This is a genomic window from Flavobacterium psychrotrophum (genome assembly GCF_003403075.1).
In the GTDB taxonomy this organism is placed as follows: domain Bacteria; phylum Bacteroidota; class Bacteroidia; order Flavobacteriales; family Flavobacteriaceae; genus Flavobacterium; species Flavobacterium psychrotrophum.
The window spans coordinates 3,920,727-3,978,397 of record NZ_CP031557.1; the positions used below are offsets into that span (position 1 = coordinate 3,920,727).

The window sequence follows — 57,671 nt, forward strand, 5'->3', positions numbered from 1 at the left end:
TTTAATGCTATCATCCATAAAGAGATACAAAACCAGCCCGCACCGTTTATCTATGAACGCCTGGGCGAGCGCTACCGACACTTTTTTATAGATGAGTTTCAGGATACCAGCCAGATGCAGTGGCACAACCTGGTACCGCTTATAGATAATGCCCTGGCGGGTGAAGACATACATGCCGGCCGCGGATCGTTAATGATAGTGGGTGACCCTAAGCAGAGCATTTACCGCTGGCGTGGTGGCCGTGCTGAGCAGTTTATAGAATTGGGCAAAGAAACCTTTAATCCGTTTTCTAACCCATCTAAGCAAACGGTGGCGCTAGGTACTAATTACAGGAGCTACAGCGAGGTTATTGGGTTTAACAATACTTTTTTTAAATACCTCTCCGGCAAGTTTCAAAATGCAGACTACCAGGAAATGTATGCCAACAGTTTTCAGGGTGTAAATGCTAAAGAGGGCGGTTATGTAAACATCAGCTTTTTACCCAAAAGCACTACAAACCCAGACGCAGCAGAAGGCGATGAAGAGTTAAGTAAAAACGATTTATATCTTGACGCTACCCTTGCAATAATAGAAAAGGCCAAGGCGCAGGGCTTTAGCTACAAAGACATTGTGCTGCTTACGCGAAAGCGTCAACCGGGTGTACTTTTAGCAAATTACCTTACCGAAAAGCAGATCCCTATACTATCGTCAGAAACGTTGCTGATAGAAAATGCTACCGAAGTTAAGCTTATAATTAACCTGCTGCGCTACCTTAAAAGCAACGAAAATAAAGAGGCTAAAGCACATTTTCTATACTTTGCCAGCGGTACGCAGACCGAAATAGCTAAGCACGATTTTATAGCACAGGGTATGGAGCAACCTACCGAGGATGCCTTAGAAAAGTGGCTGGGAGTTCATAACATATATATATCGTTTAAAAACTGTCGCAAAAAATCGCTTTACGAAGCGGTAGAAAGCATTATTGATGCCTTTATTAAAGAAAAGAGCAACCAGAGTTATGTGCAGTACTTCCTCGACCTGGTTCTGGAGCGCGACATCCGTACGCAAAGCGGCATTGCTGACTTCCTGGAGTACTGGGATAAGAATGGTTCTAAGTTCAGCATACCATCTCCCGAGGGTAATGATGCTGTGCGCATTATGACCATACATAAAAGTAAGGGGTTGGAGTTCCCGGTGGTAATATTCCCTTTTGCAGAAGAAGATTACAGCCGTTCGCGCCGCAGCAAGCTTTGGCTGGAAATGGATGATGACACCTTTGAATTTGAAAAAGCGCTTATTGACAGCAGCCGTGCCGTAACCGATTATGGCGAAAAAGCCGCTGAACTCTATAACATAAAAGAGCAGGAAGAACTGTTAGACAACATCAACATACTATATGTAGCCCTTACCCGTGCCGAGGAGCAGTTGTACATTATAAGCAACCGCAACTTTACACGTACAGGTGAGTTGGCTAAAAACAATATGTCGTCTTACTTTATAGAGTACCTGATGGACAAAAGCATTTTTGACAACCAGCTTGCCGAATATGAATTTGGGGCGGCTACACGCCTGTCTAAACCGCAACCACACGAGGCAGAACAACCTAAAATAGCCGTAGTGCACGAGCGCTTTAATCCGCGTAAGGTAAAGATCGCACAGCGCGAATCGCTTATGTGGGGCAACAGCCAGGCACAAGCCATAGAATTTGGTAATGTTACCCACGAGGTGTTATCGTATATAAAAACTGCAGATGATATTCCGCTTGCCATAATAAAAGCTACAGAAAATGGCCTCATAACCCACTCTCAACAGGAAGACATGGAAGCCATAGTAAGCCTTGTGGTTACCCACCCTGACCTTGAAGTTTTCTTTAGTGAAGGGAATACCGTTTTTAACGAACAAAACATCATTGGCCCGGGCATGCCTAACATAAAGCCCGATCGTGTAGCCATACAAGATGGTAAAGCCTACCTTTTAGACTATAAAACCGGAGCCCACAAAGAGAGTTATGCAAAACAGCTCGATGGGTACGCTTTTGCGCTAAGGCAAATGGGGTTAGTGGTAGAGAAAAAAACTATTGTTTATATCAGTGCAGCATTAGAAATAGTTCATTTAGATTGAGAGATTATATCGAAAAGGCACACAAAGAAGGCACAAAGGCTCGCTAAGAAATTGGCTTTGTGTAACTTTGCGCCTTCTTAGCGAGACTTTGTGAAACAATAAACTACAAACAACAAACATAAAATGTACGGAAAAATCAAACAACACCTTGAATCAGAGCTACAATCAATTAAAGAAAACGGCCTGTATAAAAAAGAACGTATTATCGCTTCGCCACAAGGTGCAGAGATAACACTAAATACGGGCGAAACAGTACTAAATTTTTGTGCTAACAATTATTTGGGGCTTTCTTCTCACCCTGAGGTTATACAAGCCGCTAAAGACGCGCTTGACACCCACGGCTTCGGTATGTCATCTGTACGTTTTATATGCGGCACCCAGGATATACACAAAGACCTTGAAGCAGCTGTAGCTAAATTTTATGGCACTGAAGACACTATATTATATGCCGCTGCCTTTGATGCAAATGGCGGTGTGTTCGAACCGTTATTAGGCGAAGAAGATGCCATTATATCAGATAGCCTTAACCACGCCAGCATTATAGATGGTGTACGCCTGTGTAAAGCCGCACGCTACCGTTATGAAAACAGCAATATGGAAGACCTGGAAGCGCAGCTTATTGCAGCTACCGAGAAAGGCCACCGATTTAAGATTATCGTTACCGATGGTGTTTTTAGTATGGACGGTGTAGTAGCTCCATTAGATAAAATATGCGACCTGGCCGATAAGTATGATGCACTTGTTATGGTAGATGAGTGTCATGCCGCTGGCTTTATAGGCGCTACCGGAAAAGGTACGCTTGAGGCTAAAGGCGTTATGGGCCGTGTAGACATTATTACAGGTACGCTTGGTAAAGCACTTGGCGGTGCCATGGGTGGATATACTACCGGTAAAAAAGAAATTATAGAATTGCTAAGGCAGCGTTCGCGCCCATACCTTTTCTCCAACTCGCTTGCACCGGCTATTGTGGGCGCATCTATTAAGGTGTTCGAACTTTTAGAAAAGGATACAACCCTGCGCGACCAACTGGAGTGGAACACCAACTACTTTAAAGACGGAATAAAGAAAGCAGGTTTTGATATTGTTGACGGAGACAGCGCCATAGTACCGGTAATGCTATATGATGCACAGCTTAGCCAAAACATGGCCGACGAACTTTTAAAGGAAGGAATTTATGTAATAGGATTTTTCTTCCCGGTGGTGCCAAAGGGTAAAGCACGCATTCGCGTACAGCTTTCTGCGGCACATACAAAGGAGCATCTTGATAAGGCAATCAGCGCATTTACAGCGGTTGGCAAATCATTAAGTGTGATTTAACTATAATTTAAGCAAGTCTGTAGGATAATTTGTATTAATTCGTTTTGCCAGTACGGGGGAACAAAGTAATTTTGTAGTATATAACCTATATGTAATTTAAACGAAAAAGTATGAAACATCTAAACAAACTATTCGTTGCTGCACTACTAGCTTTGGGCTTTACGGCTCAGGCGCAGAACGAAGACAACCCTTGGGCTATATCCTTCGGTGTCAATGCAGTGAGCAACCGTTTTGGGGCCTCTTCAGAATTTGGCGACCAATTCACCCATTTTTTCAAAACTGAAGAATCATGGAATGTGCTTCCATCTGTATCTTACCTTAACGTGTCTCGCTATATCGGCAGCGGACTGTCTTTTGGTGTTACAGGATCAGTAAACAAAATTGACAAATTAGTTACACGTACTCCGGGTACACTAGACTTTCAGGTAACAGATCCGGGCGATCTTACTTACTATGCCGTAGATGGTATCATTAAATATGGTTTCCTTGAAAAATCATGGTTTAACCCTTACGTTCACGTAGGTGGTGGTTACACATGGTTAGACAACTCTGGTAACGGTACCGTAAACGGTGGTATAGGTGTTAACTTCTGGTTTACAGAAAACGTTGGCCTTACAGTACAGTCTACTTACAAGCACACGTTTGAAGACCAGGCAGATGCTAACGTACCAAGGCACATACAGCACTTTGCAGGTCTTACCTTCAAATTTGGTGGAAAAGATACTGACAAAGATGGTATTTATGACAAAGATGATGAGTGTCCTGAAGTACCGGGCCTAAAACAATTCAACGGATGTCCTGATACAGACGGTGATGGTATTCCAGACAAAAGTGACTCATGCCCAGACGTAGCAGGTTTACCTGAATTCCAGGGATGTCCTGATACAGATGGCGACGGTATTCCTGACAAAGACGATGCTTGTCCGGATGTTGCAGGTCTTAAAGCACTACAAGGCTGTCCTGACCAGGATGGTGACGGCGTAGCTGATAAAGATGACAAATGTCCTACAGTTGCAGGTCCTAAAGAAAACGGCGGATGCCCATGGCCAGATACAGATGGCGACGGTGTACTTGACAAAGATGATCTTTGCCCTAACGTAAAAGGTACTGCTGCTAACCGCGGATGTCCTGAAGTTACTGAAGAGGTAATGAAGAGACTAAACGAGTATGCACGTACTATACTGTTTAACAGTGGTAAAGCTACTTTTAAAGAAGAAACTATGCCGGTACTTGCTTCTATGTTAGCAATATTTAAAGAATACCCTAACGCTAACTTTAGCATTGAAGGTCACACAGACAGCGATGGTAGCAACGCGCTTAACCAGACACTATCTGAAAACAGGGCTGCTGCAGTTAAAGGTTTCTTAGTAGAAAACGGTATTGTTGCAGACAGGCTAACATCTAAAGGTTTTGGTGAAACTAAACCAGTTGCATCTAACAAAACTGCAAAAGGTAAAGCTCAAAACCGTAGGGTTGAAGTAAAACTGATCAAAACTGAATAGTTTTAAAATAAGCTGATATTAAAAGCCCGACTGATCACTCAGTCGGGCTTTTTGTTTTGTAGATAGGGATACTATTCTAAGGGTATTTGAGTTACCTTATTTATTAAATTATGTAGTCTTGTATGTTGACTAATTTTATACTCCTATTCCAATTCAACTTTCTTAATAATATGGATACCGCCAATCCTGTAAGCGTCACTAATTAAAATTGGTTGTCCTTTCAAATAAAAACTCCCATTTTTAAAAGGCGTTAAACTCTCATCAATTAAAAACAAATAGTCTTCTTTATTAGTCAAAATATCCAGATTATCATTTGTAAGCTCAACGTGTTCAAAATATTCCACCAAACCTTGTTTATTCATTTCAGGAACTGTAATTTTTATTTCGTCTAATTCACAAACATGTTTGTCTCCTAAGCCGGGCATTCCAAACCAAGGCATCGCTTTCGCCACTTTAAAAGAAATTTTCTTAATATCACCACAAAAAAGAAAGCACTTAATATTAAAATTCAAAAACTCAGGCGGCAACGACCTTTTCGGAAAAGGTTCCTCATATTTCCAAAAAAACATAACTTTATTTTGCCATTCGGGATCATTACGATCATTACAAACTAAACCATCTTCCCAATAGTGTACATAAAGCTGACCTGTTCTAAGCAAGATTGTCGAATTTTCAATTTGATTTAATTGCTGTTCGCTTAATGGCCTTATAATTTTAAATCCAAAATTATCACCTGTAGAAATAAACATCTCATTTGTTTGTAGATCCGGATTTTCAACCTCTGATGATGAAGTCTTTTTTTTATTCCCGAAGAGTTTATTTAAAAATCCCATAATTGATATAATTCTTATTAAATACACTGCAATATTACTCAAAAACAGTAATGCACCTTAACCCAATATAACAATTACACCAAGGCTTTTAAAAACCTACCAGATGTAAATGCTTTATAGCATAAATAAAATATACACTGCGTTTTAGTCATCCTTAACTGCTATGTAAATTTCATGCTTGTACTTAGGGGTTATTAGCTTTATTTCCTGTTCATTTCGTTTTTCAAGCATAATTTTTAAACCCTTTTTGTACATCGCTTCATTTTCAGTTTTATAAATCGTTTCTTCTTCATTAGTATCGTTACAGGTTTGATATTCTTTTTCCACGATTATTTTCCCGGTCGATAAGTTAAAATCTACACTTGTCCATTCTTCACAAATTTTCCCATAATTACTTGTATATCCAATCAGGTAAAAATCATCATCTTGATAGCGATATTTATCAGTATGTCCCCATTTCCAGCTACTGCCTCCATTTTGACTCACCTCTAAAACACTATTTTTTATTTCCATACCGCCATAAGGATCGCTCGTCATACCACCATCACGGCTTCCGTAGAGAGCCTGTGTCGACCTTTTCCACAGAATCCATTCTGTGTCTTTCATTTTATAAATGATGAGTTCCCGCGACAGGCTTTCATATTCTGTAGTTTCTTTACCTATGGTATAAGCTACAACCAACTCTTTTATGTTATCCTTATCCAAATCGCCCAAAACAGATTCGATTATAGTATAATTTTCAGGGACTGGAACAGTTTGTCCGAATACTACATAACTACAGGAAATAAGTATTAATAATTGTATTACCTTAAGCATAGATTATTCATTTGATTTTACGATAAATGTAAAACAAAAAACGCCTCAACTACATGAAAATGCTACTTAGCTACTTAGTTAATAACAATACTAAAGATGATTGAAAGGCCTGTGAAATTTTGCTATCTATTTTATTCGCCCTTCATGAGTAAATTGTATGGCGCATCTTTACTGACCCATTTCCATTGCTGGTTCGTTCGTAATTCTTTAAACATTGAATGGAGTAACCTTAATCCATAAGTGCCTTGCAATCCATAATCGCTTATGGTCTTGGTTTTACCGTTATCATATGTTATTTTTATTATCCCTGCCTGGTCGCATGTCCATGGTACGCTGTAATTGTCTATTAGATTTGGAAAATCGGTATAATTAAGCACATCAATTAATTCTTCAAGATCGTCATCTTTAACTGTGGATTTATATGTACCAGTTAATAAATTGCCTTTTTGCCAGGGCTGTGTGTAATTATAGTAATTTGCTACAAATACCGCATTACCTTCTTTATTAATAGCAATTGAAAAAACAGGGCATTCTCCATTGCAGCCTGTTGTAGCATACTCAATTTTCTCAATATCATATTTCTTTACTGCCGGATTGTATTCTATAAAATTTCCGAATTTAAAAGTGAGTTTAGATTTTGTTTCCGGGTGCCTGTACCGCTTAACTTTGGAAATCAGCCTTGGCTTATATACCATTACAAAAGGCTGTAAGCTGTCGTATTCAATGCGTGCCGTAAGGCTCATGAAATGTCCGTCAGTAAGGTCATATGTTTTTATGTTACCTTCTCCAAAATTCATCAGTATAAATGCATTGAAGCCCTGTGGGTGTATAAAGCTATCTTCAAATTTGACGTATGTATTATTTCTCCCTGTCGCAAGCAGATCCGTATAGCCATTGTTATCTAAATCGGCTTTCTGCCATGAAAAATTTATTTTAAGGTTGTTTGCAAGGCTGTCAAGGTTAGTAATAGTGTCGCAGCCACTGCAAATGATATCCTGTACTTTCTGTAGTGTAAATTTCCGGTACATACTGTCAGAATCTCCAATATAATCTTCAATTTCCGCATTGGTTGTAAGAGAATCAATTCTTGTAGGGATAGTTTTAGCTTTTACAAATTGATCGTTCTTGTTGCAGGACATAAGTAATATTGTGCATAGTACTATTGCAAATGTTGATTTTAGCATAAATGGTTTTATTGGTTGTAATATTAACGCTTTGCGATAAGTTATAGTATAAAAAAACGCCTTCACAATGTGAAGGCGTTCAATATATCATAAAGCTAAATACTACTTCTCAGCTAAAAAAGCTTTAACAAGAAAGGTAGTAGAGCCATCGTGTTCTTTAACATCACCCGACTTTATTTCATCAAGAATAGAGTTGGCAAGTTGCTTGCCAAGCTCTACGCCCCACTGGTCGTAGCTAAAGATGTTCCAGATAACACCCTGTACAAAAATCTTGTGCTCATACAGCGCTACAAGCGAACCCAGCGTTTCTGGTGTAAGTTTTTTAATAAGGAAAGTGTTGGTAGGCTTGTTACCGTTAAACACCTTAAATGGCGTAAGGTAATCTGCCTGCTCCTGGCTAACGCCTGCTTTTTCAAACTCTGCCCTTACCTTAGCCTCAGTCTTTCCGCTTAGTAAAGCTTCTGTCTGTGCAAAGAAGTTAGACATTAGTTTTTCATGGTGGTCAGCATCGCCATAAAGTGGTTTTACAAAACCAATGAAATCAGTAGGTATAAGCTTAGTACCCTGGTGTATTAGCTGGAAGAAAGCGTGCTGGCTGTTTGTGCCCGGCTCTCCCCAAATAATAGTACCGGTTTGGTAATTAACCGGGTTGCCATCGCGGCCTACACTCTTACCATTACTTTCCATAATACCCTGTTGCAGGTACGGAGCCAGTTTTTGCAGGTATTGTGTATATGGTATAAGTGCTTCGCTCTCTGCACCAAAGAAGTTGTTGTACCAAACCGTTAGTAGTGCCAGCACCACAGGAATGTTTTGGTCAAACTCAGCCGTTTTAAAGTGTTCGTCCATTTTATTGGCACCTTTAAGCAGACCGTCAAAGTTATCATACCCCACAGCAAGGGCAACCGTAAGGCCTACGGCACTCCATAGTGAGAAGCGTCCGCCTACCCAGTCCCACATTGGGAATATGTTTTGTTCGGCAATGCCAAATTCAGTAACTTTTTTAATATTTGTAGAAACCGCCACAAAATGCTTTGCTACATCATCAGCCGAAGCTGTTTGAAGAAACCACTTGCGTGCTGTTTCTGCATTGCTAAGCGTTTCCTGCGTAGTAAAGGTTTTAGAAGCCACAACAAACAATGTAGTTTCAGGATCAAGTCCCTTAAGGCTTTCTGTAACATGGTCGCCATCTACATTAGATATAAAACGAACGTTAAGCTGGTTTTTGTAGAATTTAAGCGCTTCTACGATCATGTTAGGCCCAAGATCTGACCCGCCGATACCGATGTTTACTACATCTGTAAAAGGTTTGCCTGTGTAGCCTTTAAGTTCGCCACCTATAACCTTACCGGTAAATTCTTTTATTTTGTTTTTTACGGCATATACTTCAGGCATTACATTAACGCCGTCTACTTTTATATCAGCAGTCTCGGGTGCACGAAGTGCGGTGTGCAGTACAGCGCGGCCTTCAGTCCTGTTGATGATCTCACCGCCAAAATAAGCGTCTATGGCGCCTTTTAAGTCAACTTGCTTAGCAAGATCCTGTAAAAGGCCAAATGTTTGCTCAGAAGCGATATTTTTAGAATAGTCGATAAGGAAATCTTCCCATTTGATATGGAATTTTTCTGCACGCTGTGCATCAGCGGCAAAAAGATCCTGCATAGATGCGTTTTGCATCTCAGCAAAATGGTCGCGCAGCGCCTGCCATGCAGCCGTACCCGATGGGTTAATGTTTTGTAATGCCATTTTCTTCTTAGTTTATTGAGGAGTTAAATTTTTTATTCGCTATATCGTCAAGCTCTTTTTTAAGAGGCTCCATCTGCTTAATAAAAGCCGGTTTATATTTGGCTTCCATAGGCAGTGAGTTTGGTAATTTTTGTCTCAGTGCATCTACCTGTACGCCATTTTTCCAGAAACGGTAACACACGTGCGGCCCTGTGGCAAGGCCTGTACTGCCTACCAGCCCTATGGTTTGCCCCTGGGTAACGTGCTGCCCCTGGCGTACCAGTATCCTGCTCATGTGCAGGTATTGGGTGGTATATGTACCGTTGTGTTTTACTTTTACGTAATTACCGTTGCCCGATGTATAGCCGGCCTGTATAACTGTACCTGTTGCAGTAGTCATAATGGGCGTGCCCGTAGGGGCTGCATAATCGGTTCCGTTGTGCGCTTTCCAGGTCATCTGCACGGGGTGGAAACGCCTTGGTGAAAACTTAGAAGTTATATGGCTAAATTTAAGCGGCGCCTTAAGAAACATACTCTTAAGCACCTTTCCCTCTTCATCATAATACTGTGCCCTGCCCCCTGCCTCTGGCTTAAACGGAAAAGCGTATATTTTTTTTCCTTTATATTCAAAGAATGATGCATCTATGCTTTCTACTCCGGCATAAATGGTATCGCTAATGTATTTTTCATTAATGGCCACGGCAAACTTATCGCCCTTTTGTATCTTAAAGAAGTCGATACTCCAGGCATATACCTCAGACAGTTCCTGAGCAAGCGCAGGCCCGGCACCCGCTTTATTAAGTGTTTCGGCCAGGGAACCTTCTATCTCTGCAGCAATAACCCTGCGCTTTACGGTAATGGGTTTTACTGTTTTACTTACCTTAGCTATGCTATCGCGAAGGTCTATCACATAGTAACTCAGCTTATCAGGTTCGTATATAAACATTTTAAGCCCATTAGGGGCTTTTTTATCTTTAAACATCGTAAAGGGCTTGCCAATACGAATGTCGCGCAGGTCAAAGGTATCTTTGATCTGCTCTGTTATGTTGTGTATGGCAGCAGGATCAAAACCCTCTTTACCCAGCAATCCGCCAAAAGTGTCGCCACTCTTTATAGTGTCGTGCACCACCTGAAAATCGTTAGTAACAATACCAAACTCTTTTGTAATCTTAGGCTTTTGCACGGCTGCTGCTTCGGGCTTTTTCTTTTCCTGTTTGTTATCGCAGGCTATTAATGTAAATAACGATAATATGAATACGAGATATCTCAATGTTTTTGTTTTATCAGTTATACATTTTCACCCCAGGTGCGCAATTCTTCTTCTGACCAAAGTTCAGGGAAAAATATCCTGCGCTGGTATTTAGGGTGCATGTATTTTTTCCAGTCGCTACCGCCGGTAGCTTCCTGCGGGCCGCTGGCGCTTTCTATGTATTTTCGGGCAGTGTTAAGGTGCTGCATTACCCAAGTAACGTTTACTGTATAGTCATAATGGCGCATGGCAGCAATAAGCTCAGGGTTAGCCTGATTTTCTTCGGGAAGTTGTTTAAACTTACGCCAAATGTTTATGGTATTGTATTCTTCCATAAAGCTAAGGAACTCGGCTTTATATTTGCGCTCAAATTCTTTTAGCAGATAGCTTTTTTCGCCGGTATGGTAATCTTTACCGGCTGCCTGCCAGTACAGGTGATCCATAGCGTGCGAATATGGCGTGTTACGGTCTATGTTGTGCCTAAAGCGGTAATCGATAAGATTTATAAGATCTGTACTTGCAAATTCTATAAGGCGGTACTGCGCACTCTGGAAACCACTGGCTGGCGTAAGCGTATTGCGGAACTTCATGTACTGGTCTACAGCCATACCATCGCCCATAATATCAAACGATGTGGTAAGCATGTCAAAGTAACGGCTTATGCGGCGTAGCTTTTCGGTAAAATAGGCTGTTTCAGGCTGCTTTGTATGGCACAGCTGGTCTATCTCCCACAATATCATTTTAAATAGCAGCTCGTTTACCTGGTGGTACATTATAAATACCATTTCATCCGGCAGTACCGTGCGCTGCGTTTGCAGGTTCAGCAGGGCATCGGTTTGTATATAATCCCAATAGGTTATCGGTTTTGACCAAAGGAGGCCTTCAAGGTGTGTTTCAGTTTTTTGGTTTATAGCCCTGAATTTTTTATCAAGCTCTTCCAGTTTTTCCGCTATTGGCGATGTAATTTCCATCTTATTTTTTTGATTTTATCTGGAGAGGATTAACAAGCCCCCTATACTCATCAAGGTCGGCTTTTAACGACCCTACTGCCAGGCTGGCTTTTATCCTTACCGGTACTTTATTTCCGTCGTCTGAAATCCAGACAGTTAGACTCTCTTCTTCTTTAAACACACGCCCCGCCTGTACAAGCGGACGGAACATCATGGTAGAAACGGTTCCAAATTTAGTTGATATATCTTCCCTACCAATGAATTTAAGCTTAAATTTTGTTACCTCATCGTCAAAAAACATATCAACCGATATCGACTCGCCTACTTTAAGGTTATCTACCTTGGGATGATTTCTTAAATAGTAAAAAACAGACACAATATCCTGCACGTTTTCTGTAACTGATATGGTCTTTTGTTTGTTGTTTTTATAATCTTTTACAAGCACGGTGTTATTGCCCTGGTTAAAAAACCCTTCCTGGTCTTTTTTGTAACCACCTTCATCTATCTTTCGCACATACTGGTAAGGCTGCCCGGTTTCTTTATCAAAATAACTCTCATAAAGATCTGTCACCTTAAAAAAGAACTTCGTCATACCCGTAGTATATCCGTTGCCCACCACATGGTGCACTTTTTTACCGCTCTTAACAGCGTCCTTAATCTCCAGTGTGGCATATCCTGCATTTACAACACCGTAGTGTATCCTGAACTTAAAATACTCACCCGTTTTAAAGGCATCCTGCGCAAAGGCATCCCCTAACACAAAAAGCATAATTATGGCTATCAGCTTTCTCATAGTAATTTTTGTTTTGGCGTTTTTTTAAGGGGTAATTACAATTTCTGTTCCAAATTTACTAAAACAAAAAAACCCAGTCAAATACATGACCGGGTTTTTATGCTATTAACCAACCAAAAACTATAAATTATGAAAAATTTACCACAAAAAGCCAAAGTTGCGAACAACCCCGTTTTTGCGAGTGCAAAGGTACGTTTTAATCTTGCGAATATAATCACTAAAACTTCACTTTAACACAAATTTGACAAAAAACACAGCCTAAAATCAGCTTATATTATATTATTATCAGAAACGAGACGGATTTACAATGTTCCGCGCAATTCCTGCTCACGCTCAATGCTCTCAAACAGGGCTTTAAAGTTACCTGCACCAAAGCCACGGGCGCCCATGCGCTGTATAATTTCGTAGAAAAGTGTAGGGCGGTCTTCTACAGGTTTTGTAAAAATCTGCAGTAAGTAACCCTCTTCATCAGCATCTACCATAATGCCCAGCTTTTGTATCTCCAGTATGTCTTCTTTAAAGGCATCTTTATGCACACCAAGGCGGCTTGGTACAGCATCATAATAAGCCTGTGGCGGCGCCGAAAGGAATTCTACACCGCGCGACTTAAGGTCGGCAACCGTTTTAATGATGTCATCTGTAGCAATGGCTATGTGCTGCACACCCGGGCCTCCGTAAAAGTCAAGATACTCTTCGATCTGCGATTTCTTAACACCTTCAGCCGGCTCATTAATAGGAAACTTGATACGGCCGTTACCGTTACTCATTACTTTACTCATCAACGCAGAATACTCTGTTGTGATTTGCTTATCGTCAAACGAAAGGAAGTTTACAAAGCCCATAACGTCTTCATACCACTTAACCCAGGTATTCATTTCGTTCCAGCCCACGTTGCCCACCATGTGGTCTACATATTTAAGGCCTGTTGGCGCAGGGTTGTAATCGCTTTTCCATTCTTTATAACCAGGCAGGAATGTACCGTTATAGTTTTTACGCTCTACAAACATATGTACGGTTTCGCCATACGTATAAATACCTGAACGTACTACCTCACCAAACTCATCCGTTTCTACCGTTGGCTCCATGTAAGGTTTTGCCCCACGGCTGGTAGTTTCTTCAAACGATTTGCGGGCATCTTCTACCCAAAGCGCTACAACCTTAACGGCATCGCCATGCTTTACAATATGGTTGTTCAATTCGCTGTCTGCCGTAAGCGGCGTAGTAAGTACCAGGCGAATCTTACCCTGCTGCAGCACATAGCTGGCACGGTCGCGCACTCCGGTTTCAAGACCGGCATACGCCAATGACTGGTAGCCAAATGCTGTTTTGTAGTAGTGTGCCGCCTGCTTTGCGTTGCCCACTATAAATTCTACATAATCGGTTCCTAAAAGCGGCAGGAAATCCTGTGCGCCTTCAAATATTTTTTCTAATCCGTATTCTACGTTTTTAATTTCGTTACTCATAGTAGTATTTTGTTTTGCTGACGTATTTACGTCAGCGTTAATGTTGTTTTTTTATTCGCAATCCCCACATTGATAAGCATTTTCCATTTCGACCGTAGCAAAGCGAAGTGGAGAAATCCCTAAACAATTAATATGTGAGATTTCTCCCTATCGATCGAAATGGAAAACCACCCCGGCCTTCAGCCACCCCTCCTTCGGAGGGGAATAGCTTCACTCGGTTAACCTCTCCCTAGCCCTCTCCGAAGGAGAGGGGACAGCTTCACTCAAATATCTTTGTATCGATTAAAGCTCATTTTTCATTAATTATTGCGTACTGTGCCCGTTCGTTGGCTCCCCTCTCTTTCGGAGAGGGGCTGGGGGTGAGGCTTATTATTCTACCCAGCTCTTATAATACTGCCCGTCGTCAAGCCCCATAGCCTCTGCCGTTACCATAAGCGGACGGAAGGTGTCTACCATTACTGCAAGTTCTTCGGTTATGGTTTTGCCTATGCTGCGCTCCATCGCACCGGGTGCAGGGCCGTGCGGAATGCCTTTAGGGTGCAGCGTTATGTGACCCTGCTCTATGTTGTTGCGGCTCATAAAGTCGCCATCTACATAATACAGTACCTCATCGCTGTCTATGTTGCTGTGGTTGTATGGTGCCGGAATGGCTTTGGGATGGTAGTCGTACAGCCTTGGGCAAAACGAGCACACTACAAAACCACTGGTTTCAAACGTTTGGTGTACCGGAGGCGGCTGGTGCACACGCCCGGTTATAGGTTCAAAGTTATGGATGCTGAACGCATACGGAAAGTTATATCCATCCCACCCTATTACGTCAAACGGGTGTGTGGCATAAACCACCTCGTGCATCATGCCTTCCTTTTTCATCTTGATCAGGAAGTCACCCTTTTCGTCGTGCGTTTCCAGTTCGGTAGGCATACGGAAGTCGCGTTCGCAAAACGGCGAATGCTCCAGATGCTGTCCGCTGGCATTTTTATAACGCTTAGGTGTGTAGATAGGCGCAGTAGATTCTACATAAAAAATGCGGTTATCTGCCGTGTCAAAATCGATTTGGTAAATCATTCCACGCGGAATGATAAGATAGTCGCCATACTCAAACGGGATGTTACCCATAAGGGTGCGCAGCGTGCCGGTACCTTTATGGATAAACAGCATCTCATCGGCATCGGCATTCTTGTAGAAATAACTGCGAAGCGACTCCTGTGGTGCTGCCAGCCCAATGATACAATCGCGGTTTACCAGCATAGCTTTGCGACTGTCTAAAAAATCGGCTTCGGGTTTTAGTTCAAAACCTTTAAGCAGCAGCGATTTTATATTTTTGTCGATGGCAATTTTTGGTTCTACCGAGTAGGACTTCAGGATTTCCTTTACCTGGGTAGGGCGGTGCACATGGTACAGCAGTGCCGAGTGCCCGTGGAACCCCTCGGTACCAAAAAGTTGCTCATAGTACAGCCCGCCATCCGGCTTTTCAAACTGTGTATGGCGCTTTTGCGGAATATTGCCAAGTTTATGATATATAGGCATAATTTTGTGTGTTTTTATTTAACAATGAAACTGCAAGGCAGCACATTTCATTCCGGATTACGCTTTATCAGGAATTTAAGGTACGGCAATAAACCACTCCATTGCATTTTCATAGAACAAATATCGGAAAAATTTAATTTTACATTTCTTTTTTGACATAAAAATAAATATTCGATAATGTAAATCGTTATAGGGCTGTGAGGATTGTTATATTAATAACAAAAGACGTGGTTGTGGTTTAGAATTTACCGCTACTCATCCGTCCCGTCACCGCGAGTGGAGGTACGGAGCGCGGCGGTCTGATAAGCAGATATTAATTTCCACGCTAGGTGGAGGCGCAAAGTTCTCGTTAGTGCGAGTGTCTCACTCGTGCCGGATACCTGTGGGCACGAGTGAGATGCTTGCGCTAGCAGAGGTTACAACTCACTATAAGAACACTTAACTAATTTATTGTTTATAATTTTTACTTCGAAAAATTGCACTTCATTATTAATATGCATTTTGACTAAATTATAATATTTTTCACGCACATCACTCTGGCATTTCAGCCCAAAAATTACTTCAACTATTTTACCCGGAAAGTCATAGCTTCCTGTTCTTTCTTCGACATATCTCCATTCTTTTTCATGGAACCATGTAGTGTTTTTTGTTGAAATCGCTTGCCTAAATGTCTCATCATCAAAAGATATTTTTTGAATATTTTTATCCTTAAAGAAACTGACAGTATTCTTAAAACCTTTACCATTGAAAGTCGGTTTTGTATCTGTATAAATTACCTTTAAGCAATGTTCTGAATTATACAATTTGTTTCCTTCAACAACTTCAAAGCCAATTGCAATCCCCTTTGAACTATCCGCATAGTATGCCCAAAGCAGTTCATTATCGTCAGTTTCAGTTAGACTAAATATCCCAACATCATTTAATTGTTTATCAAAATTATTAAATGTATCATCTGGCCTACTCATTTCTACACCAGTCTTTCTGAAGATAAAGTCTCTCATCGAAAGATATTGTTGATCGAAGCTTCTCGCCCTAAATTTTTTAGCGTATTCATTAGTTTGTTTAGAATTTAGACCATAAAAACCTGTCTTAGTTTTTACAGCTTGTACAAGTCCACCGGCAAAACCCATCAATTGGCCACTTTTCATCACTTTAACTTGTTCATCAATCCAATCCTTGGCTATTTCAGATATTTTACATTCAAAGGGGTCATTTAAAGCTTCTGCATTAGCAAGCCAAACTTTTTTATCAATAAATATTTTTTCAGTAAAATTGGAATCATTTCGGTATTTATAAAGTATCATTTATGCAGTTTTAACTATAGCCAACTTAAAATATGTTCTAATAATAATTCAAAAATAAGTAATCGGATGGATTATACTGGGAGCTATCATGTTGCCACCTATCCCAACTTCACGCTAATATGAAAAATAGCATCCCCCTGATACACAATCGGGGCATCGTTGCTGTTGATAATATAGCCACTATGCGGGGCACGAACCTTTTTTTCAAATTTACCAAACGGGTCGGTAATATGGGCAATAACCTCGCCTTTGGTAACATACTGCCCGGCTTTAATCTGGTTTTGGAACAAGCCCGAGTTGCGTGCCCGTACCCACGCCGAGGTAAGAATATATTTGGTAGGCGCGGCGGCAATATGTGCCGTTTTTTTAGGGTTTAGCATTCCTAGTTCATTCAGCAATCGTTTAGCACCTTGTACGCCTTCTTCGGTAATTTCACTATTCAGGTCGAGCGACTTACCGCCTTCAAACAATAGCATTTTTACCCCCAGTTTGCCACACGCATTACGAAACGACCCTGCAATGTTTTTGCTGTACAGCGTAAAAGGCGCATTAAACACATCGCTCAGGTCTTTTAGTTCCGGGTTATTAGGCACTATCCTGATTTGCGGAGCATTAAAGCGGCTGGCGCCCCCGGCATGAAAATCTACAGCATACTCTATATGAGGCACAATTTCCTTTAACAGATGATAGGCAAACCTGCTGGCAAGCGAGCCCATCTTACTACCGGGAAACACGCGGTTAAGGTCGCGCCCATCAGGAAACTCCCTGCTCTTATTTATAAAACCAAAAATATTAACCACCGGCATACAAATAATAGTACCTGTTTTAGGTTTGTTGATGTTGCGGGTTATAATTTGGCGCACTATCTCTGTACCATTTATCTCATCGCCGTGCAGCCCTGCCGAAAACAGCACTACAGGCCCGTCAATTTTAGAGCGTTCTACAATTATCGGTATCTTAAGCTTGGTCATGGTATGCAGGCGGGCAATTTCCATGTTAATGGTTTTACCCTCACCGGGTTTTATGGTTTCTCCAAGTATGGTAATGTCTTTCTGGCTCATAGGCTATGGGTATTGGTTGCGGTTTCCAAAACTTTGCCTGCGTTCAGGGTTAGTCTTTGGGCAACGCATTCGGGTATTTCGTGTTCGTAATGACTCACGTAGAGCAGTGTGGTTTGGGTACTGCTGCAAATATGGTTAATAATGGTTTTAAAATGATTTACCTGCGCGCTGTCCAGCCCCTGGCAGGGCTCGTCGAGTATCAGCAAGGGCGGTTTTTTTATCAGGGCGCGTATAAGCAGGCAAATGCGTTGCGCCGAAAGCGGTACCGTAGCAAATACCTTATCGGCAAACGCTTCAACACCCGTAAGGCGCATCCATTGCAGGATGGTATCGCGATGTTCTTCTTTTGGTTTGCGGAACAGCCCCATGGTATCATAGCATCCGGACTCAATTACCTGTATACAGCTTTGGTCTTTAGGAAAGAATTTTGGCAATTCTGCCGATACAAATCCGGTATTCTTTTTAATGTCCCAGATGCTTTCGCCCGAACCTCGTTTACGGTCAAACAATATAATGTCATTGGCATAAGCCTGTGGGTTGTCGCCGTTTACCAGGCTTAGCAGTGTGCTTTTACCCGCACCGTTATGGCCTTGTATCGCCCAGCGTTCGCCCTGTTTTACCTGCCAGTTGATATCATCTAAAATAATCTTCTCTGCATATTTGATGGAGACGTTTTGCATTTTGATGATGTGCTCAAAGGCCGCCAACTGCCAGTCCGCAACCAGTTCCTGAAGCAGGACCGTATCAAAAGTGTTTTCTTCTGAAAAATTATAATCTGCAGAATCAAAATCTCCTGCCAATAACGCTGCCGTAATTTCACCGTTATCAAGAACTGCAATATTTGTTATACATGACGGAATTTCATCGGGTGCTGTAGCAATCACTACATTAATACCCGAATTGATAACCTCTTCCAGAAGCAAATCAAAATTTTTACGCGAAGCCACATCAAGCCCCGCCAACGGATTATCTAAAAGCAATAATGCGGGATTTTTTATCAGGGCTTCTGCCAAAAGCAACCTGCGGGTTTCGCCATTGCTCAGCATGATTACAGGTTTATCTGCCAGGTAATTCAGGTTGAGCCGTTCGAATGTGTGTACTAACGTCCAGGTTTGACTTTCGCTGAAAGGCTGAATGCTTTTAAGATATTCGGTTACCGTTAGCGCGTCCTGGCTATCGGCACTGTTAAAGCGTTGCTGATAGTAGAAATCGCCGATATTCGATTTGTTTTTAAAATGCGAAGTGTTGCTAACCAACACAGCTGACTTTGCCTGCTGCACTACACTGCCCGTAACCAGTAGCTTACCTGCCATAGCCTGCAACAAAACCGGAATACCCGATGTTGCTGTGCCGGTAATTGCCCAGTGCTGCCCTTTTTCGATCTTAAAAGTCAGCGCTTCAAAAATGGCAATGCCCCGGTCTTTAATGGTTACGTTATTATAATCTAAAAGTACTTCACTCATGTACACGGTCTGCGGAACAGCAGGCTATTCCTGTTAAAGCATAAAAATAATAAATTAGGTTTGGTTACCGTAACATTTCGACTGGTTTTATCGTTTAAACTTTAACTGTGTTAAACCCACTATCGTACACGTAACCATTATTAAACTTATGGATAATGTTTGTTAACTTTGCTGTATGCAAACGCCCTTAGAATTACAGATACAAACCCTGCCGGACAGCCCGGGGGTGTATCAATACTTTGACAAAGACGATAAGCTGCTGTATGTGGGTAAGGCCAAGAACCTTAAAAAGAGGGTAATGTCCTATTTTAATAAGGTGCATGAGGTAGGCCGTACCCGTGTTATGGTACGCAAAATTGTGAGCATAAAACACATTGTGGTGCTTACCGAAAGTGAGGCTTTGCTGCTGGAAAACAACCTGATAAAAAAACTACAGCCCCGCTACAACGTACTTCTTAAAGACGATAAGACCTACCCGTGGATATGCATTAAACGCGAACCTTTTTCGCGCATTTTCCCTACGCGGAATGTTATTAAAGACGGGAGCGAGTACTTTGGGCCCTATACTAACTTTCGTACCGTACACACGTTGCTCGACCTTATAAAGGAGCTGTATCCGTTACGTACCTGCAATTATGATCTTACCCCAACTAATGTGCGTGCAGGTAAATATAAAGTATGCCTGGAATATCATATAGGCAATTGCAAAGGCCCGTGTGAAGAGCACGAATCTCTCGAAAATTACCAGCATCATGTAAATGCCATTCGCGAAATACTTAAGGGCAACTTTAAAGAGAGCCTTAAAGATTTTAAAAAGCTGATGCAGGACTTGGCTGTAGACATGCGCTTTGAAGAAGCACAGCGCATTAAAGAAAAGATAGAAGTACTGGAAAGCTACCAGTCGCGCAGCACGGTATTTAACCCGCGTATTAACAACCTCGACTGCTTTACCATCATCAGCGATGAGAGCATGGCCTATGTAAACTTTATACAGGTTTCGCATGGCGCCATTATCCGTTCGCATACCATGGAAATTAAAAAGAAACTGGACGAGCCGGACGAAGAACTGCTGGAAATAGCCGTGGTAGAATTGCGTGAGCGCTTTAACCTGCTAAGCCGGGAAGTACTGGCATCATATGAAATAAACCTGGGCGAAAATGTAAACGTTACCGTGCCTAAAATGGGCGACAAAAAGCTGATACTCGACATGAGCGAACGCAATGCCCGTTTTTTCCGTATGGATCAGCTCAAACAAATAAAGATCGTAGACCCGGACAGGCATACAAACCGCGTTATGGCGCAAATGAAAAAAGACCTGCGCCTGCCCGAAGAACCCCGACATATAGAGTGTTTTGACAACTCTAACATTCAGGGTACAAACCCGGTGAGTGCCTGCGTAGTATTTAAAGATGGCAAGCCGAGTAAGAAGGACTACCGCCATTTTAATATTAAAACCGTAGAAGGCCCTAACGACTTTGCAAGTATGGAAGAGGTGGTGTACCGCCGCTACAAACGCCTGCAGGACGAAAACCAGCCCCTGCCCCAACTTATCATAATCGACGGTGGAAAAGGGCAGCTAAGCTCGGCGTTAAAAAGCCTGGACGACCTTGGGCTTCGAGGAAAGATAACTATCTTAGGCATCGCTAAAAGGCTGGAAGAGATCTTCTACCCCGGCGATTCGGTACCCCTGTATTTAGACAAAAAAAGCGAAACGCTAAAAATCATACAACACCTGCGCAACGAGGCACACCGCTTTGGTATTACCCACCACCGCGACAAGCGCAGTAAGGGTGCCTTACAAACATCTGTAGAAAGCATACCGGGCATAGGCGAAAAAACCATGATAACGCTCATAAAGCACTTTAAATCGGTTAAGCGCATGGCAGCCTCTACAGAAGAAGAAATTGCAAAGGTGGTAGGGCCATCAAAAGCAAAAAAGATAACGGAATATTATACGGACAAGACCAAGTAAATGAAGAAACTGCTACTCCTGCTGCTCTGCCTATCGCTTACAAAAATGGCGGCACAGGAGGAAAAACATAAGCCTAAAGTAGGCGTTGTACTCAGCGGCGGCGGGGCTAAAGGCCTTGCCCACATTGGCGTATTAAAAGTACTGGAAGAAGCCGGTGTAGAAGTATCTTACATAGGCGGAACCAGCATGGGCGCTATTGTAGGCGGGCTGTATGCCGCAGGCTATTCTGCAAAGGAGCTTGATTCTATTTTTCGCTCGCTTGATGCCGATGCGTTACTGCGCGATTATACGCCCCGGGTTTCTAAAAACTTTTTTGAGAAACGGAATGATGAGATGTATGCGCTACAGCTACCGTTTAAAAATTTCAGGATAGGTGTACCTACAGCCTTATCTAAAGGGCTTTACAATTATACTACCGTTAACCGCCTTACAGACCATGTGCGGCACATTCGCGATTTTAAAAAATTGCCAATCCCTTTTGTGTGTATCGCTACAGATATTGAAACCGGCGAAGAAGTGGTGCTGAATAATGGGGTATTGGCCGATGCCATACTTGCCAGTGGGGCATTTCCGTCTTTATATAACCCTGTGGAGATAGACGGCCGCCTGCTTATAGATGGCGGCGTTACCAATAACTACCCTATTGAAGAAGTGCGCAGAATGGGGGCAGACATTGTAATAGGCGTAGATGTACAGGATCCGTTAAAGAACCGCGACCAGATAAGGGGCGCCACGGGCATACTCGTGCAGATAAACAACTACCAGATGATACAAAAAATGACGGAAAAGCGCAAAGCTACCGACATTTACATTAAACCAGACATCTCGGCTTTTACCGTAGTATCTTTTGAAGATGGCGGCGCGATAATTGACCAGGGCGAAAAAGCCGGGCGCGAAATGCTGGCTAAGCTACTGCCCCTTGGCGGAGGACAGCCTGTAATAAAAAAACCACTGCCCTTACAGGATTCTATTTATGTAGAGCAAATACGCATTGCCGGATTAAATAATTATACACGTTCGTATGTAATTGGAAAGCTAAACTTTAAACCTGCAAGCACCATTACTTATGAAGACCTTAATAACGGCCTTAGTACTCTTAATGCTACACAAAACTTTACCTCAATGAGCTATTGTTTTGAACCCGGCGAAAAGAAGGGAGAGATATTAAAACTTACGTTAAAGGAAAACCCTATTAACCGCTACATTAAATTTGGCCTGCATTACGACCCGCTTTACAAGAGTGCAATATTGCTAAACATGACACAAAAAAACTTTGTGAAACGAAACGATGTAGCCTCACTGGATGTGATATTGGGCGATAATTTCAGGTATAATTTTGATTATTATATAGACAACGGTTTCCACCTGAGTTATGGGCTGCATTCGCATTACTCCAGTTTTAACCGTAATATATCTGCCGATTACACTACCGGGGCCTTGGCGGAATTGCTTGGGAATGACACCATGAACATCGACTTTAAAGACTTTACAAACCAGTTGTATATACAAACCATTTTTGCACAACGCTTTTTAATAGGTGGTGGTGCAGAATATAAGCATATTAAAATACAGTCGCCTACATTGCCGGGTGTAAACCCTGTGTTTGATGACAGTGATTATTTTAATGCCTATGGCTACATCAAGTTTGACTCGTATGATGACAAGTATTTTCCAACAGAAGGATATTACTTTTCAGGAGAAGCCAAAGCATTCTTATTCTCATCAGATTATACCAATACGTTTGACCGTTTTACACTTATAAAAGGTGAGCTGGGCACGGCACAAACCATTTTTGATCATTGCACGTTGCTCCTGCAAACCGAAACAGGCATGTCTTTTGGAGAAAACAAAGTGCCTACCTTCGATTTTGTACTGGGAGGTTATGGTTATTATCCGTCGCACAGTTTCAGGCATTTTTATGGTTATGATTTTCTGAGCCTTTCCGGCAACAGCTATATAAAAGGCAGCATTACTGCAGATTATGAGATATTCAAAAAGAACCACCTTAATTTTAGTGCAAACTATGCCAACATAGGCAATAACCTTTATGAAGAGGGTAAGATGTTCTCCATTCCGCAATACTCTGGCTATGCATTTGGCTATGGCATGGAAACCATTTTAGGCCCTGTAGAAATAAAACACAGCTGGAGCCCCGAAAGCCACAAACATTTCACTTGGATAAGTGTGGGTTTTTGGTTTTAAATCCCCACACTTTTTATTCCGAGAGATATATGTCAAAATCTGTATTTACAACTACACTTTAACTTTTTTCCACCCACCCCTTTTAAAAAGGATAAAACTGGCAATACTCATGCACGTTTCGGCTACAGGTATGGCTATAAACACGCCAAGAGGCCCTAACTCAAACTTTAGCGCCATGAGGTAGGCAAATGGTATTTGGAACAGCCAGAAGCCTATAAGGTTTACTTTAGTAGGCGTTTTAGTATCTCCTGCACCATTAAAGGCATTGATCATAACCATGCCCACGCCATAAAATATATAACCCAGGCTCAGTATGCGAATAGCCTTAACGGCAATATCATGCACATCGGGGTTATTGGTAAAATACCACATCAGGCTATCGGCACTTAATAATGTTATTATCATAATGGCCGCCATATATATAACATTAAACTTGGCTGTAACAAGTACAGATCGTTCTGCCCTTTCTACATTTCCGGCACCCAGGTTCTGCCCTACCAGCGTAGCAGCGGCACCGCTTAGCCCCCATGCAGGCAGCATAAAGAACATCATAATGCGCAGGGCGCTCTGGTAACCGGCAGACCCTTCGTCTTTACCCGTAAGAGCTACAAGCTCTGCAAGAAATATCCAGCTGCATGAGGCTATTACAAATTGCAATACACCCGGAGCTGCTACTTTTGCCAATGCCTTTATCTGCTCCATATCGGGCTTTAAATAACTCCACATAACTTTCACAAGCCCTTTGCCGTTAAACAAATTGTATAGCTGGTACAGCACACCCATGCTGCGCCCTATGGTTGTAGCTATGGCTGCACCGGTAAGCCCAAAAGCAGGCACAGGCCCCCAGCCATTAATAAGCAACGGACATAAAAGGATATTAAAAAGATTAGCTATCCAAAGGCTTTTCATGGCAATGGCGGCATTACCCGCACCACGAAATATTCCGTTTAGCAAAAACAATAGCATAATAGCAAACGTACTGCCAAACATAATGCGCATAAAAGGTGTACCATACACCGCCGATTCATGCGACGACCCCATGGCTTTTAGTATATCTGTTGCAAAGATAAAACCCGGCACCGCCAGTAGCACGTTAATGCTTAGCGCCACTATTACTGCCTGCATACCGGCACGCCCGGCAGCCTCGGTATCTTTTTCGCCCACACGCCGTGCCACAGTAGCCGTAGCTGCCATACTTACTCCTATGGCAATGGAATATAATATGGTAAGTACAGATTCTGTTAAGCCTACCGTTTGTACTGCAAAGCTGCTGTTTTCAAGATGGCCTACAAAATACAGGTCTACCAGTGCAAAGACCGATTCCATCATCATTTCGAGCATCATGGGTATAGCCAACAGCAATACCGCCCTGCGGATGCTGCCTTTTGTAAAATCGATATTTTCGCCGTTGAGCGATTGCTTCAGCAGCGTATAAAAGCGTGTAAGGGCACTCTTATTTTGTCCTTTTTCAGCCATGATTTTTTGATTTTTTTAGATTGGATAGAAAACCCCAGGAAACGGGAATTAATTTTCTATGATCGAAAGGTTTACCCTGGATGCGGCAATGCGCGATGCTATAACACCCAATATAAATATTGTAGCGAGTACTATTAACACATTCATTCCCGTAAATGCCGTTGGGTAGGCCATAGACGGTGTTATCATAAGCAGGTTAAATTGCTGCTGTGCCAAAACAATTACAATTCCCAGTGCAAGCCCGAAGAATGCGCCTAATGCAGTTATAAATATACCCTGCATAAAAAAGATGCTACACAGGCTGCGCAGTTCTGCCCCAAGGCTATATAGTGTGCGGATATTGTCCTGCTTATCAAGTATCAGCATAATAAGCGCGCCCGCAAGGCAAAATAATGTAAGCACTACAACTAAAGAACAAAACAGGTAGGTAACCAGGTTTTCTGCATTCAGCATTTTGTAAAGCGAATCGTTAAGCTGCGCCCTGTTTTTTATGGTAACCTTATTTTTAAATATCTTTTGAAGATCATCAGTAACAGAAGCTTCGTTTGCACCGGGCTTCATCTTGATTTCAATATTAGTGTATTGCCCGTTTTTAAACTCAAGCAGATCCTGCGCAAGGTCGAGACTGCAATATACGTAGCGGTTGTCTATATCTTCGTTAACCGAATATACGCCTACAACCATCAGCTCTTCTTTATTAAAACCGTCTTCTTCAGAGTTTATACCGCCCTTGCCTGCTTTTGGCACATATACCTCCAGCGCTTTAGCCATATTAAAAAGCCCCAGCGACAAGCGGTTGTAAATACCCGCGCCTACTACTACCTGGCCGCTGTGGGGCATAAGCCATTGCCCGCCAAGAAGCCTTTTGGGGCTGTTCATAGCCGCAACTTTAGTATAAGTACTATCTACTCCCTTAAGGTAAGCCACCTGCTCTTTTCCGTTATAGAAAAAAAGCACGCGCTCTTCTACCACGAAAGTGTAAGCCGCTATATTTTTTAAGGCTTTGAGTTCTTTTTGCTGGGCAGCGTCAATAAAAAATGACTTGCCCGCAGCTGCTTCCAGTTTGAGGTCGGGGTCTGTATCGTTAGCAAAAGAAAGGCTAAAATCGCGCAGCCCACTAAAAACCGACATGATTACAAACAGCGCGGCGGTACTTACCAGTATGCCCAATGCAGCAATGCCCGTAATAATATTTACGGCCGTGCTTTTACTGCGGGTTATGGTGTAGCGCCTTGCTATGTATAATGCTATGCCCAAAGATGGTTTACATTTTCTTGCGCCTCTCTAAAAGCTCAGGGTTTGTAATAGGATTGTTTTCGCCGGTAAGTTCGCGGTCCAGCTTCTCGATACGATCCAGCGAGTCGTCTATAAAGAACACAAGGTTTGGCACCTTGCGCAATTGTAGCCTTACGCGCTGCGAAAGGTCGTGTTTTATAAGTGGTGCGTTGCTTTTTACAGCAGCCATTATCTCAGCTCCTTTTTCAGTAGGAAAAACGCTAAGATATACTTTTGCTATAGAAAGGTCTGACGTTACCATTACTTTAGATACCGAAAGCACCAGGTTGCTCACTCCATTTTTACGCACTTCGCCCTGTAGTATGTCTACTAAATCTTTTTGCAGCAGTGCCCCTATTTTTTTTTGCCTGTTTGTTTCCATTTTGCAAAAATACTCAATTTATCGTTAGGAGATGTAAAGTTTCAAGACTCCAACGGTTTATAGTTTTATATTGTGATATCTGATTGTACTTAGATGACCGTAAAAAATTCTTCTGAAATATTTTGTTATTTCAAAATGTAAAGTATATTTGTCATATAGAAAAACAAATTTTACAAAAAGACAATTAAATTAAACATTATGAAACCAATATCAAACAAGTACACACGCTCTTTATTGCCAAATTATTTTAAAAAAATAGGCATTGGCGTTGTGGCTTCCTCCATCATTGCATTACTATCTGCAAAACCTTTTATTAGCGATGCCAGCGAGGAAATTAAAGATTTTGCATTTCTGGCAATCCTTAACTTCATTATTCTTGGTATCTTCCTGTTTGCATGGTCTGCAAACAAAATAGAAGATGAAATGACACTTCAGATACGTTTAAAAGCTGTACTGGCAAGTTTTATTTTCATTATTGCATATGCTTTTATGTACCCGTTTATTTCTTTCTTTATATTTGGCGACAATGACTTTGAATTAAGTATCCAACAAGCAATTCTTACCATGCTCATTGTTTTTATAATGACCCACAGGATGATGCTTAAAGGAATGAACAATGAAAAATAAACTAAAAGTAGAACGTGCAAAGCTGGACATGACCCAACAGGACCTGGCCGACAAAATTGGTGTTTCGCGCCAAACGATAAACTCTATCGAAAGCCAGAAATATGTACCGTCTACCGTGCTGGCCTTAAAGCTATCAGCATTGTTTAATACACCTGTAAATGAAATTTTTACTTTAGAGGAGGAGGATTAGTTTATCTTAAAGCAATTTGGTATAATCTGCTATATTTGTGCAATCAATATACCAACCAATAAATCATGTTTAAAAAATTATTAGCATTTTTCCTGTGCATGTATACTTTGGCAGGATTTTCACAGCATTTTTATAATGAAAAATTTGAAGGCTGCAAACTGGACCGCTTTTGTCTTGATTGTGGTATGCCAAAAGTTACCTTGCCTGAAGATTTTACAGCACAACTTGCTAAAGGACTTGACAGCAAATCTTTAAAAAATATATCCGGAGAAATTGAGGTACAGGTTTTAATTGATTCAGAAGGTGTAGCCTGCTTACTTAGCGCACAAAACAGGACGAATATAAAAAGCCGTAAGCTTGATCTTCAAAATGCAGTCAATAAAACAATAAACTGGAAGCCTTGCGTAAATAAGTCAGGAGCGCAAAAATCTTCAATATCTCTCCTCTTAACTTTTAAAAATGGAAACATATCTGTAAAGCGAAGAAATTTTGATAATGTCGGAAGTGCTAACATGAAAAGTACAGGCACAACAAATGTAAAGGGCAGGGACCAAAAAGACCTTTCTGAAAACTGGGCAGTATATACACAACAAAATTCGCAGCTTCCATGGGATATGTGTCGTGCCATTGCAATTGACAGCAATGATTATGTTTGGATAGGCACAGATAATGGCGTTGTTAAATTAAAAAATAATAATTGGCAGTTGTATAACGTTAAAAATTCTGGACTGAAAGGCGAAATGTACGACAAAAACAAAACTACTACAGTAAGCAGCATAGCTATAGATAAAGCAAATAGTAAATGGTTTATTGCCGGGTGGCATATTTATGAATTTAATAACGATAAATGGACTGTTTACGACTCTGTTACCTCACCTGTAAAATGGGCCCGCAGAATTTATATTGATAATGACAACAACAAATGGTTTACCTCATGGGATGGTGTTGCAAAATTTGATGGAAAGAACTGGTCAGCCATAACAACACAAAATTCCGTATTACCCAGCAATAAAACTTTTGGAGTATTTGTAGATAACAAGAAGAAAATATGGATAGGGACTGAGAAAGGAAATATTTGCATAGACGGTAGTAAAACAATCTTATTTGGCGATTCCGATTCTCCGCTTTCTAAAGCATATATAATGCAAATGTATGAAGACAAAAACGGAAATTTATGGTTTTCACTTTATAATGACAAAAAGCAAGGCCAGGGAATTTATGTCTTAAAAACAGACGGAAACTGGCAAAACATTACCAGAAACAGAAAAGATCTTTTTGGTGAGCATTCTATAAACAACTTTTTATTAGATGAAAAAAAAGGTGTTTTATGGATAACACTAAGTAATGTTGGAGTTATAAAATATACGGTCTCTGTAGACAAATGGGAGGTATATACAAATGAAAATTCAAATATACCAAGCACATACATCGAACAAATAGCACAAAGTAGTGACGGTACAATCTGGGCTGCAACTTATGCCGGAATCATAAAACTTAACAAAAAGGATTAATGAACAAAATAGAACACATAGGTATAGCCGTAAAAGACATCGAAATATCTACACTGCTTTTTGAAAAACTGCTTAACACACCTTGCTATAAAACCGAAGAAGTTGAAAGTGAAGGTGTAAAGACAGCTTTCTTTCAGAACGGGCCAAACAAAATAGAGCTATTAGAAGCCACAAATACAGACAGCCCAATAGCTAAATTTTTAGAAAAAAAGGGAGAAGGCATCCATCACATTGCTTTTGATGTGACCGATATTGTAGCCGAAATAGCCCGTTTAAAGGCAGAAGGTTTTACCGTACTAAACGAAACCCCTAAAAAAGGTGCTGATAATAAGCTTGTGGCATTCCTGCACCCAAAAGGCACTAACGGCGTTTTAATAGAGTTGTGCCAGGAAGCGCCGGAGGCAGTTTAAAATTGTTCGGGGTTTATGGTTCATTGTTGTTCACTCATGCTCTTTTATACAGCACTTTAAAAAGAACAATGAACTATAAACCCTGAGCTTTTCTGAAAATTATTCGTTTTCAGATAGTGCATTCCATCCCCTTGATTTAAGAGGGATTTTTGTATTGGCACGGGTAATAAGGTGTATGCCTTCGCTTTCCTGTGTCATATGCCCTATAATAGTAAAATTAGGATTGTGCTTTATCTTTTCAAAATCTTCCATTTTGATGGTAAACAGCAATTCATAATCTTCACCACCATTAATGGCTACGGTTGTAATATCTATATTAAACTCCTCACAGGTATTGATAAGCTGTGGATCTACCGGTATTTTTTCTTCATACAGGTTACAGCCTACCCCGCTTGCCTTGGCAAGGTGGATAATCTCAGACGATAAACCATCCGATATGTCGATCATAGATGTTGGCTTAATCTCAAGTCCTGCCAGTAGTTCACGCACATCTGCACGTGCCTCCGGCTTTAATTGGCGCTCTATAAGATAGCTGTAAGCATCTAGGTCGGGCTGGTTTTGCGGGTTAACTTCAAACACCTGCTTTTCTCTTTCAAGTACTTTCAACCCCATGTAAGATGCCCCTATATCGCCGGTTACCACAAGCAGGTCGGTATCGCCAGCACCGTTGCGGTAGGCAACATCCTCAGCATTAGCCTCGCCAAGCGCGGTAATGCTCAATATCATTCCCTTTTGGGATGATGTGGTATCTCCCCCAACAATGTCTACACCGTAAACTCTTGCCGCAAGCTTTATACCGTCATATAATTCATCCAGCGCCTCAACCGGAAAACGGTTAGATACCGCAATAGAAACGGTTATTTGTGTAGGCTTTGCGTTCATGGCGCAAATATCGCTCACGTTAACTACCACGGCTTTGTAGCCCAAGTGTTTTAGTGGCATATAGGCCAGGTCAAAGTGTACGCCCTCTACAAGCAGGTCGGTACTCACCACTACTTTTTTATCTTTAAAATCGAGCACAGCAGCATCATCGCCTATACCGGTAAGGGTACCGGGCTGTTTTATCTCAATGTCTTTTGTAAGGTGTTCTATAAGGCCAAATTCGCCCAGGTTACCCAGGCTTGTGCGCTGCTGATTTTTATCTTCAATCATAAAGGAGTTGCAAAGTTATAAAGCTGCAAAGTTACAAAGTTTTATGATGGCACACCCATTAAAACAGAAAGCGCATCCTTTTCAGGATGCGCTTTCAATATATTTGCTTTGTTTTATTACTTAACGCTTGCAAAAAGGTATTCCCTGTTCATACGGGCAATATTCTCTAAAGAAATTCCTTTAGGGCATTCTACCTCGCACGCACCGGTATTGGTACAGTTACCAAAACCTTCTTCGTCCATCTGGCGCACCATGCTAAGTACACGCTGTGTAGCCTCTACCTTACCTTGCGGCAATAATGCATACTGAGATACTTTAGCACCTACAAACAGCATGGCAGAACCATTTTTACAACTTGCAACACAAGCACCACAACCAATACATGCCGCAGCCTCAAAAGCGCGGTCAGCATCATGCTTAGGTACCGGGGTAGCATTAGCATCTATGGTGCGGCCTGTAGTATTTACAGAAACGAAACCACCGGCCTGCTGTATCCTGTCGAAAGACGAACGGTCTACAACAAGGTCTTTAATTACCGGAAATGCCTTACTCCTCCATGGCTCTACATAAATGGTATCTCCATCTTTAAAAGAACGCATGTGCAGCTGGCAGGTAGTAACCTTGTGCGCAGGGCCGTGTGCCTGGCCATTAATGTATAGCGAACACATACCGCAAATACCTTCGCGGCAGTCGTGGTCAAAAGCTACCGGCTCCTGCCTGTTACCTACAAGCTGCTCGTTCAATTGATCAAGCATCTCAAGGAATGAGCTGTCGGTAGAAACATTATCAAGTTTATAAGTCTCGATGTTTCCTTTAGTCTTGGCGTTTTTCTGGCGCCAGATCTTAAGGGTTATATTTATATTTTTATTAGAAGCCATATTCCGTAATATTTTATTTGTAATTCCTGGCTGCGATCTTAATGTACTCGTATTTCAGCTCTTCTTTGTGCAGTACCTCGTTGTTGATGTCGTCGCCCTGGTATTCCCAAGCGCCTACAAACGCAAAGTTCTCATCATCACGAAGGGTTTCGCCTTCAGCATCCTGGTATTCTTCCCTAAAGTGGCCACCGCACGATTCTTTACGTTGTAAAGCATCACGTGCCATAAGCTGTCCAAGGTCGATAAAGTCGGCTACACGAAGTGCTTTTTCAAGCTCTGTGTTAAGTTCATCAGCAGTACCCGGTACAAATACATCTTTGTAGAATTCTGCCTTAAGGGCTGCTATTTCGGCAATTGCCTCAGTAAGCCCCTGCTCATTACGTCCCATACCTACTTTGTTCCACATAATGTGACCCAGTTTTTTATGGAAATGGTCTACCGTTTTAGTACCGTTATTGTTAAGAAAACCATCAATCTGCCCTTTTACGTTGGCCTCAGCCGCATCAAATTCTGCAGTATTGGTTGGTATCGTACCCGTACGTATTTCGTTAGCAAGATAATCAGACACCGTGTAAGGAAGTACAAAATAACCATCTGCAAGCCCCTGCATAAGTGCAGATGCACCAAGGCGGTTAGCACCGTGGTCTGAGAAGTTAGCCTCACCCGCCACGAAACAGCCCGGTATAGAACTCTGAAGATTATAATCTACCCATACACCACCCATAGTGTAATGAACGGCAGGATAAATCTTCATTGGCACTTCATACGGATTATCAGCAGTAATTTGCTCATACATCTGGAACAGGTTACCATATTTCTCCTCTATCCACGCTTTACCAAGTTTAATAACTTCTTCGTCAGACGGATGGTGGTTACCCTGTGCATAAGCGGTTTGCTTACCTTTATTGATGATCTCTGAAGAGAAATCAAGGTAAACACCTTCCTGCGTGTCGTTGTTCTCAATACCAAAACCGGCATCGCAACGCTCTTTAGCAGCACGCGAAGCTACATCTCGCGGTACAAGGTTACCAAACGCAGGGTATCTTCTTTCTAGGAAGTAATCTCTGTCGTCTTCTTTAATATCAGTTGGCTTCATCTTTCCTGCGCGGATCGCTTCAGCATCTTCTTTCTTTTTAGGAACCCAGATACGTCCTGAGTTACGAAGCGACTCAGACATCAGGGTTAGTTTACTCTGGTTAGAGCCGTGTACCGGGATACACGTAGGGTGAATTTGCACATAACAAGGGTTAGCAAAATGTGCCCCTTTTTTATGGATCTTCCACGCTGCGGTAACGTTACTACCCATAGCGTTTGTAGAAAGGAAGTACACGTTACCATATCCGCCAGAAGCGATGATAACAGCGTGTGCCGAATGCCTTTCAAGCTCGCCGGTAATAAGGTTACGTGCTATAATACCACGTGCCTTACCGTCTACCTTTACAATATCAAGCATTTCGTGGCGGTTGTACATCTGTACACGGCCAAGGCCTATTTGCCTTGAAAGTGAAGAGTACGCACCAAGAAGCAGCTGCTGGCCGGTTTGTCCTGCCGCATAAAACGTACGCTGTACCTGAGTACCACCAAAAGAGCGGTTATCAAGCATTCCGCCGTAATCGCGTGCAAAAGGAACACCCTGAGCCACACACTGGTCGATAATGTTAGCCGAAACCTCTGCAAGGCGGTGTACGTTTGCCTCACGGGCACGGTAGTCACCACCTTTTATAGTATCATAAAACAGCCTGAAAGTACTGTCTCCGTCATTTTGGTAATTTTTTGCAGCATTTATACCACCCTGTGCAGCAATGGAGTGCGCACGGCGTGGAGAATCCTGAAAACAGAAAGCCTTAACGTTGTAGCCCATTTCGCCAAGTGAAGCAGCAGCCGAAGCGCCTGCAAGGCCGGTACCTACAACAATGATATCTATCTTAGGCCTGTTGTTTGGGGCAACCAGTTTTAAGTGGTCTTTATAGTCGGTCCATTTACGGGATATATCCCCTGCCGGTATCTTAGAATCTAACGCCATATCAGTAGATTATTTTAGTATAAAGTGGATGTAAACTGGTATGAACGCAAATGCTGCCGGAACAACAATAGCAAACGCATACCCGAATTTTTTAATAAAGCCGTTGTACTTAGGATTGTTAGCACCCAAAGACTGGAATGCGCTACCAAAACCATGATACAGGTGAAACCCAAGTGTTACCATAGCAACAACATATAATATAGTAGCAATAAGCCCCATATTGTTTTCCGGGTTTTTAAAGAAGTCAACGGTAATTTTATAAAGATCTTTATAACCTTCTTTAATTTTTACATTGGCCTGGGCATCATAAAAAGACGTTCTGTCTTTTATAATAAGCCCACCCTGCTCTACTTGTGCTTTAGGTATATAACCACCATCTGTAGTTACATAAAACTCCTGAGACTGGCCTTGTGCGCTAATAGTTATGGTTTGCAACGGCATCTTTTCGTCAAAGTGCATTACAGCCCAAAAGCTTATCATGTGCGTTACAATGAACACAAGGATAACCGTACCCAGTACAGCCATGTTGCGCGATGCCCAAATGGTGTTTTTTTGTGGGCGGTTCATTACATAACCTATCGGGCGTGCTTTTTTGTTCTGAACAGTTAGCAGGATACCGTCTATCGCGTGAAAAATGATAGAAATGTAGGTTAGGTAAGAAAGTGCTTTTACCGCCGGGTTAGTGGTCATGAACAGCGCGTACTGATTAAAGTGCAGTGCGGCGAATTCTCCGGTTGAAAGTAGTTGTAAGTTGCCCAGTAAGTGCCCCACAAGGAACAGGCAGAGAAATAAACCAGTTAAAGCCATCCAGTATTTCTTGGCGATGGAAGACTTCAAAAGTGCAGATTTTGCCATAATGTTTGTTTAAAAGTATAGTGTCTTATAAAAAATCAAACAAATTTACAGCATAAAGATATTTACCACAACCATTGCACTCTAATTTATAATGAATTTAAAGTGTGGTTTTTTTTAACGTATTCTCAGCAAAAATTTACGTTATGCGTTTTTTTTACTTCATAATACTAAAAATAATTTAAAAAAATTAAGAACCTGCAATACATTACCGGAGTTACACTAATCACTAAACCGTTTGAGTGCATGCGGTAAAAATGCAAACAGCGCCTGTTTCATTACGATAACAGGCGCTGTTTTGTTTAGTATGTTTTGGTCATATCCTCATCAACAACCAGTATAAAATCTGCTTTCTTAAGATGCTCTTTCTCCAGCTTATCAAGATCTTTTTGCGACACTGCGGCTATGGTTATAATTTTAACTTCAGGCTTAAGTTTTTTTAAGTACCAGTTAATGCCGTCATAATTATCGCTATGAAACGTACCGTTGTAATGTATAAAGGTGCTGCCCGCTTTAAGGTTTTGCGCTATAGAGTATGCCATTGTAGCATCTTTTACAGCCTGTGCCTTTGGCAGGTTGTCGCCACCGTGGCCACCGCTCATCTTTAACATTTCCTGGTAGCCCGGCAGGCTGGCATCATAAGCTATGGGAAGCGGGGCTATCCAGTTTTTTTCTTCAGCACTAAGGCTATCAAGCGCATCAAAGCCTTTTTTATATACCATGCTGGCATACCTGCGCGGTACGTTTGCTGCTACAAATGGTATGTTCTTTTCTTTAGCAAAATCTACTAAGGGCTTATAATCTGTTTTATGGTTGGGCCATAAACGTGCCAGGCTGTCAAATTTCTTTTGGTCTATTTCACCCGAAAGATAACGGTTTAATACTGCCTGGTTATCGCGTTCTATCATCTCTGCACCTAAAACTAAAGCCCTCTTTTCGCTTACATCTTTAGCCAGTTCAAGCTCCAGCCAATGGATAATGGCATTATCATGATGCTCACCATACAAGACCACATCGGCAGCTTCAGCAGCTTTAAGCAGTTTTTTATACGTTGTCTTTTTACCCTCAGGTGTAAACAACTGATATCCTTGTTTGTCCTGCGCTTTAGCTCCTAACGATAGCATCACCGCGGTGAACAGATATATTAACTTCATGTTATTTATAATGATTATGAATAAAGCGCTAAAATAAACATTTTGTAACCAAAACCAGCGAATCCCTCAAAAACACTTTTGAATTGTGGCTAATTTTTTTGAATTGCAAATAAAATCTGGACTTGCCTCTTTCAGAAAGTCTCCGGCACAATTTACAGAAGTGCCATATCTGCTAAAATGCGTAAATTTGCGTTTCTTCAAAAAACAATTACATCAATGAATACCGGAATAGACGCTATTGCCTACGACATTGCCAAGATACACTTACCTATACGCACCTTTGCAGAAACACGTAATATAGATGCCGACAAACTTGAAAAAGGACTGGGACTTTATAAAATGACATTGCCCGATACCCACCAGGATACCGTGGTATTTGCTGCTAATGCCCTTACACGCCTTATTGCAGACAACCACCTTAACCCTGCCGATATAGCACGTATATATGTAGGTACAGAAAGTAGCATTGACAATTCTAAACCCATAGGGTCTTTTGTACAGGGACTAATGGAGCAGCTGCATGGCAATAACTCATTCTTGCACTGCGATACGGTAGATTTTACCTTTGCCTGCATTGGCGCGGTAGATGCCCTGCACAACTGCATAGACTTTGTGCGCCTTAATCCGGGTAAGAAAGCGGTGGTTATTGCCAGCGACATTGCCAAGTATGACCTCGAATCTTCAGGAGAATACACGCAGGGTGCAGGCGCTGTAGCCTTATTGATAAGCGAAAATCCGCGTATTATAGCTTTTGATAACAACTGGGCAATAAGTGCTAAAGGTGCTTTTGACTTCTTTAAACCGTACCGCACCCTTGCTAAAAAAGACATCTTAAACGTAGAAGGTAACGAGCCGTGGTTCGGCAACCTCGAAGCTCATATAGAAATACATAAAGACCAGCCTGTTTTTGACGGCCAATACAGCAACACGGTTTATACTGAGCGTACCCGTGAGGCCTACTATAGTTTTAAAAAACTCGCTGGTATAGAAGGTTCGCTATATGACACCTGGGAAAGCATTATTATGCACCTGCCCTATGCCTACCAGGGCCGCCGCATGTTCTCTGAGCTTTTTGCGCTTGACGCGAATGAACCACTGCTAACGGGCAACGAAGATCCTGCCGATTATCAAACAAGGCTAAGGGAAATTAGCAAAAGTGATGCTTATAAAGCATTTGTTTCCCAAAAACTGCAACCCGCAGAGCCAGCATCATCACTTATTGGTAATTTGTATACAGGATCTATATTTATGGGTTTCCTGAGTGCACTTGCCGTAAAGGCAGAACAAGCCACAGATATTACAGGCAAAACATTTGGTTTCCTGGCATACGGAAGCGGCTCTAAAAGCAAAGCCTTTCAGGGAACAATACAACCGGGCTGGAAAGTCGCTGCTGAAAAGGCCCGACTGTTTGAAACACTTGCCGAAAACACAGCTGTTGATTTTGAAACCTACACCAAACTCCACAAGAAAGAACTGGATTACAGTATAAAAGCACCTGTTAATGAATGGATCTTAGACAAGATTGAAACTGAACTACCTAATCTTACCGGCGCTCGCTATTACCGTTTTGTGGAGTAATTTCGGTAAATTGGTATCGGGCAGATTTAGTTACTTATCATTTTTTCATACATCTATACTACTTTGCGCCTTGGCGTCTTTGCGAGCCATAATTTCTCGCCAAGACGCCAAGGCGCAAAGCTTTTTAAATCAGTAATTAGAAAATAATAAAATGAAAATGATCTCTTTAAACTACATTTCTATTTCACGGCCTATACCCTCTAAAAAAGCAGGGAAATTATCCTCATTTGCTACATTAAGTTTTTTACGAATGCGGTAGCGCGCATTCTCTACCCCACGAAGCGATATGTTTAAAAGCGGTGCGATCTCTTTATTGGTAAGCCCCATTTTTACAAAGGCACACAGGCGCAACTCCCGCTGTGTAAGCGATGGGCTGAGGGTTTTAAGGGCTTCAAAAAAGTTGTGGTGTACCTTTTCAAAATGTACATCAAAAACCTCCATATACTCCTCACCTACTTTGTGGCGGTTAAGCTTCTGAAAAATTTCAAGTAGCTTTTTACGGCTTTCCTCATTGCGCAGGTAATCCCTAAGCTCCTTAAGGTCGTCTGTAATTTCAGCAAAGGCATCCTTTTTCTGCATGAGCAACATGGTATAATTGGCCAACTCTTTACTCTTATTAATTACATCTTCTTCCAGCACAGCCTTATCGCGTATTACGGCCTCTTTGTCACGCTGTAGTTTTAGCTGCTCCACTTCTAACTCCAGCATACGGCGGGTACGTTCTGCATCGCGGGTACTTTTAGCCCGTTCATACCTAATGCGCCTTTTAATCAACAGCCGTACACTATATACAAATCCGGCAGCGCCTAATACATACAATATATAAGCAGCAGTGGTTTGATACCATCTGGGTAAAACCGTAAATATATATTTAGCTTCTGTCCCCATTAGCCCAGCAGTATTGCGACTTTTTACTTTAAAGGTATACGTGCCGGGGCGCAGGTGGGTATACTCCTTAAAAGGCTGGTCCTGCCACGGGCTCCAGTCAGCATCGGTATTCTCTAACATATAGCTGTACTCTACCTGTGTGCCGTGCGTCATTTTAGGCGCTGCAAAATCAAACCGGAGGATATCCATACGGTTGGGTAGCTGCACGGGGTCATCGCCTTTGTATGTAATAGCCGCAAAATCCTGTTTTTGGGTTTGCGTATATGATATCTGTGTAATTTGGGTATGAATACCTTTCGCCGATACCGGATTGCTAATATTATACAGAAACAATCCGTTTGTAGTACCAAAAAGCATCCGGTTATCGGGCAGCCCGGCAATACATTCCATCCCGCGGTTAAAGGTACTTTTAAGGTTGAGGAACAGCCCGGTATTAACCACTGCGTTTTTATCTGCGGTTACAAAATAACCTGCTTCATCATCCTGTACAAACCAGGTGCGACCACCATGTTCTATAATCTTTCGGGTATTCTTAGACGGATTGAGAATTTTATTGAGCCGCTCAAAAGGCACAAAGCGGTTATGTGTTTCGTTGTAGGTATAAATACCCGTATTAGTTGTAAAAACTACCTTCCCCTGCCAGCGAAAAACATTTACATTAAAAGAATCCGGCAACCCATTTTTGTTGGTAAAGTGGTCTACCGCGCTAACCCTGTTATAGACTGCATTTATCCGCACCCTGAAAACACCCTGATAGCCATGGCATATCCAGTACGTATCGGGCTCATCAGCCGGAAGTATGTCGCGCGCCGACTCATTAAACCCTGCAATTTTATCGTGCAGCACCCATTCATTACCCGCATTTTCTAACAAATACAGCCCGTTGTACTGAGAAGCCAGATAGAAACCCGGCTTGCTTTTTATGGAGGTTATTTTCCAAAATCCCTGTGTGGCACTAATGCGTTTTGCTTCGCCATTTTTCAGCACAAACAGCCCCGCATCGCCAGAGGCTATAATATCATCCTGTGCTTTTTGTATGGCCCAGGCCTGCCCCTGCAATCCGCTTACTTTTTTAAACTGGGGTATTGTTTTTATATCATCTGTAAAATAAACACCTTGTGTAGTAGCGATATACAGGCTATCGCCCAATGGCAACGCATCATACACCGAGGCTTTTCCAAACAGTACACGATAAGGCGAATGATAATCGGCATAGGCTAGCCCGTTATCCTGCAACGCCCAAAAGTTTCCATCGCTTGCGCGGTAAAGGCTTTGTACAACACCATTTTGCAATCCGGTAAAGCCGGGCACATTATAATCTACTACGCCCGTACGGCTAATACTTATAATGCCAGATTCGGCCGTGCCAATATAGATACTGCCATCGCTGTTTTTAAGGGCACAATTTGCACGGCCACTATGGGTTGCATCAAAAAAACGGTTAAGCAGCTGCACCTTACCGGTAGAAAGTTCGCCACGATATAATCCCCCTTGTAGCGTAACAATAAGCAATGTACCCGGATTTTCGCCGGGCAGTATTTCAGCAACCTCTTCATTATTATAGCTTTCAGATGAAAATGCCATAATAAGTGTATTGCTCACGGGCTGTAACGTAAGGATGCCGTGCCCCATTTCCTCAACATAGTAGTTATTACCCGCCACAGCAGAATAGCTAAACATAGATGCAGACGGCAGGTGTGTAGCGGTTTTACCCGAAGTAATAATAATTTCGCTGTTAGCCCTGTAAAGCATCCGGCCATTAAAACTTTGTATATCCCAAATGTTTTCAATGTTCTTGCCGTCTGTTTGTAACTCTTTTATTAACGAACGGTATACATAATTTCCCTGTTTGTTTTTTGATAGTATTCCCGCTTCGTCATATGCACCTACATATACCGTCCCATCTTTACCGTTTGCAAGGCTGCGTACAGATGAGCTGTTTGGCAATACTATTCTTTGCCATCGCTCCCCATCATATATGAGTATGCCATCGTTGTTGCCAAAAAACAAAGTTCCGTCAGCGCTTTCTGTAGCTGCCCAAAACTGGCTATCGGCTTTAAAGTCCTGTCGGGTATATAATTTTATAGACGGTAATACCTGGGCCCACAAGTATGTTGAGGCAATAAGCAGTAAAAGCGTCAGTATATTTTTCTTCATAATGGAAAAGGTTTTCGTAACCAAAGACGAAAACGATGTAAAATTAATATAATTCTCAATTTAAAAAACAGGGATTACAACATAAAAGTGTATAATTTTTTAAATATTAAAACATTGATTATTATTTAATTAAAAATAAAGGTGAATATATTAAGTATAGTAATTGAGTACCAGAGTAACTAAAATGTAGTGCAATTTACGGATAGGGAAGAAACATAAAGTACTTTTGAAATTCCAACAAATAAATTCTGTTGGCCTAATAGTTTATTATGTCATATGTAACCGTTAAAAAACATTTTTTTGTTTTTGCTATTTCGGCAACTGCTTTATTAAGTAGCTGCACCGGCACAAAGAGTGCCGCTTATATCACTATGTCCGACAAATCGGCACTGCTGCAAAAAACAAATATTTCAAGTAGCCCTGATGCAAGCCATGTACAGCTTACAATAAATCCGTCTACAAAATACCAGGAAATGGATGGCTTTGGCTACACCCTTACAGGAGGTAGTGCGCTGCACATTTCGAAAATGACAGCACCGTCACGCGCTGCTTTATTAAAAGAACTTTTTGGCACAGGAGAAAAAAGCATTGGCGTAAGCTATCTGCGCATTAGTGTTGGCGCATCCGACCTTGATGAACTGTTATTTTCTTACAACGACCTGCCAACAGGCCAGACCGATGAAAAACTTGAAAAGTTCGACCTTGGTTACGATAAAAAATACCTGATTCCGGTACTTAAAGAGATACTTGAGGTTAATCCTAAAATAAAAATACTGGCATCGCCATGGTCGCCTCCTGTATGGATGAAAGACAACGGCGATACAAAGGGCGGAAGCCTTAAGCCTGAATTTTATACCGTATATGCAAACTACCTTGTAAAATACATTCAGGAAATGAAGAAAAACGGCATTATCATAGATGCCTTAACCGTACAAAACGAACCGCTACATCCCGGTAATAACCCCAGTTTGCTAATGCCTTCAGATGCCCAAAAGGTATTTGTGCGCGATCATCTGGGGGCAGCCTTTTCCAAAAACAATATCCAAACCAAGATCATTATTTATGATCACAATGCCGACAGGCCGGACTACCCAATCTCGATACTCGACGATGCTAAGGCAGCGAAGTATATCGACGGTTCGGCCTTTCACCTTTATGGTGGCACTGTAGATGCCATTAGCAAGGTGCATGAAGCACACCCTAACAAAAACCTGTATTTTACAGAACAATGGGTGGGCGCTCCGGGCAACTTTAAAAAAGAATTTGACTGGCATATTGAGAACCTTATCATTGGTGCGCCACGCAACTGGTGTAAAACCGTACTGGAATGGAACCTTGCTGCAGACCCGCAACAAGACCCACACACAGATCGTGGTGGTTGCGACCGCTGCCTTGGGGCCATAACCATAGATGGAGACAATGTAACCCGCGAGCCTGCTTATTATATTATAGCACAGGCCAGCAAATTTGTGAGGCCGGGTTCTGTACGCATTGAGTCGAACGTACCGCAAAACCTGCCTAATGTAGCCTACACTACACCTGACGGAAATATTGCTGCCATTATACAAAACAAGTCTAAGCAGGAGCAAACGGTAGATGTAACCGCCGGCAATAAAACAACAACAATAACCTTAAAAGCGGGAGCTGTAGCTACCCTTGTACTATAATGATCAACCCGATTAAAACCCTTGCGCTTGGCGCAGCCCTGCTGGCAGGCTTTACCTGTACAGCACAGCAAAAACCGGCAGATAACAGCAAAAAAATAGATGCGCTTATCGCTAAAATGACCCTTGAAGAAAAAGTGGGCCAGATGACGCAGATAACGCTTGATGTATTGTGTAAAGGCGATAACCGCTACTCAAGCACACACCCGCTTACACTGGTTGATACCGAGATGAAAAAAGCTTTTGGGCATTATCATATTGGGTCAGTGCTTAACGTAGCCGGAGGCAAGGCGATTACGCCGCAAAAGTGGTACGAACTTATTAGTGGCGTGCAAAAGTCATCACTAACTAATGATACTAAAAAGATACCCCTGCTGTATGGTGTAGACGAAATACATGGGGTTACTTATACCGATGGCGGCACCATGTTTCCGCAGGAAATAGCACAGGGTGCAGCACGTAACCCTAAGCTTACTCAACAGGCCGCTGCCATTACTGCCTATGAAACCAGGGCGTGTGATATTCCGTGGACGTTTGGGCCAGTACTCGACCTGGGTATGGATCCGCGTTTTCCGCGCCAATGGGAAAGCTTTGGCGAAGACCCATACCTATGCGCTGTATTAGGTGCAGCGATGGTTACCGGATATGAAGGCAATAACATGGGTGCTTTTGATAAAGTAGCCAGTTGCATGAAGCACTTTTTGGGGTACCATGCCGCTACCAGCGGTAAAGACCGTACGCCCAGCTATATTAGCGAAGACGCACTACGCGAATACCACCTGCCTGCTTTTAAAGCGGCTATAGAGGCGGGTTCGCAGACCGTAATGGTAAATTCGGGCATTATCAACGGGGTTCCGGTGCATGCCAACTATGATATCCTCACCAAACTTTTAAAAGAAGAACTGGGTTTTAAAGGCCTTGTAGTTACAGACTGGGCAGATATTGAAAACCTGTACAAGCGCGACAGGATTGCTATCTCTGATAAAGACGCAATCATGATTGCCATTAATGCAGGTATTGATATGAGCATGGTGCCTTACCAGTATGAAGTTTTTTGTGATAATTTAATTGCGCTGGTAAAAGAAGGCAAGGTAACCGAGGCAAGGATAGACGATGCCGTTCGCCGTATACTAAAAGTTAAGCATGCACTGAACCTGTTTGATAAACCAAACACAAACCCGAAAGACTACCCGAAATTTGGCAGTAAAGAGCACGAAAAAGCATCGTATGATATGGCTGCCGAAGCCATTACTTTATTAAAGAATGAGGGCAATGTACTTCCGCTAAAGAAAAACATAAAAGTATTGGTTACAGGCCCTAATGCTAACAGCATGCGCACCCTTAACGGTGGCTGGACATACAGCTGGCAGGGCGATAAAACCGAAGAATATGCCGGTAAATACAACACCATCTTAGAAGCCGTACAAAATGAGATTGGTAAAACTAATGTTACCTATGTACCGGGTGTAAGCTACAAAGAAGGTGGCCATTATTATGATGAGTTTGCCGACAAGATGGATGAAGCTGTATCCGCAGCTAAAAATGCCGATGTGGTTTTACTGTGCCTTGGCGAAAACAGCTATACTGAAAAACCGGGCGACATGAATGACCTGTACATGAGCGACCTGCAAACAGAACTGGCGCAAAAACTTGCAGCCACCGGTAAAACCGTAATCCTTATTCTTAACGAGGGCCGCCCAAGACTAATCAGTAAGTTTGAGCAACAGGTAAAAGGTGTGGTACAGAGCTACCTGCCGGGTAACTTTGGTGGCGATGCCCTTGCAGATGTATTGTTTGGCGATGTAAACCCAAGCGGTAAGCTGCCGTATACTTATCCGCGTTATCCTAATGCTACCATTGGCTACATTCATAAGCCAAGTGAGGAGCAAAAGAAAGCAGAAGGCGTATATAACTATGAGGCCGATTATAACCCGCAGTACCCGTTTGCATACGGATTAAGCTATACTACGTTTGCCTATAAAGACCTTAAAATAAGCAAACCTGCCATTAAAAAAGGCGAAAATGTACAGGTTACGGTTACGGTTAGCAATACGGGAAAAGTGGTTGGGAAAGAAGTGATACACCTGTTTACATCTGACCTGTATGCCAGCAGCGTAACGCCGGATGTTAAGCGCCTGCGCCGTTTTGAAAAACTGGAACTAAAACCGGGCGAAAGCAAAACAGTTAGTTTTGAACTGAGCCCAAAAGACCTTAGCTATGCAGGCCGTGATGGTAAAACCATACTGGAGGCAGGCGACTTTGAAGTAGCCATAGACAAGCTTAAGGCACAATTTACACTTACGGAATAATGTTGTTATTCATAAATTAGAGTTTAGGTTAGTACTCGAAAAGGCCGGTAACATGAGGGTTGCCGGCTTTTTTATGTTGTCTATTTTTTGCCACTAATTTCACAAAATTGCAGCTTCGAAAGCAGCTGATGCAGCAAGTTACGAGTACGTTTTTGCATACTTATCTTTGCGCATTTGTCTCTGGGCGAGAAATTATAATTCAGGAAACTTATAAAATCATTCTGAATATTTAATCCTTTGAAATTTGCGTGAAATTCGTGAAATTAGGGGCAAACAATTATAATGAAGATCTCCCTTATACAAACCGCACTTGAATGGGAAAACCCCGCTGCTAACCGCGCCAATTTTACCCAGCTGATAAACGGCATTACTACAACCGACCTCATCATTTTACCTGAAATGTTTGCTACCGGGTTTACCATGAATCCGTCGGCAGTTGTCGAAACTATGGATGGCGACAGCGTGGCGTGGATGGTAGAAACGGCAAAGGCTAAAAACAGCGCTATTACCGGTAGCCTGGTTATTGAGGAAGATGGCAAATACTATAACCGCCTGCTGTTTGTGTACCCAGATGGGGAGATAAAAACCTATAACAAACGCCATCTTTTTAGCTATGCCGAAGAAGACAAGTTTTACACCTCCGGTACTGAGAAACTAATTATTGAATATAAAGGCTGGAAGATATGCCCGTTGGTTTGTTACGACCTTCGTTTTCCTGTATTTGCACGAAATGTAGAAAATTATGACCTTTTGCTGTATGTTGCCAACTGGCCGCAGGTACGCACCTTTGCATGGGATGCACTGCTTAAAGCCCGCGCCATAGAAAACCTTAGCTATACCATAGGCGTAAACCGCGTAGGACAGGATGGCAACGGCCATGCCTACAGTGGGCATACACAGGCACTGGATGCGCTTGGCAGCTATGTATTAGACCCAACAGAAGAAGCCGGGGTATTTACTATTGAACTGGATAAAGACGCATTAGAAGCAACAAGAAAACGATTTGCGTTTTTGAATGATAAGGATGATTTCAAGCTTGAGTTGTAGCGTGTCATATTACACAAAGTTTCGCAAAGAATCCGCAGAGTTACACAAAGTAACAGTAGCTGTTTTTCACGTAGCGTAATCACTAGGTCATATTCAAATCTTTGAGAAACTTTGCGGCTTCTTTGCGAAACTTTGTGAAATAATTTACCCCAAAGACAAAATTACCCACCCGCAGGGAAAGGCTGCTCCACATCCCACAGGGCATGTACTTCTATTAGTTTAGGAAAATAGATAACCTCTTCGGGTTGTAATTTCTTTCTGTAATCTCCCGTATCCCATTCCTGGTTCTTATTATCGTCGTAGATAAGGCGCAGTACATAGTTTTTAGGCTCTACCGATTCGAAGTTGATTTCTGTATTACTTTCAGAAAACTGAGAGGCATACACTTCTCCTTTTTCATCGGTAATTTCTACAATAACCGGCCATCGTTTTACATTTTCAAGCTTTATAACGAGGTTACCATAATCGGCATAGGGTTTAGTTACCAGCTTATAATTGAGGGTATCATTTTTCTTTTCATAGAAATCTATAAGCGCACCGGGCAGAAGCTGCATGACATACTTTTGGTTTTCATCTTTTTTGAAGTCAAAAACAAGTCGCTGTTCAAATTCATCATACTTATAGGTAAACGGCACTGCAACCGAATCTTTGTCAACTAACGACATTAGTTTTTTATCAATAGTAACAATAGGAGTCGACGTTTTTAGGGTAAACTGCTCCCTGAAATGAAGCCCGCCTTTTTGCACGGCATCTACCGAGAGTGAGTCCATGGCCTTCATTTCTTTAAATTTTACCATAAAATCTCTTACGGTATCACGCTGGGTAATTTTTACAGCGAGCGAGTCGGCCTTCACGTTACGCGGCACCCACAGTTGCAAGGAGTCTTTATCCTTTACGTTAGTAAGCATACTACGAATTTCTTCGCCGGAATTACCATTTTTAACTGTGGATTTTACCCCTTTACCATCCTTGCCTGTAAAAGGTACAAACAACCTGTTAGCCGATGTTTGTGCAGGCCGCTGTGCAGCAAACGGGAGTTTCTCCTGAAAAAGTTCCAGCATAAAAACTGTATCATTAGGTACCGATACCGGCTGTTCTAAAAATGCCAGTTTATCTACCTTTGGGTTATAAATGTAGTTTCTTGCCACATCTTTCATAGCAAAAATGTGGTACTTGCCCGCCTTAAGATTTTGCAATGAAAACACCGTAAGGCTATCGAGCGTATTTGTTACATAACGCGGCCTTTCTTTATAAATAGTGCTGTCATTAAAGGTTTCATTTGCTTCGTAAAGCATGATGGTAACAAAGTTATCGGTCTCGCGTTTAAGGGCATCCTTAATTTTGCCATTCAGCATTAGTGAGTCAATGTAAGTTCCTGTAGAAAACACAAAACGGAACTGCGAATACGGGTTACCCTCGTTATTATCGGTAATACTTTGCCCAAAGTTAAAGCTATAGGTAGTATTATCCTGTAGGGTATCTTTTATCTTGATATTTATAAATCTGCTTGCACTCCCCGCAGGAACAACCTCCGGAGCATATTTCATGGGTGGGGAAATAATAAGCTGCTTGTTTACATCCTTTACCTTTACATACTCATCAAAATCGATATGTATTTCTTTACCTTTAAAACCTGTGGTCATGTTTTTAGGCGAACTACTTACAATGCTTGGCGGTATGGTATCTTTAGCGCCACCGGTTATGGTGCCCCTTTTAGCACAGGCGGTAAGCAATACTGAAACCAGTATGAAATAGATAAAGATGCGGTTCTTAAACATAGTGCATTTTTGATTGTACGGCAAAATAACGATTATATTTAGTGCCGTGGAAATGTTTTGTCAAAATTTAGGACGCTGAATTTTTATTAACCACATAGGTACAATAGTTTTCATAGCTATTTATTATACCCAACACAGGCAACATAGCTTATGTTTGAGGCATAGCCTCAATCTATCCCGATTACATAGAAAGCATTATTCTCTTAAGCTATGTATCTATATGGTTTCAAATATTCAGACATTATTTAGCTTTGGGCATACGCCATGGTTACTATACTGAGCTTAGCTCCGGGAATTTGCAGCAGCAGCTTTCCGCAAGCCTCCAGTGTAGCACCGGTAGTAATAACGTCATCTATAAGCAAAAAGTGTTTACCGTTATCAGCCTCCGTGTGGTTTACGGCAAAAGCACTGTTTATAATGGCAGCGCGCATTTCGCGGTTCTTTTTGGTTTGGGTTTTAGTGTAGTTAGCACGCACTAAGATATCCTCATTATAGGGAATGCCCAGCCCCGTTGCTATTTCCTGTCCAAAGAGCGTAACCTGGTTATAGCCACGTTCTCGAAATCGCTTTGGGTGCAAGGGTACAGGTATTACATCGGTAACGGTTTGCAAATCGGGCACCTGCTTTAAAAGCGGTGCATACCACTGCCCCATTAGCCTGCCCACACCTTCTTGCTTGCGGTATTTAAGGTTGTGTATAAGTTCCTGCACCATACCTTCTTTATGAAAGTAAACCAGTGACGATGCGTGTACCAGATCAAGCCTGCCGTAAAACTTCTGTGCGGTTTCGTTGCCGGGGTTCAGGTAATGCTGTGTAAAAGGCATATCGTGCCGGCATTGGGTACAAACAACATCCTCGCTATCGAGCAGCAGGGCATCGCAGCCGTTGCAGGTAAGCGGGTATAAAAGGTTGATGAGGGATTTTAGCATGGCAAATATTAAGATCACTTATTGTATTGATCCAACATATTTCTTCCTATATTAGTAAGCCCCCAAACTTCCTTACCATCGTTTTTCACAAGTTTTTTTATTACTCCATTATTTTGAAGTTCTTGCAGAAAAATTTCTAAAAGTTTATAAGGGTATTTTAATTCCTTAGTAATTCCCTGAACTGTCCTAAATTTATAATTGCCACTAAAGCTCATAATAATATCTTTAATAATTTCTTTAGGTGGCTTATCATTAAAATCTGACTTTGCTTTAAGTTCAGTAATGTCAATTTCTGATGCTATTCTAACCTCATCTTCTGATTCGGTTTCACTTGAAATCAGACTATCAATCTTATCTTCGTTTTGCTCAACCTTGTCGAGAGCTGTCTCTGCTTTAGCATTTGTTGATGCTAAATCTTTTAAAATTTTATCTCCAACAGTATTGATAAATTTATCTGCATAATAACCGGCAACAAAGCAAAAACCAGCAAAGACGAAATAATTTATTGTATCATAATTATCTGTACTTTTAATTAGACTACTGGATAGCATATTTAATAACAAGGGAACTAACAACGAAGCACCAAGACTTGTAAAAAAGCTTTTCCAAAAATAACCTTCATTATTCAGGGAATTTCCTTTAGTCTTAAAATAATTAGCTAAAGCAGCTAATATGCCTGCACCAAGAATTATTGAGGCTAATATAAATTCGTGCATATTAAGTATTAAGATTGGTTCGTTATTCAAAAATAGTAAAAATAACTATGATACTTTCATACGATAATTGAGTCTTAATTTATTTTTTAAAAACTTTGGCTTGGGATTTGTAAATTTGCTATTGCAATTATATTACTATGAAATATCTAAGGTTCTTACTGTGCTTAGGCTTCGCAGCCCTGCTTTTTTCTTGCAATGATGATGAAAAAGCCCGTATTGCCGAAACCCAGAGGACAATAAAAACAAACGACTCTATATTAAAAGTTATCGCTGCCAACTGGAAGTTTGACTTAGCCCCCCCTACCCCAAAGGTTGCCGAAAGCATAAACGGCTGGAACGAATGGCAACAGTTTTTAAACGAACTGCACCAAAAACCTACTGGAACACTTGATGCGTATAGGCGTAAAACCAAAATACTGGTTACTAAAGCGGACCAGTTGATGAACAACATTCCGCCATTTTTTAATAAGCCGCAAATACGCAGCCGCCTGGCCGTACTGGTTACCCAAACCAGGCAACTGTACACGTTTATGAGCATTGAAACCATTCCTGACAAGAAAGTGGTAGGCATCATCAATGCCATTACAGACGACCTGGACAGCACACAAAAGCAGTTTGACGAGATCATCCGCTTTAGCGAAATACCAAAAGAAGAGGGCGAAGAACAGATGCTGCGCGCCCTTGACACTACACGCCTTGCTAACCCCGATGCGGTTATGCCACAAACACAGCCCAACCTTGCAACACCGCAAAACAAATATCAGTCTGGCGGGCATGGTGCAGGCTACATTAAACAGACACATTGAAAAACGAAATATCAGATAAATACAACCAGTCGGCTAAGGTAAAGCAAATAGCCACTGCGCTGCAACAGCGTGAAAGCAAGCTACAGGTAAAAGGCCTTATAGGGTCTTCCCTGAGTTTTGTGATTGAGCCATTGTTCCGCGAAAGCGAACTGCCTTTTCTCCTTATCTTAAAAGACAAGGAAGAGGCCGCTTATTACCTGAACGACCTTGAGGCGCTTGTGGACAAAGACGATGTACTTTTTTATCCCGGCTCTTACCGTCGCCCCTACCAGATAGAAGATACCGATAATGCCAGCGTACTGCTGCGTGCCGAGGTGCTTAACCGCATCAACAGCCGTAAAAAACCTGCTATTATTGTATCGTACCCGGAGGCGCTTTTTGAAAAGGTGGTTACCCGACAGGAGCTTGACAAAAACACGCTGAAAATAAATGTAGGCGACCAGGTGTCAATCGATTTTATTAATGAAGTGCTGTTTGAATATGAATTCCGCCGTGTGGATTTTGTGACCGAACCCGGCGAATTTAGCGTGCGCGGTGGTATTGTAGACGTGTTTTCTTTTAGTAATGACAACCCGTACCGTATTGAATTTTTTGGCAACGAGGTAGACAGCATCCGTAGTTTTGACGTGGCAAGCCAGCTTTCGCTTGAAAAGAAAAATAAGATTACGGTAATGCCCAATGTGGAGAACAAGCTGCTGAACGAAAAGCGCGAAAGCTTCCTGGAATACATCAATGAGAAAACCGTATTGTTCATTCAGAACACCGATGCCCTGCTGGCACAGCTCGAGCTTTATTTTGGCAAAGCAAAAGAGGCATTCGAAAAGCTGAGCAAGGATATTAAACACGCAACACCCGAAGAACTGTTTGTAAACCAACAGGTGTTTGTAAAAAAATCACTGGACTTTACACTCGTAGAACTGGCTAATACCACCATATTTAAAACGCAAAAGACGTTTGAATTCCGCATACAGCCGCAGCCGTCGTTTAATAAGCAGTTTGATTTGCTGCTTACTAACCTAAGCGAGAACCATAGCAAGGGTTATAAAAATTATATCTTCTGCGCAAATGATGCCCAGGCAAAACGCTTTCACGATATTTTTGAAAGCCTTGACGAAGCCAGTCATGAAGACATCCGTAAACAGTATAAGACAATCGTCTTCCCTATTTACGAAGGTTTTATTGATGACGAAAACCAGATTGTGTGCTATACCGACCACCAGATCTTTGAGCGTTACCACAAGTTCAGCATCAAGAACGGATACAGTAAAAAGGGCGCTATAAGCCTGAAAGAGCTTAACTCATTGTCTGTTGGCGATTATGTAACCCATATTGACCATGGTATAGGTAAGTTTGGCGGGCTTCAAAAAATACAGGTTGAAGGCAAAACCCAGGAAGCCATAAAACTGGTCTACGCTGACAATGACATTGTGTATGTAAGCATTCACTCGCTGCACAAAATATCAAAGTATAACGGTAAAGACGGTGTACCACCCAAGATATACAAACTGGGTAGCAGCGCCTGGAAGACCCTGAAACAAAAAACCAAGGCACGCGTTAAGCACATAGCCTTTAACCTGATACAGCTATATGCCAAGCGCAGGCTTGAGAAAGGTTTTCAGTACGCGCCGGACAGCTATTTACAGGCCGAACTGGAATCGTCATTCATTTATGAAGACACGCCCGACCAGGTTACCGCTACCCGCGATGTAAAAGCCGACATGGAAAGCGAACGCCCTATGGACCGCCTGGTGTGTGGCGATGTGGGCTTTGGCAAGACTGAAGTGGCCATTCGTGCAGCCTTTAAAGCGGTAGACAACGGCAAGCAGGTTGCCATATTAGTACCTACAACCATACTTGCCTACCAGCATTACCGCACGTTTAGCGAGCGCTTAAAAGATATGCCTGTTACGGTAAGTTACCTGAACCGTTTCCGTACTGCAAAGCAAAAGGCCGAAACCATAGCCGGCCTTGCCGATGGTAAAGTAGACATACTTATAGGCACCCACCAGCTGGTAAGCAAAAACGTGAAGTTTAAAGACCTTGGACTACTGATAGTTGACGAGGAACAGAAATTTGGCGTAAACGTAAAGGACAAGCTAAAAACCATTGCCGAGAATATAGATACGCTTACGCTAACGGCAACACCTATCCCGAGGACGTTACAATTTTCGCTTATGGCGGCACGCGATTTATCGGTAATCACCACTCCTCCGCCTAACCGTTACCCTATAGAAAGTCACGTAGTGGGTTTTAATGAAGAGGTAATTCGCGATGCGGTATCATATGAGATACAGCGCGGCGGTCAGGTATACTTTATAAACAACCGCATTGAAAACATCAAGGAGGTTGCCGGTATGATTCAGCGCCTGGTGCCACACGCTAAAGTGGGCGTGGGTCACGGCCAGATGGACGGCAAAAAACTGGAAGAGCTGATGCTCGCCTTTATGGAGGGCGACTTCGATGTACTGGTAGCGACCACCATCATTGAAAGCGGCCTTGACGTGCCTAATGCCAACACAATATTTATCAACAACGCTAATAACTTCGGGCTTTCTGACCTGCACCAGATGCGTGGACGTGTAGGCCGTAGCAATAAAAAAGCATTCTGTTATTTTATTACGCCACCATACAGTGCTATGACCGAAGAAGCACGTAAGCGCATACAGGCGCTGGAACAGTTCAGCGAACTGGGCAGCGGCTTTAACATTGCCATGAAAGACCTCGAAATTCGTGGTGCGGGCGATTTATTAGGTGGTGAGCAAAGTGGTTTCATTAATGAAATTGGCTTTGAAACCTACCAAAAGATCATGAATGAGGCCATTGATGAACTTAAGGAAAACGAGTTTAAAGACCTTTATGACGACGTAGACGGCGATGCCGAAAAAGAGTATGTTAAGGATCTGCAAATCGATTCTGATTTTGAACTGCTGTTTCCCGATGAATACATCAATAACATATCTGAAAGGCTAAACCTTTATAACAAACTGGGAACCCTTAAAAACGAGGAGGAACTTATGGCGTATGAGCAGAAGCTAGTCGACCGTTTTGGACCGTTGCCTAAACCTGCTCAGGCTTTGGTTACCAGTATGCGCATTAAGTGGCTGGCGACTAAATTGGGTATCGAAAAACTGGTTTTAAAACAAGGCAAGATGGTAGGCTACTTTGTGGGCGACCAACAGAGCGCTTATTACCAGAGCGGGATGTTCCACAAGGTTATTAAGTTTGTACAGCAGTTCCCTACTGTGGCGCGCATGAAAGAGAAACAAACCAAGAATGGCCTGCGCCTACTGCTTACGTTTGAGAATGTAAAGAGTGTGCAGAAAGCGCTGAATATGTTACAGATGGTGTTTGAGTAGGCTGCTGAGTGTCTTAGCTATTGAGCGAGGCGACCAGAGCATGTGATGGCGAGTGGAGGAACGGAACGCGGCCATCTTTTTTAGAGTTTTTTGTAGATTGCTGCGGCACGTAAGGAAAGCTATAGCTAAGTAACTGAGAGCTTTTGAATTAAATTAGTTTTTGATCTATTTTTTTATGTTTATTTACACTAATAAATTATACAACTACAAACTATTAATTATGATCAAACTAGCCATATTTTTGATTCTTTTGACATTTGTCATAGAGTGTAATCCTCAAAAAAGATCAGTAAACTGGGATCGCGAAAATGTAGTGACCGTAAATGTAAATGACTCTACTTATACGAACGCAGAAAAGCTTGCGCAGAAAAATATGTCAACATTCATTGACATGCTAAACAACAGGAAAAAAAACGGCTATAAATTTAATGTTAGTGCCCGTTATACAGAAGATGAAAAATCTGAAACAATGTGGTTTACCGTGCTCTCAATCGAAGGAAATACATTTAACACGAAACTAAACAATGTCCCTTTTAATCTTAAAACCATCAAACTAGGTGATAAAATTAAAATTCCTAAGGAAAGTGTTAGGGACTGGATCGTATCAAAAAATCACAAAGTAATAGCTGGCAATTTCGCTAATGAAGATATTTAAGATTGCTATACTCCGCTGCGTTAGCAATAACTATGTAGAGTTGAGCAATTATTTTTTGTAGCTTTATACAAACAAGCAATCTAAAACATTACTTATGGCACATTTAAATCCATACATCCATTTTAACGGCAATGCCGAAGAAGCTTTTGATTTTTATCAGTCTGTTTTCGGCGGAGAATTTGCTTCTAAAATGCGTTTTAAAGACTTCCCGAACCCAGAGTTTTCGTTGCCTGAAAAAGAGGCTGAGAAACTTGCCCATATTTCTTTACCCATCAGCGGCAGCAGTATACTTATGGGCAGCGACGTACCGGAATTTATGGGTACAGTAAACGAGTCCGAAAACCGCAGCAAAATATCAATAGCTACAGACAGCAAAGAAGAAGCTGATAAATTATATAACGGACTTTCGGCAGGTGGAAAAATTGAAATGCCAATTACTGACAGTCCCTGGGGCGCTTACTTTGGGATGTTCAGGGATAAGTATGGCATCGAATGGATGGTGAGTTTTGACAGGAAATAATGCGAATGAAAGGTTGACTTTGTGCGACTACATTCTTAATTACCTCAACAAAAATATTCTCTATATTTGCTAATGCAAAATCAGCTAAAAGATGAATTACACAATATCATTTCAGGAAAGAGCACGGTTAGGTTCGGAACAACTCTCCAATCAATCACCCGTTACCTTATCAATGGCTCGCAAACAGGCAGAGCTACTGAAAACACAAAGCAATTCAAAGAACAAGAAACAAAGAGGTTAGAAGACTACATATTTCAGAATAGTCTTTTAATATCGGATGTTGATTTTTCACAATATGTAAGCGAAGGCGCAGAGCAAAGGGTTTACCTTAAAGATGCTGACCATGTTATCAAACTCAATGACGCCATATATTATTCTTCATGGCAGGATTACTTTCATAACCTCTTACTTCATAATTTTTTCTTCCCTGATACTGCTTATGACCTAATTGGCTTTACAAAAGATGATAATGTTTTGTATGCTGTTGTGCAGCAACCGTATGTTGCTATTACAGAAAGTACTGATTTAGAAGAAGTGAAGCATTTCTTAGCATCAAACGGTTTTGAAAATATTAGAAACAACGATTATCAAAATCAGGATTTGGGCATCATATTAGAAGATTTACACGACGAAAATGTATTAACCAGAAATGGCATCTTATATTTTATTGATACCGTTTTTTATCTTACTGATAAATTCTGGCAATAAACAATATTGCTCACTTTCCGAATCTTCAAATTGTTACATTTTCAAATTCCTACATTAATATTCTTTTCCTATTTTTGCAGCATGGCAAAACAAGACGATCAATTTAAGAATGTTATTTCGCACGCTAAGGAGTATGGTTTTATATTTCAGTCAAGCGAAATTTATGATGGGTTAAGCGCTGTATACGACTATGGCCAAAACGGTGCTGAACTAAAAAAGAACATCCGCGAGTACTGGTGGAAAAGCATGGTGCAAATGCACGAAAACATTGTAGGCATAGATGCTGCAATATTTATGCACCCTACCACCTGGAAGGCCAGCGGCCACGTAGATGCCTTTAACGACCCGCTTATAGACAATAAAGACAGCAAAAAACGCTTTAGGGCCGACGTACTTATTGAAGACCACGCCGAGAAAATATACCAGAAAGCGCAAAAAGAAATAGAAAAGGCACGTGCCAAATATGGCGATGCTTTTAACGAAGAAGAGTTTAAGGCTACTAACGGCCGCGTAAAAGAATACCTTGCCAAGAACAGGGAGATACTGGAGCGCATGGCTCGTAGTTTAGAAACCGAAAACCTGGCCGATGTTAAAGCCCTTATTGAGGAGCTTGAAATTGCCGACCCGGATACCGGTTCTAAAAACTGGACCGAAGTACGCCAGTTTAACCTGATGTTTGGCACCAAGCTGGGCGCTGAGGCCGCCAGTGCTATGGACTTATACTTACGTCCGGAAACGGCACAGGGTATTTTTGTAAACTTCCTTAACGTGCAAAAGTCAGGCAGGATGAAGGTTCCGTTTGGTATTGCACAAACAGGTAAGGCATTCCGTAATGAGATCGTTGCCCGCCAGTTCATCTTCCGTATGCGCGAGTTTGAACAAATGGAAATGCAATTCTTTGTACGTCCCGGTGAAGAAATGAAGTACTACGAGTTCTGGAAAGAAACGCGTCTTAAATGGCACCTGTCATTAGGGCTTGGCGAAAAAAACTATCGTTTCCACGACCACGAAAAGCTGGCGCATTATGCTAATGCCGCTGCCGATATAGAGTTTAACTTCCCGTTTGGCTTTAAAGAGCTTGAGGGTATCCACTCGCGTACAGATTTCGACCTTAAGGCGCATGAACAGTTCAGCGGTAAAAAACTACAGTATTTTGACCCTGAGCTAAACGAAAACTATACTCCTTATGTAGTAGAAACTTCGGTTGGTTTAGACAGGATGTTCCTTGCCGTATTCTCTACATCGCTTAAAGAGGAAACTCTTGAAGATGGCTCAACCCGCACCGTGCTTAGCCTTCCGGCTGTACTAGCACCTACCAAGGCTGCTGTACTTCCGCTGGTTAAAAAAGACGGACTTCCAGATGTTGCACGCTCTATTATTGAAGACCTTAAGTGGGACTTCAATGTAGCATATGACGAAAAGGATGCCGTAGGCCGCCGTTACCGCCGTCAGGATGCGCTGGGTACACCGTTCTGTATTACGGTAGACCATCAAACGCTGGAAGACCAAACGGTAACCATTCGCCACCGCGATACCATGAAACAGGATAGGGTTAATATCTCTGAACTTCGTGGTATTATTAACAATGAGGTTTCGGTTAGGAATTGGTTACAGAAAATGTAATTCTTATTTTAGATATATAAACGCCCCGATTGGGGCGTTTTTTAGTTAACAAAATATTCCATTAATAAAAGTAAACCTGTTTTATGTCAAAAAGCATTCACACAACCTATAAATCTTTAAGGGGATTAACCAAAATTCAAATTGAGGCACAGTTTATCGACCCCGATTCTGACCTTGCAACACTTGGTAAAAAAAGGTCTATAAAAAGGTCGGTAAAAAGAGCACGCAAAAACCTTAAGCAAAGAAACCAGTTAAATAACAATAAATAGCAGAAAATAGCCTCTTATCAAGGCGAGCATTATGTTCCCACAGCTAGCGCGAGCATCTTGCTCGTGCCCAAACCAATAATAAGATTGCCACACTCCGCTGCGCTGCTTTCGCAATGAACGCGACGGGTACAGTGTTATAACTTGTTGCCATTGCTTTCTTCAAATAACGTCATGGCGAGGCACGAAGCCATCTAAATAATGCAATTTTTCAATTATAACATAGTCCCGAACAACTGTTTTATATCTTTGAAATGGAATAATTCTATTTTCATTCTGACTAAATCGAAGCGGAGAAATTTCAGCTAACCAATTAAAACTAATAAACCCTGAAAATCATAACCTACATTTTCACATTACTTCTGCAGTTTTCATTAATTGCGATACTTAAACCACTTGATAGTCTGACACTTATTTATTTAATACTTATAAGTTGTGTTGCTTTTGGCTTACTACTCGGATTTGTGAATCTCAATCTTAAAATAAAAGCTGTTGGCAAAGGTTTGCTTTGGGCTTCAGTTACGAGTATCGCATTAGTGAGCCTGTTTTTAGTCTGGCTAAATTCCAATTTTCCAAAATAGGTTTATTATGCCAAATCTAAACTATCGCACTGCGTTACGCTACGTCCGCAATGGCAGTGATGCAGCACTGTTATACCATAATTTAACCTGTATTTCTTTAACTTTGGGCTTTAATCTATTTACATGAAGCGTTTATTTATTTTTGCCTTACTTGCCCTGCTTACACTGCCCTGCATGGCGCAAAAAACAAACACCATCAAGCCCTTTATTTTAGGGCACCAAACCGAAATTAAATCTAAAATATTAGGCGAAAAAAGGGTACTCAATATTTATGTGCCCGATGGTTATAACGCTAAAGACACTGTAACCTATCCTGTAATTTATTTGCTGGACGGATCTACAGATGAAGACTTTTTACACATTAGCGGACTAGTGCAGTACAGCAGCTTTGAATGGGTAAATTATATCCCGAAATCAATAGTTGTAGGTATTGCTACAGTAAACCGCAAGCGCGATTTTACCTTTGCGTCTACCGTTGGCGAACAAATGAAGGCATATCCGGAAGCCGGGCATTCAGATAAATTTATAGCGTTTATAGAAAAAGAGCTACAGCCTTTTATATCTAAAAATTATCAGGTGGGCAGTTCAAAAACCATCATTGGGCAATCGATGGGCGGACTTTTAGAAACTGAAATACTTTTTAAAAACCCAGAATTGTTCAGTCGTTACATAATTATCAGCCCCAGCCTCTGGTGGGAT

45 protein-coding genes (2 of these 45 cut by a window edge) are annotated in these 57,671 nt (G+C 41.8%); 21 read left to right on the forward strand and 24 right to left on the reverse strand.

Annotated elements, in window-relative coordinates:
• The 3 genes from DYH63_RS16975 to DYH63_RS16985 all read left to right on the forward strand — a co-directional run.
• A protein-coding gene (locus DYH63_RS16975; protein WP_116789927.1) for a UvrD-helicase domain-containing protein crosses the window boundary here: on the forward strand, nt 1-2,100 show its 3' portion. The gene continues 1,059 nt to the left of window position 1, outside the view; only the last 2,100 of its 3,159 coding nucleotides appear in the window; the start codon falls outside the window, past its left edge; its stop codon occupies nt 2,098-2,100.
• Between the two features lie 123 nt (nt 2,101-2,223).
• A complete protein-coding gene (gene kbl / locus DYH63_RS16980; protein WP_116789928.1) occupies nt 2,224-3,417 on the forward strand; it encodes a glycine C-acetyltransferase in 1,194 nt (397 codons plus the stop codon).
• Between the two features lie 110 nt (nt 3,418-3,527).
• Entirely contained in the window at nt 3,528-4,919 is a 1,392-nt protein-coding gene (locus tag DYH63_RS16985) for an OmpA family protein (protein WP_116789929.1), read from the forward strand.
• 143 nt (nt 4,920-5,062) lie between these two features.
• Here the strand turns inward: DYH63_RS16985 and DYH63_RS16990 are convergent, their stop codons facing one another.
• From DYH63_RS16990 to DYH63_RS17045, 12 genes are all read right to left on the reverse strand, one after another.
• A complete protein-coding gene (locus DYH63_RS16990; protein WP_116789930.1) occupies nt 5,063-5,752 on the reverse strand; it encodes a glycohydrolase toxin TNT-related protein in 690 nt (229 codons plus the stop codon).
• Nucleotides 5,753-5,896: 144 nt separating this feature from the next.
• Nucleotides 5,897-6,568, reverse strand: a complete 672-nt coding sequence (locus DYH63_RS16995; protein ID WP_116789931.1) for a hypothetical protein — start codon at nt 6,566-6,568, stop codon at nt 5,897-5,899.
• Between the two features lie 131 nt (nt 6,569-6,699).
• Nucleotides 6,700-7,752: a DUF6438 domain-containing protein gene (locus DYH63_RS17000; protein WP_162927075.1), complete on the reverse strand. Its 1,053-nt coding sequence runs from the start codon at nt 7,750-7,752 to the stop codon at nt 6,700-6,702.
• Nucleotides 7,753-7,854: 102 nt separating this feature from the next.
• The gene (gene pgi, locus DYH63_RS17005; RefSeq protein WP_116789933.1) at nt 7,855-9,498 is read right to left on the reverse strand and encodes a glucose-6-phosphate isomerase; all 1,644 of its coding nucleotides are present in this window, start codon (nt 9,496-9,498) and stop codon (nt 7,855-7,857) included.
• Nucleotides 9,499-9,505: 7 nt separating this feature from the next.
• Nucleotides 9,506-10,747: a peptidoglycan DD-metalloendopeptidase family protein gene (locus DYH63_RS17010; RefSeq protein ID WP_116789934.1), complete on the reverse strand. Its 1,242-nt coding sequence runs from the start codon at nt 10,745-10,747 to the stop codon at nt 9,506-9,508.
• Nucleotides 10,748-10,764: 17 nt separating this feature from the next.
• Nucleotides 10,765-11,697, reverse strand: coding sequence for a tryptophan 2,3-dioxygenase family protein (locus DYH63_RS17015; RefSeq protein ID WP_116789935.1), 933 nt, complete (start codon nt 11,695-11,697; stop codon nt 10,765-10,767).
• Between the two features lies 1 nt (nt 11,698).
• Nucleotides 11,699-12,469, reverse strand: a complete 771-nt coding sequence (locus DYH63_RS17020) for a DUF3108 domain-containing protein (protein WP_116789936.1) — start codon at nt 12,467-12,469, stop codon at nt 11,699-11,701.
• 302 nt (nt 12,470-12,771) lie between these two features.
• The gene (hppD, locus tag DYH63_RS17025; protein WP_116789937.1) at nt 12,772-13,932 is read right to left on the reverse strand and encodes a 4-hydroxyphenylpyruvate dioxygenase; all 1,161 of its coding nucleotides are present in this window, start codon (nt 13,930-13,932) and stop codon (nt 12,772-12,774) included.
• Between the two features lie 369 nt (nt 13,933-14,301).
• Nucleotides 14,302-15,459, reverse strand: a complete 1,158-nt coding sequence (locus DYH63_RS17030) for a homogentisate 1,2-dioxygenase (RefSeq protein WP_116789938.1) — start codon at nt 15,457-15,459, stop codon at nt 14,302-14,304.
• 416 nt (nt 15,460-15,875) lie between these two features.
• Nucleotides 15,876-16,763 carry a DUF2971 domain-containing protein gene (locus DYH63_RS17035; protein WP_116789939.1) on the reverse strand — a complete coding sequence of 296 codons (888 nt, stop codon included), beginning with the start codon at nt 16,761-16,763 and terminating at the stop codon, nt 15,876-15,878.
• A gap of 98 nt (nt 16,764-16,861) precedes the next feature.
• Nucleotides 16,862-17,824, reverse strand: coding sequence for a succinylglutamate desuccinylase/aspartoacylase family protein (locus DYH63_RS17040; protein ID WP_116789940.1), 963 nt, complete (start codon nt 17,822-17,824; stop codon nt 16,862-16,864).
• Nucleotides 17,821-19,287 carry an ATP-binding cassette domain-containing protein gene (locus DYH63_RS17045; protein WP_116789941.1) on the reverse strand — a complete coding sequence of 489 codons (1,467 nt, stop codon included), beginning with the start codon at nt 19,285-19,287 and terminating at the stop codon, nt 17,821-17,823. Before DYH63_RS17045 ends, DYH63_RS17040 begins: the two co-directional genes overlap by 4 nt.
• Nucleotides 19,288-19,462: 175 nt before the next feature.
• Between DYH63_RS17045 and uvrC the strand changes: the two genes are divergently transcribed.
• Nucleotides 19,463-21,259 (forward strand): excinuclease ABC subunit UvrC, encoded by a 1,797-nt coding sequence (gene uvrC / locus DYH63_RS17050; protein WP_116789942.1) that lies wholly within the window; start codon nt 19,463-19,465, stop codon nt 21,257-21,259.
• Complete coding sequence (locus tag DYH63_RS17055) at nt 21,260-23,461, forward strand: patatin-like phospholipase family protein (protein ID WP_116789943.1); 2,202 nt, start codon at nt 21,260-21,262, stop codon at nt 23,459-23,461.
• A gap of 51 nt (nt 23,462-23,512) precedes the next feature.
• On the opposite strand, the gene DYH63_RS17060 is transcribed toward DYH63_RS17055, so the two are convergent.
• Genes DYH63_RS17060 through rbfA form a run of 3 tightly spaced genes read right to left on the reverse strand, consistent with a single transcriptional unit; the run spans nt 23,513 to nt 26,594 of the window.
• A complete protein-coding gene (locus DYH63_RS17060) occupies nt 23,513-24,937 on the reverse strand; it encodes an MATE family efflux transporter (RefSeq protein WP_116789944.1) in 1,425 nt (474 codons plus the stop codon).
• 48 nt (nt 24,938-24,985) lie between these two features.
• Nucleotides 24,986-26,194 carry an ABC transporter permease gene (locus DYH63_RS17065; protein ID WP_116789945.1) on the reverse strand — a complete coding sequence of 403 codons (1,209 nt, stop codon included), beginning with the start codon at nt 26,192-26,194 and terminating at the stop codon, nt 24,986-24,988.
• A gap of 7 nt (nt 26,195-26,201) precedes the next feature.
• Nucleotides 26,202-26,594 (reverse strand): 30S ribosome-binding factor RbfA, encoded by a 393-nt coding sequence (gene rbfA / locus DYH63_RS17070; protein ID WP_116789946.1) that lies wholly within the window; start codon nt 26,592-26,594, stop codon nt 26,202-26,204.
• Between the two features lie 198 nt (nt 26,595-26,792).
• On the opposite strand from rbfA, the gene DYH63_RS17075 reads away from it, so the two are divergent.
• The 4 genes from DYH63_RS17075 to mce all read left to right on the forward strand — a co-directional run bounded on the left by DYH63_RS17075 (nt 26,793) and on the right by mce (nt 29,332).
• On the forward strand, nt 26,793-27,221 hold the full coding sequence (locus DYH63_RS17075; RefSeq protein WP_116789947.1) for a hypothetical protein: 429 nt from the start codon (nt 26,793-26,795) through the stop codon (nt 27,219-27,221).
• Nucleotides 27,211-27,411, forward strand: coding sequence for a helix-turn-helix transcriptional regulator (locus tag DYH63_RS17080; protein WP_116789948.1), 201 nt, complete (start codon nt 27,211-27,213; stop codon nt 27,409-27,411). Before DYH63_RS17075 ends, DYH63_RS17080 begins: the two co-directional genes overlap by 11 nt.
• A gap of 65 nt (nt 27,412-27,476) precedes the next feature.
• Complete coding sequence (locus DYH63_RS17085; RefSeq protein WP_116789949.1) at nt 27,477-28,922, forward strand: ligand-binding sensor domain-containing protein; 1,446 nt, start codon at nt 27,477-27,479, stop codon at nt 28,920-28,922.
• Nucleotides 28,922-29,332 carry a methylmalonyl-CoA epimerase gene (gene mce, locus DYH63_RS17090; protein WP_116789950.1) on the forward strand — a complete coding sequence of 137 codons (411 nt, stop codon included), beginning with the start codon at nt 28,922-28,924 and terminating at the stop codon, nt 29,330-29,332. The genes DYH63_RS17085 and mce overlap by 1 nt, the downstream gene beginning before the upstream one ends.
• A gap of 99 nt (nt 29,333-29,431) precedes the next feature.
• On the opposite strand, the gene thiL is transcribed toward mce, so the two are convergent.
• From thiL to DYH63_RS17115, 5 genes are all read right to left on the reverse strand, one after another.
• Nucleotides 29,432-30,484: a thiamine-phosphate kinase gene (gene thiL, locus DYH63_RS17095; protein ID WP_116789951.1), complete on the reverse strand. Its 1,053-nt coding sequence runs from the start codon at nt 30,482-30,484 to the stop codon at nt 29,432-29,434.
• 116 nt (nt 30,485-30,600) lie between these two features.
• Complete coding sequence (locus DYH63_RS17100) at nt 30,601-31,362, reverse strand: succinate dehydrogenase/fumarate reductase iron-sulfur subunit (RefSeq protein ID WP_116789952.1); 762 nt, start codon at nt 31,360-31,362, stop codon at nt 30,601-30,603.
• 13 nt (nt 31,363-31,375) lie between these two features.
• Nucleotides 31,376-33,385: a fumarate reductase/succinate dehydrogenase flavoprotein subunit gene (locus DYH63_RS17105; RefSeq protein WP_116789953.1), complete on the reverse strand. Its 2,010-nt coding sequence runs from the start codon at nt 33,383-33,385 to the stop codon at nt 31,376-31,378.
• Between the two features lie 9 nt (nt 33,386-33,394).
• Nucleotides 33,395-34,240: a succinate dehydrogenase cytochrome b subunit gene (locus DYH63_RS17110; protein WP_116789954.1), complete on the reverse strand. Its 846-nt coding sequence runs from the start codon at nt 34,238-34,240 to the stop codon at nt 33,395-33,397.
• Between the two features lie 299 nt (nt 34,241-34,539).
• Nucleotides 34,540-35,391, reverse strand: a complete 852-nt coding sequence (locus DYH63_RS17115; RefSeq protein ID WP_116789955.1) for a ChaN family lipoprotein — start codon at nt 35,389-35,391, stop codon at nt 34,540-34,542.
• Between the two features lie 216 nt (nt 35,392-35,607).
• On the opposite strand from DYH63_RS17115, the gene DYH63_RS17120 reads away from it, so the two are divergent.
• Nucleotides 35,608-36,969 carry a hydroxymethylglutaryl-CoA synthase family protein gene (locus DYH63_RS17120; protein WP_116790872.1) on the forward strand — a complete coding sequence of 454 codons (1,362 nt, stop codon included), beginning with the start codon at nt 35,608-35,610 and terminating at the stop codon, nt 36,967-36,969.
• A gap of 171 nt (nt 36,970-37,140) precedes the next feature.
• Here DYH63_RS17120 and DYH63_RS17125 read toward each other — a convergent pair whose 3' ends face one another.
• Nucleotides 37,141-40,014 (reverse strand): triple tyrosine motif-containing protein, encoded by a 2,874-nt coding sequence (locus DYH63_RS17125; protein WP_116789956.1) that lies wholly within the window; start codon nt 40,012-40,014, stop codon nt 37,141-37,143.
• 371 nt (nt 40,015-40,385) lie between these two features.
• Here DYH63_RS17125 and DYH63_RS17130 point away from each other — a divergent pair, with 371 nt between their 5' ends.
• The 3 genes from DYH63_RS17130 (at nt 40,386) to DYH63_RS17140 (ending at nt 45,034) form a co-directional block, all read left to right on the forward strand.
• Nucleotides 40,386-41,681 carry a glycoside hydrolase family 30 protein gene (locus DYH63_RS17130; RefSeq protein WP_240409026.1) on the forward strand — a complete coding sequence of 432 codons (1,296 nt, stop codon included), beginning with the start codon at nt 40,386-40,388 and terminating at the stop codon, nt 41,679-41,681.
• On the forward strand, nt 41,681-43,987 hold the full coding sequence (locus tag DYH63_RS17135; protein ID WP_116789958.1) for a glycoside hydrolase family 3 N-terminal domain-containing protein: 2,307 nt from the start codon (nt 41,681-41,683) through the stop codon (nt 43,985-43,987). The genes DYH63_RS17130 and DYH63_RS17135 overlap by 1 nt, the downstream gene beginning before the upstream one ends.
• Nucleotides 43,988-44,269: 282 nt before the next feature.
• Nucleotides 44,270-45,034, forward strand: a complete 765-nt coding sequence (locus DYH63_RS17140; protein ID WP_116789959.1) for an amidohydrolase — start codon at nt 44,270-44,272, stop codon at nt 45,032-45,034.
• Between the two features lie 161 nt (nt 45,035-45,195).
• Here the strand turns inward: DYH63_RS17140 and DYH63_RS17145 are convergent, their stop codons facing one another.
• The 3 genes from DYH63_RS17145 to DYH63_RS17155 all read right to left on the reverse strand — a co-directional run bounded on the left by DYH63_RS17145 (nt 45,196) and on the right by DYH63_RS17155 (nt 48,457).
• Complete coding sequence (locus DYH63_RS17145; RefSeq protein WP_116789960.1) at nt 45,196-46,812, reverse strand: Ig-like domain-containing domain; 1,617 nt, start codon at nt 46,810-46,812, stop codon at nt 45,196-45,198.
• A 245-nt stretch (nt 46,813-47,057) separates the two neighbouring features.
• Nucleotides 47,058-47,741, reverse strand: a complete 684-nt coding sequence (locus DYH63_RS17150; RefSeq protein WP_116789961.1) for a ComF family protein — start codon at nt 47,739-47,741, stop codon at nt 47,058-47,060.
• 14 nt (nt 47,742-47,755) lie between these two features.
• Nucleotides 47,756-48,457: a YEATS-associated helix-containing protein gene (locus DYH63_RS17155; RefSeq protein WP_116789962.1), complete on the reverse strand. Its 702-nt coding sequence runs from the start codon at nt 48,455-48,457 to the stop codon at nt 47,756-47,758.
• A 137-nt stretch (nt 48,458-48,594) separates the two neighbouring features.
• On the opposite strand from DYH63_RS17155, the gene DYH63_RS17160 reads away from it, so the two are divergent.
• The 8 genes from DYH63_RS17160 to DYH63_RS17195 form a co-directional block, all read left to right on the forward strand.
• Nucleotides 48,595-49,263: a hypothetical protein gene (locus tag DYH63_RS17160; protein ID WP_116789963.1), complete on the forward strand. Its 669-nt coding sequence runs from the start codon at nt 48,595-48,597 to the stop codon at nt 49,261-49,263.
• Nucleotides 49,260-52,619 (forward strand): transcription-repair coupling factor, encoded by a 3,360-nt coding sequence (gene mfd, locus DYH63_RS17165; RefSeq protein WP_116789964.1) that lies wholly within the window; start codon nt 49,260-49,262, stop codon nt 52,617-52,619. The genes DYH63_RS17160 and mfd overlap by 4 nt, the downstream gene beginning before the upstream one ends.
• A 220-nt stretch (nt 52,620-52,839) precedes the next feature.
• Nucleotides 52,840-53,274: a DUF2314 domain-containing protein gene (locus DYH63_RS17170; RefSeq protein WP_162927076.1), complete on the forward strand. Its 435-nt coding sequence runs from the start codon at nt 52,840-52,842 to the stop codon at nt 53,272-53,274.
• 94 nt (nt 53,275-53,368) lie between these two features.
• A complete protein-coding gene (locus DYH63_RS17175) occupies nt 53,369-53,794 on the forward strand; it encodes a VOC family protein (protein WP_116789966.1) in 426 nt (141 codons plus the stop codon).
• Nucleotides 53,795-53,866: 72 nt separating this feature from the next.
• On the forward strand, nt 53,867-54,502 hold the full coding sequence (locus tag DYH63_RS17180) for a putative polyvalent protein kinase domain-containing protein (RefSeq protein ID WP_116789967.1): 636 nt from the start codon (nt 53,867-53,869) through the stop codon (nt 54,500-54,502).
• An 81-nt stretch (nt 54,503-54,583) separates the two neighbouring features.
• Nucleotides 54,584-56,125 carry a glycine--tRNA ligase gene (locus tag DYH63_RS17185; protein ID WP_116789968.1) on the forward strand — a complete coding sequence of 514 codons (1,542 nt, stop codon included), beginning with the start codon at nt 54,584-54,586 and terminating at the stop codon, nt 56,123-56,125.
• An 83-nt stretch (nt 56,126-56,208) separates the two neighbouring features.
• Entirely contained in the window at nt 56,209-56,394 is a 186-nt protein-coding gene (locus tag DYH63_RS17190; RefSeq protein ID WP_116789969.1) for a hypothetical protein, read from the forward strand.
• 701 nt (nt 56,395-57,095) lie between these two features.
• Nucleotides 57,096-57,671, forward strand: partial view of an alpha/beta hydrolase gene (locus DYH63_RS17195; RefSeq protein WP_116789970.1) — the 5' portion only. It continues 270 nt past the right edge of the window; the window shows 576 of its 846 coding nt (coding positions 1-576); the start codon lies at nt 57,096-57,098; the stop codon falls past the right edge of the window.

Excerpts from the sequence above, each read along its gene's own strand:
- kbl (WP_116789928.1), top strand. The coding sequence starts at position 2,224 with ATGTACGGAAAAATCAAACAACACCTTGAATCAGAGCTACAATCAATT.
- DYH63_RS16985 (WP_116789929.1), top strand. The coding sequence starts at position 3,528 with ATGAAACATCTAAACAAACTATTCGTTGCTGCACTACTAGCTTTGGGC.
- DYH63_RS16990 (WP_116789930.1), bottom strand. The coding sequence starts at position 5,752 with ATGGGATTTTTAAATAAACTCTTCGGGAATAAAAAAAAGACTTCATCA.
- DYH63_RS16995 (WP_116789931.1), bottom strand. The coding sequence starts at position 6,568 with ATGCTTAAGGTAATACAATTATTAATACTTATTTCCTGTAGTTATGTA.
- DYH63_RS17000 (WP_162927075.1), bottom strand. The coding sequence starts at position 7,752 with ATGCTAAAATCAACATTTGCAATAGTACTATGCACAATATTACTTATG.
- pgi (WP_116789933.1), bottom strand. The coding sequence starts at position 9,498 with ATGGCATTACAAAACATTAACCCATCGGGTACGGCTGCATGGCAGGCG.
- DYH63_RS17015 (WP_116789935.1), bottom strand. The coding sequence starts at position 11,697 with ATGGAAATTACATCGCCAATAGCGGAAAAACTGGAAGAGCTTGATAAA.
- DYH63_RS17020 (WP_116789936.1), bottom strand. The coding sequence starts at position 12,469 with ATGAGAAAGCTGATAGCCATAATTATGCTTTTTGTGTTAGGGGATGCC.
- hppD (WP_116789937.1), bottom strand. The coding sequence starts at position 13,932 with ATGAGTAACGAAATTAAAAACGTAGAATACGGATTAGAAAAAATATTT.
- DYH63_RS17030 (WP_116789938.1), bottom strand. The coding sequence starts at position 15,459 with ATGCCTATATATCATAAACTTGGCAATATTCCGCAAAAGCGCCATACA.
- DYH63_RS17035 (WP_116789939.1), bottom strand. The coding sequence starts at position 16,763 with ATGATACTTTATAAATACCGAAATGATTCCAATTTTACTGAAAAAATA.
- DYH63_RS17040 (WP_116789940.1), bottom strand. The coding sequence starts at position 17,824 with ATGAGCCAGAAAGACATTACCATACTTGGAGAAACCATAAAACCCGGT.
- DYH63_RS17045 (WP_116789941.1), bottom strand. The coding sequence starts at position 19,287 with ATGAGTGAAGTACTTTTAGATTATAATAACGTAACCATTAAAGACCGG.
- uvrC (WP_116789942.1), top strand. The coding sequence starts at position 19,463 with ATGCAAACGCCCTTAGAATTACAGATACAAACCCTGCCGGACAGCCCG.
- DYH63_RS17055 (WP_116789943.1), top strand. The coding sequence starts at position 21,260 with ATGAAGAAACTGCTACTCCTGCTGCTCTGCCTATCGCTTACAAAAATG.
- DYH63_RS17060 (WP_116789944.1), bottom strand. The coding sequence starts at position 24,937 with ATGGCTGAAAAAGGACAAAATAAGAGTGCCCTTACACGCTTTTATACG.
- rbfA (WP_116789946.1), bottom strand. The coding sequence starts at position 26,594 with ATGGAAACAAACAGGCAAAAAAAAATAGGGGCACTGCTGCAAAAAGAT.
- DYH63_RS17075 (WP_116789947.1), top strand. The coding sequence starts at position 26,793 with ATGAAACCAATATCAAACAAGTACACACGCTCTTTATTGCCAAATTAT.
- DYH63_RS17080 (WP_116789948.1), top strand. The coding sequence starts at position 27,211 with ATGAAAAATAAACTAAAAGTAGAACGTGCAAAGCTGGACATGACCCAA.
- DYH63_RS17085 (WP_116789949.1), top strand. The coding sequence starts at position 27,477 with ATGTTTAAAAAATTATTAGCATTTTTCCTGTGCATGTATACTTTGGCA.
- mce (WP_116789950.1), top strand. The coding sequence starts at position 28,922 with ATGAACAAAATAGAACACATAGGTATAGCCGTAAAAGACATCGAAATA.
- thiL (WP_116789951.1), bottom strand. The coding sequence starts at position 30,484 with ATGATTGAAGATAAAAATCAGCAGCGCACAAGCCTGGGTAACCTGGGC.
- DYH63_RS17100 (WP_116789952.1), bottom strand. The coding sequence starts at position 31,362 with ATGGCTTCTAATAAAAATATAAATATAACCCTTAAGATCTGGCGCCAG.
- DYH63_RS17105 (WP_116789953.1), bottom strand. The coding sequence starts at position 33,385 with ATGGCGTTAGATTCTAAGATACCGGCAGGGGATATATCCCGTAAATGG.
- DYH63_RS17110 (WP_116789954.1), bottom strand. The coding sequence starts at position 34,240 with ATGGCAAAATCTGCACTTTTGAAGTCTTCCATCGCCAAGAAATACTGG.
- DYH63_RS17115 (WP_116789955.1), bottom strand. The coding sequence starts at position 35,391 with ATGAAGTTAATATATCTGTTCACCGCGGTGATGCTATCGTTAGGAGCT.
- DYH63_RS17120 (WP_116790872.1), top strand. The coding sequence starts at position 35,608 with ATGAATACCGGAATAGACGCTATTGCCTACGACATTGCCAAGATACAC.
- DYH63_RS17125 (WP_116789956.1), bottom strand. The coding sequence starts at position 40,014 with ATGAAGAAAAATATACTGACGCTTTTACTGCTTATTGCCTCAACATAC.
- DYH63_RS17130 (WP_240409026.1), top strand. The coding sequence starts at position 40,386 with ATGTCCGACAAATCGGCACTGCTGCAAAAAACAAATATTTCAAGTAGC.
- DYH63_RS17135 (WP_116789958.1), top strand. The coding sequence starts at position 41,681 with ATGATCAACCCGATTAAAACCCTTGCGCTTGGCGCAGCCCTGCTGGCA.
- DYH63_RS17140 (WP_116789959.1), top strand. The coding sequence starts at position 44,270 with ATGAAGATCTCCCTTATACAAACCGCACTTGAATGGGAAAACCCCGCT.
- DYH63_RS17145 (WP_116789960.1), bottom strand. The coding sequence starts at position 46,812 with ATGTTTAAGAACCGCATCTTTATCTATTTCATACTGGTTTCAGTATTG.
- DYH63_RS17150 (WP_116789961.1), bottom strand. The coding sequence starts at position 47,741 with ATGCTAAAATCCCTCATCAACCTTTTATACCCGCTTACCTGCAACGGC.
- DYH63_RS17155 (WP_116789962.1), bottom strand. The coding sequence starts at position 48,457 with ATGCACGAATTTATATTAGCCTCAATAATTCTTGGTGCAGGCATATTA.
- DYH63_RS17160 (WP_116789963.1), top strand. The coding sequence starts at position 48,595 with ATGAAATATCTAAGGTTCTTACTGTGCTTAGGCTTCGCAGCCCTGCTT.
- DYH63_RS17170 (WP_162927076.1), top strand. The coding sequence starts at position 52,840 with ATGATCAAACTAGCCATATTTTTGATTCTTTTGACATTTGTCATAGAG.
- DYH63_RS17175 (WP_116789966.1), top strand. The coding sequence starts at position 53,369 with ATGGCACATTTAAATCCATACATCCATTTTAACGGCAATGCCGAAGAA.
- DYH63_RS17180 (WP_116789967.1), top strand. The coding sequence starts at position 53,867 with ATGCAAAATCAGCTAAAAGATGAATTACACAATATCATTTCAGGAAAG.
- DYH63_RS17185 (WP_116789968.1), top strand. The coding sequence starts at position 54,584 with ATGGCAAAACAAGACGATCAATTTAAGAATGTTATTTCGCACGCTAAG.
- DYH63_RS17190 (WP_116789969.1), top strand. The coding sequence starts at position 56,209 with ATGTCAAAAAGCATTCACACAACCTATAAATCTTTAAGGGGATTAACC.